This is a genomic window from Microbacterium sp. AC145 (assembly GCF_979258505.1).
Window position 1 is genome coordinate 2,149,954 of record NZ_OZ409859.1, and the last position, 57,671, is coordinate 2,207,624.

At 68.1% G+C, this 57,671-nt stretch carries 46 protein-coding genes, 1 pseudogene and 1 riboswitch (2 of these 48 only partly in view); of the genes and pseudogenes, 24 read left to right on the forward strand and 23 right to left on the reverse strand.

The window, feature by feature from the left end:
- Together ACZZZN_RS10475 and ACZZZN_RS10480 are read left to right on the forward strand one after the other, a co-directional pair.
- A protein-coding gene (locus tag ACZZZN_RS10475; protein ID WP_463505089.1) for a DUF6882 domain-containing protein crosses the window boundary here: on the forward strand, positions 1-337 show its end. Its footprint begins 386 nt before the window's first position; the window shows 337 of its 723 coding nt (coding positions 387-723); its start codon lies beyond the left edge, outside the window; its stop codon occupies positions 335-337.
- A 59-nt stretch (positions 338-396) separates the two neighbouring features.
- Entirely contained in the window at positions 397-963 is a 567-nt protein-coding gene (locus ACZZZN_RS10480) for a hypothetical protein (RefSeq protein ID WP_463505090.1), read from the forward strand.
- 103 nt (positions 964-1,066) lie between these two features.
- Here ACZZZN_RS10480 and ACZZZN_RS10485 read toward each other — a convergent pair whose 3' ends face one another.
- Positions 1,067-1,945, reverse strand: coding sequence for a bifunctional methylenetetrahydrofolate dehydrogenase/methenyltetrahydrofolate cyclohydrolase (locus ACZZZN_RS10485; RefSeq protein ID WP_463505091.1), 879 nt, complete (start codon positions 1,943-1,945; stop codon positions 1,067-1,069).
- On the reverse strand, positions 1,942-3,216 hold the full coding sequence (glyA, locus tag ACZZZN_RS10490) for a serine hydroxymethyltransferase (protein ID WP_463505092.1): 1,275 nt from the start codon (positions 3,214-3,216) through the stop codon (positions 1,942-1,944). The genes ACZZZN_RS10485 and glyA overlap by 4 nt, the downstream gene beginning before the upstream one ends.
- 36 nt (positions 3,217-3,252) lie before the next feature.
- A riboswitch (ZMP/ZTP riboswitch) is annotated at positions 3,253-3,337 on the reverse strand.
- Positions 3,338-3,391: 54 nt separating this feature from the next.
- Between glyA and ACZZZN_RS10495 the strand changes: the two genes are divergently transcribed.
- From ACZZZN_RS10495 to ACZZZN_RS10520, 6 genes are all read left to right on the forward strand, one after another.
- Entirely contained in the window at positions 3,392-4,918 is a 1,527-nt protein-coding gene (locus ACZZZN_RS10495) for a family 20 glycosylhydrolase (RefSeq protein ID WP_463505093.1), read from the forward strand.
- Positions 4,903-6,081: an N-acetylglucosamine-6-phosphate deacetylase gene (gene nagA, locus ACZZZN_RS10500; protein ID WP_463505094.1), complete on the forward strand. Its 1,179-nt coding sequence runs from the start codon at positions 4,903-4,905 to the stop codon at positions 6,079-6,081. The genes ACZZZN_RS10495 and nagA overlap by 16 nt, the downstream gene beginning before the upstream one ends.
- Before the next feature lie 473 nt (positions 6,082-6,554).
- Entirely contained in the window at positions 6,555-8,846 is a 2,292-nt protein-coding gene (locus ACZZZN_RS10505) for a sigma-70 family RNA polymerase sigma factor (RefSeq protein ID WP_463505095.1), read from the forward strand.
- A 30-nt stretch (positions 8,847-8,876) separates the two neighbouring features.
- Positions 8,877-9,248 carry a YrdB family protein gene (locus tag ACZZZN_RS10510; protein ID WP_463505096.1) on the forward strand — a complete coding sequence of 124 codons (372 nt, stop codon included), beginning with the start codon at positions 8,877-8,879 and terminating at the stop codon, positions 9,246-9,248.
- Complete coding sequence (locus ACZZZN_RS10515; RefSeq protein ID WP_463505097.1) at positions 9,245-10,609, forward strand: FAD-binding oxidoreductase; 1,365 nt, start codon at positions 9,245-9,247, stop codon at positions 10,607-10,609. The genes ACZZZN_RS10510 and ACZZZN_RS10515 overlap by 4 nt, the downstream gene beginning before the upstream one ends.
- Entirely contained in the window at positions 10,602-11,009 is a 408-nt protein-coding gene (locus ACZZZN_RS10520) for an NUDIX hydrolase (protein ID WP_463505098.1), read from the forward strand. Before ACZZZN_RS10515 ends, ACZZZN_RS10520 begins: the two co-directional genes overlap by 8 nt.
- 12 nt (positions 11,010-11,021) lie before the next feature.
- On the opposite strand, the gene nagB is transcribed toward ACZZZN_RS10520, so the two are convergent.
- The 5 genes from nagB to ACZZZN_RS10545 all read right to left on the reverse strand — a co-directional run bounded on the left by nagB (position 11,022) and on the right by ACZZZN_RS10545 (position 18,532).
- Positions 11,022-11,801 carry a glucosamine-6-phosphate deaminase gene (gene nagB, locus ACZZZN_RS10525; protein WP_463505099.1) on the reverse strand — a complete coding sequence of 260 codons (780 nt, stop codon included), beginning with the start codon at positions 11,799-11,801 and terminating at the stop codon, positions 11,022-11,024.
- Complete coding sequence (locus ACZZZN_RS10530) at positions 11,794-12,759, reverse strand: ROK family protein (protein ID WP_463505100.1); 966 nt, start codon at positions 12,757-12,759, stop codon at positions 11,794-11,796. The genes nagB and ACZZZN_RS10530 overlap by 8 nt, the downstream gene beginning before the upstream one ends.
- 40 nt (positions 12,760-12,799) lie before the next feature.
- Positions 12,800-13,987 carry an ROK family transcriptional regulator gene (locus ACZZZN_RS10535; RefSeq protein ID WP_463505101.1) on the reverse strand — a complete coding sequence of 396 codons (1,188 nt, stop codon included), beginning with the start codon at positions 13,985-13,987 and terminating at the stop codon, positions 12,800-12,802.
- A 79-nt stretch (positions 13,988-14,066) separates the two neighbouring features.
- Positions 14,067-17,321 carry a family 20 glycosylhydrolase gene (locus ACZZZN_RS10540; RefSeq protein ID WP_463505102.1) on the reverse strand — a complete coding sequence of 1,085 codons (3,255 nt, stop codon included), beginning with the start codon at positions 17,319-17,321 and terminating at the stop codon, positions 14,067-14,069.
- Complete coding sequence (locus ACZZZN_RS10545; RefSeq protein WP_463505103.1) at positions 17,312-18,532, reverse strand: alanine racemase; 1,221 nt, start codon at positions 18,530-18,532, stop codon at positions 17,312-17,314. Before ACZZZN_RS10545 ends, ACZZZN_RS10540 begins: the two co-directional genes overlap by 10 nt.
- 25 nt (positions 18,533-18,557) lie before the next feature.
- Between ACZZZN_RS10545 and ACZZZN_RS10550 the strand changes: the two genes are divergently transcribed.
- Both ACZZZN_RS10550 and ACZZZN_RS10555 read left to right on the forward strand, forming a co-directional pair.
- Positions 18,558-18,965: a RidA family protein gene (locus ACZZZN_RS10550; RefSeq protein WP_463505104.1), complete on the forward strand. Its 408-nt coding sequence runs from the start codon at positions 18,558-18,560 to the stop codon at positions 18,963-18,965.
- Positions 18,966-19,073: 108 nt separating this feature from the next.
- Entirely contained in the window at positions 19,074-20,591 is a 1,518-nt protein-coding gene (locus ACZZZN_RS10555) for a L,D-transpeptidase (protein WP_463505105.1), read from the forward strand.
- Between the two features lie 86 nt (positions 20,592-20,677).
- Here the strand turns inward: ACZZZN_RS10555 and ACZZZN_RS10560 are convergent, their stop codons facing one another.
- Positions 20,678-22,897, reverse strand: coding sequence for an NADP-dependent isocitrate dehydrogenase (locus ACZZZN_RS10560; RefSeq protein ID WP_463505106.1), 2,220 nt, complete (start codon positions 22,895-22,897; stop codon positions 20,678-20,680).
- Between the two features lie 180 nt (positions 22,898-23,077).
- Between ACZZZN_RS10560 and ACZZZN_RS10565 the strand changes: the two genes are divergently transcribed.
- The 8 genes from ACZZZN_RS10565 (at position 23,078) to ACZZZN_RS10600 (ending at position 32,700) form a co-directional block, all read left to right on the forward strand.
- Positions 23,078-23,536, forward strand: a complete 459-nt coding sequence (locus ACZZZN_RS10565) for a GNAT family N-acetyltransferase (RefSeq protein WP_463505107.1) — start codon at positions 23,078-23,080, stop codon at positions 23,534-23,536.
- Between the two features lie 209 nt (positions 23,537-23,745).
- Positions 23,746-24,759: a LacI family DNA-binding transcriptional regulator gene (locus ACZZZN_RS10570; RefSeq protein WP_463505108.1), complete on the forward strand. Its 1,014-nt coding sequence runs from the start codon at positions 23,746-23,748 to the stop codon at positions 24,757-24,759.
- Positions 24,760-24,886: 127 nt separating this feature from the next.
- Positions 24,887-26,194, forward strand: coding sequence for an ABC transporter substrate-binding protein (locus ACZZZN_RS10575; RefSeq protein ID WP_463505109.1), 1,308 nt, complete (start codon positions 24,887-24,889; stop codon positions 26,192-26,194).
- A gap of 58 nt (positions 26,195-26,252) precedes the next feature.
- Complete coding sequence (locus tag ACZZZN_RS10580) at positions 26,253-27,218, forward strand: carbohydrate ABC transporter permease (protein WP_463505110.1); 966 nt, start codon at positions 26,253-26,255, stop codon at positions 27,216-27,218.
- Complete coding sequence (locus tag ACZZZN_RS10585; protein WP_463505111.1) at positions 27,218-28,105, forward strand: carbohydrate ABC transporter permease; 888 nt, start codon at positions 27,218-27,220, stop codon at positions 28,103-28,105. The genes ACZZZN_RS10580 and ACZZZN_RS10585 overlap by 1 nt, the downstream gene beginning before the upstream one ends.
- Positions 28,105-30,354: an alpha-xylosidase gene (yicI, locus tag ACZZZN_RS10590; protein WP_463505112.1), complete on the forward strand. Its 2,250-nt coding sequence runs from the start codon at positions 28,105-28,107 to the stop codon at positions 30,352-30,354. The genes ACZZZN_RS10585 and yicI overlap by 1 nt, the downstream gene beginning before the upstream one ends.
- 41 nt (positions 30,355-30,395) lie before the next feature.
- A complete protein-coding gene (locus ACZZZN_RS10595) occupies positions 30,396-31,787 on the forward strand; it encodes a GH1 family beta-glucosidase (protein ID WP_463506586.1) in 1,392 nt (463 codons plus the stop codon).
- A 70-nt stretch (positions 31,788-31,857) separates the two neighbouring features.
- Positions 31,858-32,700, forward strand: coding sequence for a MerR family transcriptional regulator (locus tag ACZZZN_RS10600; protein ID WP_463505113.1), 843 nt, complete (start codon positions 31,858-31,860; stop codon positions 32,698-32,700).
- Here ACZZZN_RS10600 and ACZZZN_RS10605 read toward each other — a convergent pair.
- The 8 genes from ACZZZN_RS10605 to ACZZZN_RS10640 form a co-directional block, all read right to left on the reverse strand.
- Entirely contained in the window at positions 32,697-33,500 is an 804-nt protein-coding gene (locus ACZZZN_RS10605; protein WP_463505114.1) for a hypothetical protein, read from the reverse strand. The genes ACZZZN_RS10600 and ACZZZN_RS10605 overlap by 4 nt on opposite strands.
- Before the next feature lie 120 nt (positions 33,501-33,620).
- On the reverse strand, positions 33,621-35,435 hold the full coding sequence (locus tag ACZZZN_RS10610) for an ABC transporter ATP-binding protein (protein ID WP_463505115.1): 1,815 nt from the start codon (positions 35,433-35,435) through the stop codon (positions 33,621-33,623).
- Positions 35,432-37,384 (reverse strand): ABC transporter ATP-binding protein, encoded by a 1,953-nt coding sequence (locus tag ACZZZN_RS10615; RefSeq protein WP_463505116.1) that lies wholly within the window; start codon positions 37,382-37,384, stop codon positions 35,432-35,434. Before ACZZZN_RS10615 ends, ACZZZN_RS10610 begins: the two co-directional genes overlap by 4 nt.
- 356 nt (positions 37,385-37,740) lie before the next feature.
- Positions 37,741-38,238 carry a methylated-DNA--[protein]-cysteine S-methyltransferase gene (locus ACZZZN_RS10620; protein ID WP_463505117.1) on the reverse strand — a complete coding sequence of 166 codons (498 nt, stop codon included), beginning with the start codon at positions 38,236-38,238 and terminating at the stop codon, positions 37,741-37,743.
- A complete protein-coding gene (locus ACZZZN_RS10625) occupies positions 38,235-39,746 on the reverse strand; it encodes a DNA-3-methyladenine glycosylase 2 family protein (RefSeq protein ID WP_463505118.1) in 1,512 nt (503 codons plus the stop codon). Before ACZZZN_RS10625 ends, ACZZZN_RS10620 begins: the two co-directional genes overlap by 4 nt.
- A gap of 110 nt (positions 39,747-39,856) precedes the next feature.
- A complete protein-coding gene (gene purH / locus ACZZZN_RS10630; protein WP_463505119.1) occupies positions 39,857-41,464 on the reverse strand; it encodes a bifunctional phosphoribosylaminoimidazolecarboxamide formyltransferase/IMP cyclohydrolase in 1,608 nt (535 codons plus the stop codon).
- Between the two features lie 40 nt (positions 41,465-41,504).
- Positions 41,505-42,092 (reverse strand): phosphoribosylglycinamide formyltransferase, encoded by a 588-nt coding sequence (gene purN, locus ACZZZN_RS10635; RefSeq protein ID WP_463505120.1) that lies wholly within the window; start codon positions 42,090-42,092, stop codon positions 41,505-41,507.
- Positions 42,093-42,135: 43 nt separating this feature from the next.
- Complete coding sequence (locus ACZZZN_RS10640) at positions 42,136-43,548, reverse strand: cell division protein PerM (protein ID WP_463505121.1); 1,413 nt, start codon at positions 43,546-43,548, stop codon at positions 42,136-42,138.
- 92 nt (positions 43,549-43,640) lie between these two features.
- Between ACZZZN_RS10640 and ACZZZN_RS10645 the strand changes: the two genes are divergently transcribed.
- Both ACZZZN_RS10645 and ACZZZN_RS10650 read left to right on the forward strand, forming a co-directional pair.
- Positions 43,641-45,059: an NCS2 family permease gene (locus ACZZZN_RS10645; RefSeq protein ID WP_463505122.1), complete on the forward strand. Its 1,419-nt coding sequence runs from the start codon at positions 43,641-43,643 to the stop codon at positions 45,057-45,059.
- A gap of 123 nt (positions 45,060-45,182) precedes the next feature.
- Complete coding sequence (locus ACZZZN_RS10650) at positions 45,183-46,103, forward strand: homocysteine S-methyltransferase family protein (RefSeq protein ID WP_463505123.1); 921 nt, start codon at positions 45,183-45,185, stop codon at positions 46,101-46,103.
- Positions 46,104-46,121: 18 nt separating this feature from the next.
- Here the strand turns inward: ACZZZN_RS10650 and ACZZZN_RS10655 are convergent, their stop codons facing one another.
- From ACZZZN_RS10655 to sucC, 3 genes are all read right to left on the reverse strand, one after another.
- Entirely contained in the window at positions 46,122-46,532 is a 411-nt protein-coding gene (locus ACZZZN_RS10655) for a hypothetical protein (RefSeq protein ID WP_463505124.1), read from the reverse strand.
- A 151-nt stretch (positions 46,533-46,683) separates the two neighbouring features.
- Positions 46,684-47,586: a succinate--CoA ligase subunit alpha gene (gene sucD / locus ACZZZN_RS10660; protein ID WP_463505125.1), complete on the reverse strand. Its 903-nt coding sequence runs from the start codon at positions 47,584-47,586 to the stop codon at positions 46,684-46,686.
- A gap of 27 nt (positions 47,587-47,613) precedes the next feature.
- Complete coding sequence (sucC, locus tag ACZZZN_RS10665; RefSeq protein ID WP_463505126.1) at positions 47,614-48,780, reverse strand: ADP-forming succinate--CoA ligase subunit beta; 1,167 nt, start codon at positions 48,778-48,780, stop codon at positions 47,614-47,616.
- A gap of 187 nt (positions 48,781-48,967) precedes the next feature.
- On the opposite strand from sucC, the gene ACZZZN_RS10670 reads away from it, so the two are divergent.
- A complete protein-coding gene (locus tag ACZZZN_RS10670) occupies positions 48,968-49,630 on the forward strand; it encodes a TetR/AcrR family transcriptional regulator (protein WP_463505127.1) in 663 nt (220 codons plus the stop codon).
- A gap of 73 nt (positions 49,631-49,703) precedes the next feature.
- A pseudogene (locus tag ACZZZN_RS10675) lies at positions 49,704-50,938 on the forward strand (acyl-CoA dehydrogenase family protein).
- Between the two features lie 61 nt (positions 50,939-50,999).
- On the opposite strand, the gene ACZZZN_RS10680 reads toward ACZZZN_RS10675, so the two are convergent.
- The gene (locus ACZZZN_RS10680) at positions 51,000-51,485 is read right to left on the reverse strand and encodes a hypothetical protein (RefSeq protein ID WP_463505128.1); all 486 of its coding nucleotides are present in this window, start codon (positions 51,483-51,485) and stop codon (positions 51,000-51,002) included.
- 41 nt (positions 51,486-51,526) lie between these two features.
- Here ACZZZN_RS10680 and ACZZZN_RS10685 point away from each other — a divergent pair, with 41 nt between their 5' ends.
- Together ACZZZN_RS10685 and ACZZZN_RS10690 are read left to right on the forward strand one after the other, a co-directional pair.
- On the forward strand, positions 51,527-52,978 hold the full coding sequence (locus tag ACZZZN_RS10685) for a phytoene desaturase family protein (RefSeq protein ID WP_463505129.1): 1,452 nt from the start codon (positions 51,527-51,529) through the stop codon (positions 52,976-52,978).
- Between the two features lie 59 nt (positions 52,979-53,037).
- Positions 53,038-54,081 (forward strand): ATP-dependent DNA ligase, encoded by a 1,044-nt coding sequence (locus ACZZZN_RS10690; protein WP_463505130.1) that lies wholly within the window; start codon positions 53,038-53,040, stop codon positions 54,079-54,081.
- Between the two features lie 3 nt (positions 54,082-54,084).
- On the opposite strand, the gene ligD is transcribed toward ACZZZN_RS10690, so the two are convergent.
- The 3 genes in view from ligD to ACZZZN_RS10705 are tightly spaced (at most 55 nt apart) and all read right to left on the reverse strand, a layout consistent with a single transcriptional unit that may run on beyond the window.
- Positions 54,085-55,155, reverse strand: coding sequence for a non-homologous end-joining DNA ligase (gene ligD, locus ACZZZN_RS10695; RefSeq protein WP_463505131.1), 1,071 nt, complete (start codon positions 55,153-55,155; stop codon positions 54,085-54,087).
- 55 nt (positions 55,156-55,210) lie between these two features.
- Entirely contained in the window at positions 55,211-56,374 is a 1,164-nt protein-coding gene (locus tag ACZZZN_RS10700; protein ID WP_463505132.1) for an SseB family protein, read from the reverse strand.
- 26 nt (positions 56,375-56,400) lie between these two features.
- Positions 56,401-57,671, reverse strand: the 3' portion of a protein-coding gene (locus tag ACZZZN_RS10705; protein WP_463505133.1) for an ATP-dependent helicase. 1,195 nt of this gene lie beyond the right edge of the window; only the last 1,271 of its 2,466 coding nucleotides appear in the window; its start codon lies off the right edge, out of view; the stop codon is at positions 56,401-56,403.

Consider the following 57,671-nt stretch of genomic DNA (forward strand, 5'->3'; position numbering starts at 1 on the left):
CGGAGGCGTCGCGGTCGAACTCACCGGACGCGCTCCGTACTACGTCGCGCCGGTCGGCGGCGGCACCTCCGCGGTCTTCCTGCTCGATGCACCGATTCCGCCACTGACGGTCGCCTCCGCCGCGATCGCGCTGCCCCGCATCCTCTCCGAGCTCGCTCTGACCGATGCACGCACCTCGGTGTGGGACGCCGCGCGCCTCGCCGGATGGAACCTGACCTGGACGGACGAATCGTTCTCCGGCGCGACGATCGCCGATGCCTCGGGTTCGGCGACGTTCCACTTCGATGAGCAGGCACGCATCACGAACGTCGAGAGCAGCCTGCACGCACAGAGCTGACCCCTCGCCGTGAACACGCTCTCGTGCCACGGCATCCGCGAGTGTGGAATTCTGGTGACATGAAGAACGGAATCGTCCGGTTCGCTGCCCTGTACGTCTTCAACGTCGCGGTGCTGCTGCTCATCGGCCTGCTGTCTGCAGGGGTGTCTGTCGGCTTCCACGCGCTCTGGGCTGCGGTGATACTCACCCTCGCCGCGCTCTTCGTGAAGCCGCTGCTGACCGGTGCGTTCCGCAAGGCTGCTGCGAAGTCGGCGGCCGACCGGACGAAGACCGGCGAGAAAGTCGTGCAGTACGTCCTCGTCTATCTCGTCGAGCTGATCATCTGGGTGTCGGTCGTCTGGCTCAGCGGCGTCCGCGCCTCGGGAGTCTGGAGCTACGTCCTGCCCCCGCTGTTCCTGCTGTTCGGCTGGATGATCTACGACCAGGTCGACGACAAGCTCAGGGCGAAGGCCGGCGAGCTGTACGACGCCGTGCAGGGCAAGGTGTCTGGCAAGAAGTCCGCCCCTGCTTCCACGGCGCCCGCGTCCCCCTCCGCACCGGCCGCGCCGGCCACCGCCGAGGCGCGCGAGGAGCTGCACGACGGCCTGACACCCGAGCAACGACGCATGCTCGACGAACTCGGCTGAACGCAGACGGCCCCGATCTGCAGACATCGTCCCGATTCGCGGACGAATCAGCGGGAGGAGTCAGCGGATCGGGGCCGGATGCGCAGATCGGGACCGATGCAGGTCAGACGAGGCGTTCGGCTGCCTCGACGACGTTGGTCATCAGCAGCGCCACGGTCATCGGGCCGACACCACCCGGATTGGGCGAGACCCAGCCAGCGACCTCTGCCACGTCGGGATGCACGTCTCCGAAGACCAGGTTCTTGCCGGTCTCGGGGTCGGTCTCACGAGTCACGCCCACATCGAGCACGGCGGCTCCGGGCTTCACGTCTTCGGCACGGATGAGGTGCTTCACGCCGGCCGCCGCGACGATCACGTCGGCCTCACGCAGATAGCGCGGCATGTCGACCGTGCCGGTGTGCGTCAGCGTGACCGTGGCGTTCAGGTCACGACGCGTCAGCAGCAGACCGATCGAGCGACCGATCGTCACACCACGTCCGACGACCACGACGTGCTTGCCCGCGAAGTCGTAGCCGTTGCGACGCAGCAGCTCGATCACACCGCGCGGCGTGCACGGCAGCGGGGTGTGGATCGGCTTGTTGACGTTGAGCACGAGCCGGCCGAGGTTGGTCGGGTGCAGACCGTCGGCATCCTTCGCCGGGTCGATCCGCTCGAGGATCGCATCGGTGTCGATGTGCTTCGGCAGCGGCAGCTGCACGATGTAGCCGTGGCAGTCGGGGTCGGCGTTGAGCTCGTCGATCAGCGCCTCGACATCGGCCTGCGTGGCATCGGCCGGCAGCTCGCGCTGGATCGAGTTCATCCCGATCGCCTCGGACTGTCGATGCTTCATCCCGACGTAGAGCTGAGACGCCGGGTCGGCCCCGACGAGCACGGTCGCGATGCCCGGGACGATGCCCTTCGCCTTCAGCGCGGCGACCCGCTCGGTCAATTCGGCCTTGATCGCGGCCGACGCCGCCTTGCCGTCGAGGACCTTCGCGGTCACTGCTGCAGTTCCGGGTAGAGCGGGAAGCCTGCGGCGAGCGCGTCGACGCGGGCACGGAGTGCCTCGACATCGGCGCCCGGAAGCAGTGCGAGGGCGATCACATCGGCCACCTCGGTGAACTCGGCATCGCCGAATCCACGGGTCGCGAGCGCCGGAGTTCCGATGCGCAGACCAGAGGTGACCATCGGCGGACGCGGGTCGTTCGGCACGGCGTTGCGGTTCACGGTGATGTGGATGTCGTGCAGCAGGTCTTCGGCCTGCTTGCCGTCGACGGCGGCGTCACGAAGGTCGACGAGCACCAGGTGCACGTCGGTGCCGCCGGAGCGCACTCCGATGCCCGCGTCCTTCACGTCCTGCTGCGAGAGGCGCTCGGCGAGGATCGATGCGCCGCGCAGGGTGCGCTCCTGACGCTCCGTGAATTCGGGGGTGCCCGCGAGCTTGAACGCGGTCGCCTTGGCGGCGATCACGTGCATGAGGGGTCCGCCCTGCTGTCCCGGGAACACGGCCGTATTGATCTTCTTGGCGATGTCGGCGTCGTTGGTCAGGATGAAGCCCGAGCGGGGGCCGCCGATCGTCTTGTGCACGGTCGACGAGACGACGTGAGCGTGCGGCACGGGGTTGGGGTGCAGGCCTGCGGCGACGAGACCCGCGAAATGCGCCATGTCGACCCAGAGCAGCGCGCCGACCTCATCGGCGATGGCACGGAAGGCCGCGAAGTCGAGGGTGCGGGGGTATGCCGACCAGCCGGCGATGATGACCTTCGGCTTGTGCGCGATCGCGAGGCGACGCACCTCGTCCATGTCGATCGTCGAGGTCTCGGGGTCGACGCCGTAGGCGACGATGTCGTAGAGACGACCCGAGAAGTTGATCTTCATGCCGTGGGTCAGGTGGCCGCCCTGGTCGAGGGCGAGGCCGAGAAGCGTGTCACCGGGGCGGGCGATCGCGTGCAGCACGGCGGCGTTGGCCGATGCGCCCGAGTGCGGCTGGACGTTGGCGAACTCGGCGCCGAAGAGGTCCTTCGCGCGCTGGATGGCCAGCTCCTCGGCGACATCGACCTCTTCGCATCCGCCGTAGTAACGACGACCGGGGTAGCCCTCGGCGTACTTGTTGGTGAGCACCGAGCCCTGCGCCTGCAGCACGGAGACGGGCACGAAGTTCTCGGATGCGATCATCTCGAGGAACGTCTGCTGACGTGCGAGCTCACGATCGAGGACCTGTGCGATCTCGGGATCGACCTCGGCGAGCGGGGCGTTGAAGTAACGATCGGTCATGACATGCTCCTCTGACAACGGATTCGAACGGGTATACCAATCGGCCCAGGCGCGCGGTCGAATTCCGTGGTCAGTCGCTCCCCGGTGGTAGTCCACCCAGACGCCAGTCGCGACGGTTACGAGCATAGCGGATCTGCCCCTGTGCTCTCCCGTTCTCGCAGGGTAGGTTTTGTTCATGGTCCTTCCCCATTCCATGCCCCTCGTTCCCCTCCCCCACTCCGCCAGCGTCGGCGACAGCCGGATGCCGCTGACCGACACCGTCCGCGTCATCGGCGATTCGCCCGTCGCCGAGCAGCTGATCGACGCGATCGCGCAGCGCAGCGGCATCCGCCTCTCCCGCTCATCCGGGCCCTCCGCCCCGGGCGACGCGGCGATCTCGCTGCGGATCGATCCGGATGCCGCCGCCCCCGAGGGCTACACCCTCACCGTCGGCGCGTCGGTCGAGATCGTCGGTGGAGACGAGGCCGGTCTCTTCTACGGATCGCAGACCTTGCTGCAGCTGCTGCGGGAGGGCGACGACGACGGGTGGGGACTACTGCACTCGGAGATCTCGGACGCACCGCGCTTCGCTCGCCGTGGCGTGATGCTCGACGTGACACGCCACTTCTTCACGGTCGCGGAGGTCTTGAAGTTCATCGACGCGACCAGCGCGCTGAAGTTCAACCACCTGCACCTGCACCTCAGCGACGACCAGGGATGGCGCATTCAGATCGACTCCTGGCCGAAGCTGACCCAGCTGGCGTCGCTGACCGCCGCCGGCGGGGACCGCGGCGGCTTCTATTCGAAAGACGACTATCGCGCGATCGTCGAGCACGCCGCGGCCCGCCACATGATCGTGATCCCCGAGATCGATCTTCCCGGCCACACGCACGCGATCGGAGTCGCCTACCCCGAACTCGTCGAGAGCCCCGTGCTCAACGACGGCCTCGTCGCCGAGTCCGAGCGCCTCGCCCAGCCCCTGCCCGTCAAGGGCGAACCGTACGTCGGGTGGGGCGTCGGCCACTCGAGCGTGCGCATCCATGACGAGCTCACCTACGACTTCGTCCGCGACGTGGTGCGCGAGCTCGCCGAGATCACGCCGGGCCCGTACCTCCATATCGGCGGCGACGAATCACTCGGCACCCCGCAGGCCGATTTCGACATCTTCGTCGAGCGCGCCACCGCGATCGTCGTGGAGGCAGGGAAGATCCCGGTCGCCTGGCACGAGGTCGGTGCCGCCGCCGGCATCGCCGAAGGCACCGTCGGTCAGTACTGGGGCAAGACGACTCCCGAGGGCACCCACGCCGAAGAAGCCGCGCATTTCGTCGCTCGCGGTGGCGCGCTGATCATGTCTGCAGCAGACGTCGCCTACCTCGACATGAAGTACTCGGCCGACTTCCCCCTCGGCCTCACCTGGGCGGGAGTCGTCGACGTGCGAACCGCCTACGAGTGGGAACCCACCGACGTGCTCGATGTGCCCGACTCGGCGATCATCGGCGTCGAGGCGCCTCTCTGGAGCGAGACCACCCGCACGATCGGCGAGGTCGAGCAGCTCGTGTTCCCGCGCGCGGCCGCTCAGGCGGAGATCGCCTGGTCACCGCAGACCGCCCCGGAACGCACGTGGGAGTCGTTCCGCACGCGACTCGCGACACTCGCCCCGCTCTGGGAGACTGCCGACATCGACTTCCACCGCGCCGAGGAGATCCCATGGACCGATCGATGAGCATCGTCTCGAGCCCGGAAGGATCGCTCGTGGTCCACTCCGCGACGATCATCGACGGCGGCGAGACCGTGCACGACGCCTGGGTGCGGATCGAGGCCGGTGTGATCGTCGATCGCGGTGTCGGCGCCACCTGGTCGCCGGCCGACGAGGTGATCGATGCCGTGAAGACGGCCGGAGCCGGCGCCGTCCTCAGCCCGGGACTCATCGACATCCACGGGCACGGCGGCGCGGGGTCGTCGTTCGATGACGGACCCGAGGCGATTCGCGCCGCCCGGGCGCTGCACCGCGAGCATGGGACCACCCGCGCGGTCGTGTCCCTGGTGACCGGCACACTCGACGAGCTCGAGCGCCGGGTCGCGGAGATCGCCGAGCTGATGGCGACCGACACCGACATCCTCGGCTCGCACCTCGAGGGCCCTTTCCTCGATCCGGGACACCATGGAGCGCATGCGCCCGCCCTGCTGCGCGAGCCCGTCGCCGACGACGTGTCTCGACTGCTCGAGGCAGGACGCGGCACGATCCGTCAGGTGACCATCGCTCCGGAGCTCCCGGGCGGTATCGACGCGATCAGGCTGATCACCGCGTCGGGAGCCGCCGCGGCGGTCGGTCACACCGATGCAAATGCGTCGATGGCGGTCGCCGCCTTCGATGCGGGGGCGTCGATCCTCACCCATGCGTTCAACGCGATGCCCGGGATCCATCACCGCGCCCCCGGCCCTGTACTCGCCGCGGCCGCGGATCATCGGGTCGTGCTCGAGGCCATCGCCGACGATGTGCATCTCGATCCGCATGTGGTGCGGTTGCTCTTCGACGCAGCCCCCGCACGTGTCGCGCTGATCACCGATGCGATGGCAGCCGCAGGAAGCGCCGACGGCGACTACGACCTCGGCGCGGTTCGAGTGACCGTGCGAGACGGCATCGCGCGCACGAACGACACCGGCTCGATCGCTGGTTCGACGCTCACTCAGGACGAAGCCGTCCGTCGAACCGTCGCGGCGGGCGTGCCGTTGGCAGATGCTCTACGAGCGGCGACGGAGACACCGGCGCGTGCGATCGGGGTCAGCGAGCGCCTGGGTCGTCTCACGATCGGACACCTGGGCGACGCGGTGCTGTGGACTGCACAGTTGCGCGTCGTGCGCGCATGGGTGGGCGGTCGGGCCTAGGCCCACGCTGCGCGCATCGACGCGCAACTCTGCGCTCTCCGGTGCCTTTTCTCTTTCTTGCGGGTGAGGGGCCGCCGTTCCCCAGATCGACGGCCCCGTCACAATTCCCCCCCACTCAGAGCGGTGAGTCGAGAACTCCTCCCCCGAGGCTCTCGACCCACCATGCCTGCGCTCATGCCCCCTGCATGAGCACCTGAGCTCCGCCCCCCGGTGGAGCTCGTGGCTGTCTCTATGTGATGAGACGATGCCGACCTCGATTCATTACGCGACTTCCCAGAAATTCTTCGAATTTCTTTGACGCAGGTTCACTTTACGACTTTGAACTGGGCTTTATTTTTCAGACGATCACGCGACCTATGCCGATCTCGGGGTGGCGCACCGAGAAGATCAGAGAGAGAATGGAGAAGACGCGTGATGAAACAACGAATCACGCGTCTCTTACTGTGGAGGCACTTCCGCCCCACGACAGACGGATGACTGTGGACCACGACAACTCACCTCACGACGAATCGATCGCTGACACCGAACTGGTGCTGCGCACCCGCTCGGGTGACGCCGCCGCATTCGGTGAGCTGTGGCGTCGCCACTACCCCTCGGGCATGTCGGTCGCGCGATCGATCACCTCGTCGATCGATCCCGACGACCTCGTCCAGGAGTCATACACACGCATCTACCAGGCGATCATCAAAGGCGGCGGCCCCAACGGCTCCTTCCGCGCCTATCTGTTCACCAGCATCCGCAACACGGCTGCCGCCTGGGGCAGGTCACGCCGCGAGTCGGCCATCGACGAGCTCGACAGCGTCGCAGATCCCGACAGCACCGAGCAGGCCGCGAACGAGGCACTCGACCGCAGCCTGACGGCTCAGGCCTTTCGTAGCCTTCCCTCCCGCTGGCAGGAGGTGCTCTGGTACACCGAGATCGAGCAGATGAAGCCGCACGAGGCGGCACCGCTGCTCGGCATGAAGGCCGGAGCCGTCTCTCAGCTGGCCTTCCGCGCTCGCGAAGGTCTCCGTGAGGCGTGGATCCAGGCGCATCTGCGCAGCGCCGCCCCTGGCTCTGACTGCCAATGGACGATCGAACACCTCGGTGCCTACTCTCGGGGCAACCTCGGCACACGCGACCACAAGCGCCTCGAGCAGCACCTCGAAGTGTGCGCGCGATGCATGATCGTGGCGGCCGAGGCGAAGGACATCTCCAAGCGGCTCGCCCTCGTGCTGCTCCCGCTCGTGCTCGGTGTGACGGGATCGGCCGGCTACCTCGCCACCCTGCAGGGTGGCGGGACCCCGATCGTCGCTCTCGCCGCCATGCCGTCGGGCATCACCGAGGGCGCAGTGGTCGCGAGCGGTGGCGTCGCGGGTGCGGCCGGCGGATCGACCGGATCAGGCGCAGGCGGCTCGACCGGTGTCGGCGGCGCAGGCGTCGGTGGCTCTGCGGGTGGCGCCGGAGCAGGTGGCGGCATCTTCAGCGGAGTCGGTGCCCTCGTCGGAGCCGGCTCGGCAGCCCTCGTCGTCGCCGGCGTCGTCGCAGCTGCGACCATCATCCCCGGCCTCGCGGGCGTCTCACCCGCAGCGTCCCTGCCCAGCGCAGGCGACAGCGATTCCTCGTCGATCAGCGCCGATGTCGGTCCCGACGAGGCGATGAAGGCCGACGAGAAGAAGCCCGACGTCATCGATGACGACGACGATTCGGATGCCGCGCCCGAACCCGTCGTTCCTCCCGCAGAAGAACCCGAGGTCAGCGAACCCGCCGAGGACACGGCTCCCGGCATCTCGCCTCCCACCGTGCCGACGGCTCCCGCGGCGCCGGCTCCGCCGACGGAGCCCGCGCCTGAGGTTGAGCCTCCCGTAGAGCCAGCGCCGCCCACGGAACCCGAGCAGCCCGTGGACCCTGCGCCGGAGCAGCCCACGGAACCCGAGCAGCCCGTCGACCCTGCGCCGGAGCAGCCCACGGAACCCGAGCAGCCCGTCGACCCTGCGCCGGAGCAGCCCACGGAACCCGAGCAGCCCGTCGACCCTGCGCCGGAGCAGCCCACGGAACCCGAGCAGCCCGTCGACCCTGCGCCGGAGCCGGAGCCGGAGCCGGAGCCCCAGCCGGAGCCGGAGCCCCAGCCGGAGCCGGAGCCGGAGCCGGAGCCGGAGCAGCCGACTCTTCCAGAGAAAGCTCTGGACTTCTCACTCTCAGACGCCTTCATCGACGGCAATACGTGGGTCACCCACTATGTCATCGCGGTGGAAGGCACGCCAGGCGCGCAGATCGCGTCGCACATCGCCGGGGAATCGGGAGGCACCAGCAGCGTCGTCCTCGATGAAGCCGGCCACGGCAACATCGATCTGCGTCCAACCCTCCGACAGCTGTGCGACGACTCCGCCGTCGACTTCTTCTATACAGCGGGCTCGGAATCCAGAACCTCGGCGACCACCACTCTCTCGGGCCTGTACGACATCAGCTCGACTCCGCTGATCGGCGAGCTGTTCGAGTTGGCATGCCAATTCGCGGACGACCCGGCACCGGCACCGGCACCGGCACCGGCACCACCCGGCCCCGACCCGGCACCGGGAGCGACCGACCCCGTACCTGAACCTGAATCTGAACCTGAGGACACGGCGGCTCCCGCAGCCCCGGATGCAGGGACTGCGCCTGAAGAGGCGACCACGCCCGCGGACGAGGGTCTCGACGATGCCACCGTCGATGAGGAGATCGCCCCCGTCGCCGATGAGGCGACGCCCGCAGTCGAGGACACCGACGAGGCCGTCCCCGCGCCCTGACCCGCCGCCACCGGCGAATAGACTGGATCCATGCACCAGGATTCCGCCTCCGTTCCCGGTGTCGACCGGCCCGCTCTTCACGCCCTCGACATCGTCCGATCGATCGTCCTGGTGGTGGCCGTCGGCACGCTTGCACTGTGGGGCTTCGCCACCTGGCCGCTGCCGTGGAACGTCATCCTCGGAATCGGCGCTCCCGTCATCGTGATCCTCGTGTGGGCGCTCTTCCTCTCGCCGCGTCCCGTGCTGCGGCTGCATCCGTTCCTCCGCGCCGCCGTCGAACTGCTCATCTACGTCGGCGTGACGATCGCCTGGTGGCTCATGGACCAGCCCCTGATCGGCATCGCCTTCGCCGTGGTGGCCGTCGGAGCAGGTGTGGTCAGCGGACGTCGTCGCATCGAATGAACACCCTCGATCGGCTGAGATCGGAGCTCGGCGTCCTCGTCGACACCGATCCCTCAGCGCTCGATGGCGTGAGAGCCGATCAGTCCGGCCACGCCGCAGCCGGAACCCCGCTGGCCATCGTCCACGCCGAGTCGGTCGCCGACGTGCAGTCCGTCATGCGCATCGCCACCGAGACCCGCACGCCGGTCGTGGTTCGCGGCGCGGGCACGGGCCTCGCCGGGGCTGCGAACGCCGGCGCGGGTGAGATCGTCCTCTCCACGCTGCGCATGACCGCGATCCACGAGATCCGAGCCGATGATCTGCTGGCGGTCGTCGAACCGGGCATCATCAATGCCGACCTCAACGCCGTGCTCGCCGAACACGGCCTGTGGTGGGCTCCCGACCCCGCGAGCAGGGCCATCTCGACGGTCGGCGGCAACATCGCGACCGGCGCGGGCGGACTCCTCTGCGCCAAGTACGGCGTGGTCCGCGACGCGGTGCTCGGCCTCGACCTGGTTCTCTCCGACGGTCGCCTGCTGCATCTCGGACACCGCAGCGTCAAGGGAGTGACCGGCCTCGATCTCACGTCGTTGGTGATCGGCTCCGAGGGCACGTTGGGCGTCGTCGTCTCGGCGACCCTCAAGCTGCGGCGCCTGGTCGAGGGCACCGTCTGCACGGTGACGGCCACGTTCCCCGACGTGCGCACTGCTGCGGCCGCCTCGTCCGCGGTCACCGCGTCGGGCAGCCAGCCGGCGATCATGGAGCTCATGGACGCCGCGAGTCTCGCCGCCGTCGCCGCTCTGCTCGCTCTGCCCTCGCCCGTCGCGGGCAGCGCTCAGCTGACGATCCAGACCGACGGCCCTGCCGCGATCGCGGAGGCGACGATGATCGCCGAGATACTCACCGCGCATCACGGCATCACGCAGGTCTCGCACGACCGCGCCGAGGGAGAACGCATGCTCGCGATCCGTCGCTCCATGCATCCGGCGATGGCGGCTCTCGGAACGACTCTCATCGAAGACGTCTCCGTGCCGCGGAGTGCGATGCCGGCGATGTTCGATGAGATCGCGCGCATCGAGAAGAAGTTCTCGGTCTCGATCCCGACCGTCGCCCATGCCGGCGACGGCAATCTGCATCCGAACTTCATCTTCGAGGGAGACGAGACGCCCCCCGTCGTCTGGGAGGCGGCCGACGAGCTCTTCCGGGCGGCGATCGCGCTCGGTGGCACGCTCACCGGCGAGCATGGGATCGGAACTCTCAAGAGCCGCTGGTTGGCCGACGAGATCGGCGACGATCAATGGCAGCTGCAGCGTCAGATCACACGCGCCTTCGATCCGCTCGGCATCCTCAACCCCGGAAAGGTGTTCACCGCCGATGCCTGATATCCACGTCAGCGCGGCGATCATCCTCGATGCGGATCGACGTGTTCTCGTCGTGCGCAAGCAGGGTACGACCAGATTCATGCAACCCGGCGGCAAACCGGAGCACGGTGAGACGCCCGCTGAGACGCTCACGCGCGAACTGCACGAGGAACTCGGTCTCGAACTCGGTCTCGACGATCTCGAGCCCCTCGGCAGGTTCGTGTCGGAGGCTGCGAACGAGCCGGGTCACCGGGTCGTCGCTGATGCCTTCGTCGTGACGATCGGCGCCGCGCAGCCGGTGGCGCAGGCCGAGCTCGCCGAGCTCCGGTGGATCACCCCGGCGGATGCCGAGACGCTGCCACTCGCACCGCTCAGCGTGGAGCACCTGCTGCCGCTGGCGTGGCCTTCCGGCACTCCCTGAGCGGTCGGCGGCTCAGAGCCCCTGCCAGGCAGGCTTGTTGGCGAAGGTGTAGCGGTAGTAGTCGGCGAGCTTCAGCTGCGACGCCGCTGCCTCGTCGAGCACGACGGTCGCGTGCGGGTGGAGCTGGATCGCGGAGCCGGGGAGGATGGCTGACAGCGGCCCTTCGACGGCTTCGGCCACCGCCCGCGCCTTGCCCTCGCCGAACGCCAGAAGCACCACGTGGCGGGCGCGGAGGATCGTGCCGAGGCCCTGGGTGATGCAGTGCCGAGGCACATCGTCGATCGAGTCGAAGAAGCGCGCATTGTCTTCGCGGGTCTGCTGGGTGAGCGTCTTCACGCGGGTGCGGGAGGCGAACGACGAGCCGGGTTCGTTGAACCCGATGTGTCCGTCGGTGCCGATGCCGAGGATCTGCAGGTCGACTCCGCCTGCGGCGTCGATCGCGGTCTCATAATCGTCCCCCGCGTGCTGAATCGTCTCGGCCGCGCCGTTGGGCACGTGGATGCGCCGCGGGTCGAGCCCGAGCGGCTCCACGACCTCGCGGGTGATGACCGAGCGGTAGCTCTCGACATGGGCAGGGTCGAGGCCGACGTACTCGTCGAGCGCGAAGCCGCGCACCTGCGAGACGTCACGACCGGCGAGTCGCGTGCGGAGCGCCTGATACACCGGCAGCGGGGTCGAACCGGTCGCGAGGCCAAGCACCGCATCGGCGCGCCGGTCGATGAGCTCGACGATCTCGGTGGCGACCAGATCGCCGGCCGCCTGGGCATTCTCGACGATGACGACTTCAGCCATGGGACACAGTCTCCTTAGAGGGGGTGGTGGAGCCGACGACCGCGGCACCGAAGGCGGCCGCAGGCGAGCCGGCCGGTAGCAACTCGATCCGCTCGTCGAGCTGCAGAGAGCGCATGAAGGGCGAAGCCGCCGCCCCTGCACGCAGAGAGGCGCGGATGCCGTCGCGGAGTCGATCTCCGAGGGCTGTCAGTCCGCCGCCGATGATCACCCGCTCGACGTCTGCGGAGAGCACGAGCGCCCGCACGGCCGCCGCGCCGCCGTGGAAGAGATCGGCGCGCAGCGCAACCCCTCGCTCGTCGCCGGACTCGGCCGCGTCGAGGATGTCACGCACGGGGAGCGTGCCCGGGCGGTTCCATGCCCTCGTGAGTGCTCCGCCTCCGCAGAAGGTCTCGATGCAGCCACGCTGGCCGCAGCTGCACAGGCGGCCGTTCGGATCCACCGAGAGGTGTCCGACCTCTCCGGCCGTTCCGCGTGACCCGCGCCAGATCTCACCGTCGATGACGATGCCCGCGGCGACCCCCGTACCGAGATTCAGATAGGCCATCGACCCGCTGATGCCCCTCAGCGCTGCCGCTCCGAGGGCTGCGGCCTTGACATCGTTCTCGACGCGCACGGGCACCGCGAGCTGCGCGGAGACGCGGTCTGCGAGGTCGAGCGCCTCGACGCCGAGGTTCACGGCATGCAGCACGCGCCCGGTGTCGGAGTCCACGACCCCAGGGATGCCGACACCGACCGTGCCGACCGTCGAGGGCTCGAATCCGCCGTCGACAGCGAGATCAGCGACGACGTCGATGATGCTCGACACGACGGCGTCGTCTCCCCAACCTGTCGGTCGACGCAGCCGGGCGATGATCTCACCGTCGGAGGCGACCGCGACGGCATCGATCTTCGTGCCACCGACGTCGAGGCCCACAGAAACCAGCCGACCGTCGAGGTCGGCGACAGAGGCGCGCGTCATCGGACGGCGCTCCGCGAATCGTTCAGGCCGTGCATCCCGATCACGAGACGCCCAGCTGCCCGGAGAGCACCATCACCGCGGTCCCCCGCAGCACGATGTCTGCCTGTGAGGTGCGACGGATGAGCGCATCCTCGAACACACCTTCCAGAGTACGAGCGTGCAGAGTGTGCACGGCGGAGTCGATCAGCACCCCGTCGAGCAGATCTGCGGGGCCCGACAGCACGACCTCCGACAGGTCGAGCGCTGCCACGATCGGTGCGATCGCGACGGCCATGCGGGTGCCGGCATCGCGAAGGATCTCGTCGCGGGAGTCCGGTGCGGCCTCGATCGCCGGGCGCAGTCGTGTCTCGCTGAGCCAGGCCTCGAGACAGCCGTCCTTGCCGCAGGCGCATCGCGGCCCTCCGTCGGTCCCGACGACGACGTGCCCGATCTCGCCCGCCGCGAAACGGCTGCCCACCAGCGGCTGGCTGCCGGTGATGAGTCCGGCTCCGACACCGCGACCGATGCGGATGAGCATGAAGTCGGCCTTCGCCTCACCGAAGGTGTATTCGGCGAGCACGGCCGCGTTGGCGTCGTTGCGGACCAGAACGGGAAGGTCGAGATCGACGCCGAGCTTCGCCTCCAGCGGCAGGTTGGTCCATCCGAGGTTCGGGGAGCTGAGCACCACGCCGTCGGGACGCACCACACCGGGAGTTCCGATGCCGACGCCGAGGATCGGTTGCGTGGCCGTGGCCACGAGCGCCCATGCGAGTGCGAGAGTCGCGGCATACGCGGCATCGCCATCGGGGCTCTCGGGCCGCGGCACCTCCCGGCGCTCGAGCACGTCTCCGTCGAGGCTGAGCAGCGCGCCGATGAATGCATGCGGGCCCGACAGGTCGATCCCGATGATCTGATGCCCGACGCGGTCGATGTCGATGAGGATGGGCGGCTTGCCCGGTCCCACCGTCTCGCGCACGCCCATCTCGACGACGATGCCGTCGGCGATGAACTCCGCGACGAGGTCGGAGATCGTGACCCGGGTGAGACCGGTCTCCCGAGAGAGGTCCGCACGGCTCATGGCGCCCGAGTGGTACAGGGTCTGCAGGACGAGCGCCCGGTTGTGGCCTCGCGCGTGCTCAGGAAGCACTTTGGAGCGCGAGCGCAGGTGACGACCGGGGCCGAATGCGTGAGCACTCGTGCCGAGGTACTCCGGCGTCGTCGTTGGGCGCTGTTCATCCGATACGGACATGTTTGTTAGTAGACCTTACGAACAAAAATTGTGCAAGCCCTGCCCGGCGTCGCGCCGGGAGGGTTACCGAAACGTTACATCAATGCGAGGGGGTCCCCGGCATCGACGCGGACCGGTCGACCAGACCTGCGACGAGGCCCTCGACGATCCCCTCCCGCGCCGCGCGAGTGAGGGGCTTCCCCGGCACTCCCGGACGACGCTGCTCAGGCGACGGCCCGCTCAGGGGACGATACCGCACCCCTGCCTCCCTCAGCCGTCGCAGGTGCACCGGCACGCGACGCTCGAAGTCGTCGAAAGCGCGAGGCGCTCCCCCATGCCACAGCCGCTCCGCGATGGCCGCAAGCCTCGGGAACATGGCGAAATCGACGCGGTCCCGCGACGGCAGATGCTCGGTCCAGACGTTCGCCTGACCACCCAGCGCCCGCTCATCGACCTGCAGCCGGTACGCCGTCTCCAGCGACAGCGGAGGACCCACCCTGATCGGCTCCTCCTCCGATTCGGACTGCGGGTAATCGAGATAGACCTCCAGATCAGGACACGCGATCACCGGGATGCCTCGGCTCAGCGCCTCCCGCATCGCGACGGGACCGCGCCAGGCGAGGATGCTCACCCCCTGCGGGACCTCGCCTTCGAGCACCTCGTCCCAGGCGAGCGCCATGCGCCCGCGAGAGCGCACATGGTCGACGAATCGCGCGGTGAACCAGGGCTGGACCTCATGCGGGTTCGGGATGCCGAGCTCGCGCATCCGCTCCTGCGCCGCAGCGCTCTGCTCCCATTCGGTGACGGGAACCTCATCGCCGCCGATGCCGATCCACGGCGAGTCGAAGAGGTCGCAGAGCGCGTCGATCGCCGCCGTGCCGAAGTCGAGCGCGGCATCGGTCGGCGCGAGTGTGCGCGGGTTCACCCCGAACCGTTCCCACGGTGCCGTGATGGGCGCACCCGCATCGACGTTGCCGAGCTCCGGGTAGGCAGCGAGTCCCGCCTGGATGTGCCCGGGCAGTTCGACCTCGGGCACCAGGGTCACGAACCGCTCGGCGGCGTAGGCGACGAGGTCGCGGATCTCCGCATCTGTGTAATGGCCCTCGTGCACGCCCGGCTCGACGGTCGCCTGCGGGCCGTGGCCACGCTGGGTCGCCTCACGGCGCGCCCCGACCTCGGTCAGCCGGGGATAGCCGGGCACGGCGAAACGCCAGCCCTGATCATCGGTCAGGTGCAGGTGCAGCACCGTGAGGTGGTGATCGGCGAGCAGATCGATCAGGCGACGCACGTCGGCGGCGGGACGGAAGTGCCTCGCGACGTCGAGCATCACGCCGCGCCACCCGAAGGCGGGGGCGCCCTGCCAGGTGCCCGTGGGAATGCGATGACGAGTCGCACCGGGCACACGGAGCTGGCGCAGCACCGCCACCCCGCGGAACACGCCCGCGGGCGTCGCCCCGACGACGTCGATGCCCTGAGACGTCACAGTGAGGCGGAAAGCCTCGTCGGCGATGCGGCCACTCACGAAGGACTCTCGGCCGATCGCCGGGTCGACGGAGAGCCGGATCGGAGGGGCCGACGCGGATTCCGGCGACGCGGCCCGAAGACGCAGAGCCGAGGCGGAGAGTTCGGCCGGCGCCTCGATCGGTGTGCTCTCGGTCCACAGGAACGGATCAGCCGCCGCATCGATCGTCGACTCGACGGCGGGCACCGTCGAGCGATGCGGCGCAGGCGGCATCCGCAGTGCGCGTCCGGGCTCTGCCCCGGTGATCTCACCGTCGATGACGACGGGCACCCCTGCGATGAGGACTTCCGCGAACCCCACCGGCGCCGCGTGGGGATGCTCGAAGGTGGCGCCCGCGGCGACGGTCGCCGGATCGAACAGCACCAGGTCTGCGGTCGCGCCGCGGCGGATGACTCCTCGAGCACCGTCTCCCCGGTCGAGCCCGAGGCGCGCTGCGGGCGTCGCTGCGAGGTGGCGCACCGCTTCTTCGAGCGTCAGGACGCCGAGCTCGCGCACGTACGTGCCGAGGTATCGCGCGAAGGTGCCGCGTCCGCGCGGGTGCGGCCTGGCTCCGATCAGGATCCCGTCGCTCCCTCCGCAGTGGCGCAGGTGACGCATGATGGTGCGCACGTTCTGCTCGTCGCCGATGTGCATCAGGATGCTCGTCGCTCCGGCATCCGCGACGATGGTGTCGAGCACGACGTCGACCGCACGGCGCCCCGACGACACCGCGATATCGGCGACCGTGCGACCAACGAGATCGGCAAGAGCGGGAGCACCCGTGCCCGCGATCTGGATCGTCGTCCAGTCGGCCGGTTCGCCGTGGAAGCCGTCGCACCCGATCTCCTCCAGCTCGACGCGCACGGCCTCTCGCTCAGGCTCGTCGAGTGCGGCGATCACGCCGATGAGGTCGCCGGTCTCGGAGAGACGGCTGGGCAGCAGTGCGGCGAGCGTCGTCGCTCCGGGCAGATAGGGGTAGGTGTCGAGGGTGACGTCGACCCCGTCTGCGATCGCTCGATCGATCAGAGCGAGCAGTTCTCCCGCCCGGCCGCGATTCGGCGCGAAGTTCATGGTCGCGTGAGTGAGATGCACGGGGCACCCCGTGCGTCGCCCGATGTCCAGCGCCTCGCGGTACGCGTCGAGCGCCGCGCCGCCGTAGCTTCGGGTGTGGGGCGCCCAGTAGCCTCCCCTTTCGGCCACGACACGGCACAGCGCTTCGAGCTCAGCCGTGTCGGCGTACATGCCGGGGGTATAGGTGAGGCCGCTCGACATGCCGAATGCGCCGGCATCCATCGCGTCGCCGAGCATCTCCGACATGGCCACGACCTCGTCGAGCGTCGCCGCGCGGTTCTCGTGGCCGATCACCATCATCCGAAGGTTCCCCTGCGGCACGAGCATCGCCGCGTTCGCGGCAGTCGCTTCATCGATCGCCCTCAGGAGGTCGTCCATCGAGCGCCAGGGAACCGCGACCGGGCTTCCGTTCCAGCCCGCGATCTGCGCCGGGATGATCGAGGCCGTGACGTCGTCGAGCGGCGCGTATCCGAGTCCGTCCTGACCGAGCACCTCAGTGGTGACCCCCTGGAGGATCTTCGCGTCATGCGCGGCGCCCCTCAGCACGGCGAGGTCGCTGTGAGCATGCATGTCGATGAATCCGGGGGCGAGCACGAGCCCGCGGGCGTCGATCTCGACCGCGCCATCGGGCAGGATCAGCTCAGTCGCGTCGTCATCCGTGATCACAGCGACGATGCGATCGCCCTCGACCGCGACATCGGCCTCGAAGCGCCCGGCTCCGGTGCCGTCGACGACCGTCGCACGACGGTAGACCCGAACGGGCTTCTCGGTGCTCAGAAGCATGTGGCCACCGCTCCGATCACCCGGGGGTCTGGCGCGTCCGGATCATCGATGATGGCGACCACCCGCCACTTGTCGAACGCCGTGCACGGGTGCGACAGCCCGAGACGCACCACATCTCCGGTCTTCACCGTGGCTCCGTCTGCGAGCCGCAGGAACGCGTGCTGGTCGTTGAGCGCCGTGATCTCGCCGTCGACGGACTGCGCGACGGGCAGGTCGAGATCGAAGGGCACGTCGCGACGACCCGCGTCGAGAAGCGCCAGCTGCGGCTCGGGGTGCGAGACCACACGTGCCCACGCGTGCATCGCCGAGCGGAGGGGGCTCGTGCCGGTGATCGGTCCGAACGGGGACATGCGAGAGTAGAAGCCGTCATCGTGGATCTGGAACGCTCCCGAGCGCAGCACGACGTCGACATCTTCTCCTCCCAGAGGGGCGAGCACTGCGGCCGCGCGATCGGGGAACGCACTCCCGCCGGCGCTCACCACGGGGCGGATGCCGTCGGCGTAGTCGAGTCGCGAGTGCAGCTCGACGAGCGTCGCCAGGAACGCGTCGACGGCGGCGACCGACGCCTCGCTGCGATCGGGACCGAACGGTCCTTCGTAGCCGGTCACACCGACCAGGCGGAGGCCCGGAGTCGAAGAGATCGCGCGCGCGATCTCCTCGCCCTCGGCGACCGTGCGCGCACCGGTCCGCCCTCCCATTCCGCCGAGTTCGACGAGCACGTCGAGAGGACGCGCGGCGTCGATGCGGGCGGCCGCCAGGAGTTCGATCGTGGCGACGGAGTCCGCCCAGCACAGGATGCGCAGGTCGTCGTCGGCGGCGAGCAGCGCTCCGAGCCGCCGCGCCGCGTCGACGTCGGTGAGCCCGTTCGCGATCAGGACGGTGGCGACTCCTGCCTGCACCGCGACCTCGGCCTGCCAGGGCGTCGCGACGGAGATCCCCCAGGCGCCCGCATCGAGAAGCCGCTGCCACAGGGCAGGAGCCATGGTGGTCTTGCCGTGAGGCGCGAGCAGCACTCCCTGCTCGGCCGCCCAGGAGAAGACAGTGGCCTCGTTGTGCGCGAGCGCGGCCTCGTGAACGGTGAGCACGGGCGTCGACATGTCGGACAGGCGCAGCCCCGCATCACCCACCTCGGACAGCCGTAGGCCCGCCGCTCTCGCCGAGAAGCCCTTCGCCCAGGTGCCGAGAACGGGATCCGGAATTTGTAGAGGCATCTAACAAGGCTACTAGGCTGGGGGGATGACTGCGAAGACCCGCGTTTCGACCACCGCTGCCCCCGCTCCCGCCCACACCTTCTCGCAGGGCGTGCGCAAGGGCCCGATCGTCCAGGTCTCGGGACAGGGGCCTGTCGACCCGCAGACGAACGAGTACCTCTTCCCGGGAGACGTCGCGGCGCAGACGACCCGCACGCTCGAGAACGTCAAGGCGATCGTCGAGGCATCGGGAGCGACCTTCGACGATGTCGTGATGCTGCGCGTGTACCTCACGAAGCGCGAGGACTTCCCGATCATGAACGAGGCGTACGGAGCCTTCGTGACCGCCCACACTGTCGGCGACGTCCTGCCGTCGCGCACGACCGTCTTCACCGGCCTCCCCCGCGAAGAGATGCTCGTCGAGATCGACGCTCTCGCAGTGATCGGCGACTGACCGGAGCAGCGTCGCACGCTCTATATCACGACCGTTGCCTCGCCGTTACATCCGATCCCGTACGATTGAGCGATATACAGGCCACGTGAGAACCGGGGGGTGAAGTTCGTGACCGATCTGATCTCAGCACAGGATGCGAAGACCGAGAAGCTGAATGAGGCGCCCGCCTCCGGCGAGGGTCTCGATTCCGCCACGCCACCGAGCGGAGGCGCTGACACGCCGACCGACTCGCTGCCCCCGAAAGACGGCGACGCACCGCTGGCCTGGGCGCCGATCGAACCCGCGCCGAAGAAGAAGCGGCTCGGACTGTGGATCGGTCTCGGCGTCGGCGCTGTGGCGCTGGGCGCAGGAGCGGCATCCATGATCCTCATCGCACCGGGAACGACCGTCGCGGGCATCCCCGTCGGCTGGCTCACCCCCGGCGCCGCCGCAGATGTCATCAACGACCACGTCGAGACCACCGAGGTCACGCTGACCGGAGCCGGCGACGACGTCGTGCTGACGGGCGCCGAGCTGGGCGCGACGATCGATGCCGCCGCGCTGGCCGACAAGGCGTTCGCAGAGCACCCGCTCTGGAACATCGGCTCCTGGTCGGGCGATCCCGTGCCCGGCGACATCACTCTCGATGCGGCGACCGCCGACACCGCCCTGCGTGACGCCGTGCCGTCGAGCTTCGCGGAGCCTGTCGACGCCGGAGTCGTGTTCGACGGCGCCGCGGGCGCGTTCGCCATCACACCTTCTGCCCCCGGCACTGCCGTCGACGTCGCCGCCCTCACGGCTGCGATCACCGACGCCGTGGCCGACGGCGCCAAGACCCTCGAGTTCCCCGGCGGCCCCGCCGAGGCGGCGGCCGCGGTCACCGACGAGGATGCGACCGCACTCGCGGCATCGATGAACCAGATGCTCGGCTCCGTCGGGTTCTACATCGGCGAGGAACGCACGGTCCCCATCGATCCTGCGACCGTGTCGACGTGGGTGACGGTCGTCGACGACGGCGGCGAACTCCGCATCTCCGCGGATCCGGCCGCGATCCAGGCGACGGTCGACGGCCTCGCTGGCGTCGTGGACCGAGCGCCGGTGACCGCGACGAACATCGTGAACTCCTCCGGTGAGATCCTGCGCGTCGAGACCGAAGGCGTCACCGGACGAGCCGTCGGAGACACGTCGAACCTGGCTGCCGAGGCGGCCGCCAACCTCGAAGCCGGCAACGGCGTCTTCCCGATCCAGGTCTCTGAGACGCCGTTCGAGTCCGTGAACCTCCAGCGTCGCATCGATGTCGACCTCGGCTCACAGACCGCGACTCTCATCGAGAACGGCAACGTCGTGCGATCGTGGTCGATCTCGTCGGGCAAGGCGGCGACGCCCACCGACGTCGGCAACTTCACCGTGTACGCACACCTGCGGTCTCAGAACATGAAGAGCCGCGAGCCCGACGGCTCGATCACCGAAACGCCCAACGTCCCCTGGGTCACGTACTTCAACGGTGATGAGGGCTTCCACGGCACCTACTGGCACAACGATTTCGGCAACCCGCGCAGCCACGGCTGCATCAACATGCCGATCGACGTCGCCAAGTTCGTCTACGACTGGTCGCCGCTCGGAATGGAAGTCTCGGTCCACAACTGACCTGAGCGGGCACACGGCCATGTGGTCGTCTACCCGTGACAGAGAAGAGGCCGGATGCATTCGCATCCGGCCTCTTCTCATGTCGGTCAGACCAGGGCGTCGACGATGCCGTTCAGCGTCGTGGACGGGCGCATGACGGCTTCGACCAATGCGTCGTCGGGGCGGTAGTAGCCGCCGATCTCGACGGCCTTGCCCTGAACGGCGTTGAGCTCGGAGACGATCTTCTCCTCGTTCTCGGCGAGCGTGGCGGCGATCGGAGCGAACGCTGCTGCGAGCTCGGCGTCCTTCGTCTGGTTCGCCAGCTCCTGAGCCCAGTAGAGGCCGAGGTAGAAGTGGCTGCCGCGGTTGTCGATCGTGCCGAGTGCACGGCCCGGGGAGCGGTCCTCTTCGAGGAACGTGCCGGTCGCGGCATCCAGCGTCTCAGCCAGCACGCGGGCCTTCTCATTGCCCGTGCGGTCGGCGAAGTGCTCGAGCGAGGCAGCCAGCGCGAAGAACTCGCCGAGCGAGTCCCAGCGCAGGTAGTTCTGCTCGACGAGCTGCTGCACGTGCTTGGGCGCCGAACCACCGGCACCGGTCTCGAACAGTCCGCCGCCGGCGAGCAGCGGCACGATCGAGAGCATCTTGGCGCTCGTGCCGACCTCGAGGATCGGGAACAAGTCCGTGAGGTAGTCACGCAGCACGTTGCCCGTCACCGAGATGGTGTCGAGCCCGTGACGCATGCGCGCGAGCGTGTAGCGGGTGGCCTCTTCGGGGGCGAGGATCGTGATCGTGAGGCCCTTGGTGTCGAGCGTCGCGAGCCCCTGGTGCACCTTGGCGATGATCTGGGCGTCGTGCGAGCGGTTGGCGTCGAGCCAGAACACCGCAGGCACTCCCGACGCGCGAGCACGCGTGACCGCGAGCTTGACCCAGTCCATGACCGGGATGTGCTTGGTCTGCGTCGCGCGCCAGATGTCGCCGGCGCCGACCTCGTGCTCGATGAGCACGGTGCCCTCGCTGTCGAGGACCTGGACGGTGCCTGGAGCGGCGATCTCGAAGGTCTTGTCGTGGCTGCCGTACTCCTCGGCTGCCTGCGCCATGAGCCCCACGTTCGGCACGGTGCCGATCGTGGCGGGGTCGAGCGGGCCGTTGGCGATCACATCGTCGATCACGGCCTGGTAGACGCTCGCGTACGAGGAGTCGGGGATCACCGCGAGCGTGTCGGCTTCGCCGCCGTCTTTACCCCACAGCTTGCCGCCGTTGCGGACGAGCGCGGGCATCGAGGCATCGACGATCACGTCGCTCGGGACGTGCAGGTTCGTGGTGCCCTTGTCGGAGTTCACGTACGACAGACGCGGCCCCTCGGCGATCGCCCGCTCGAACGCGGCCGCGATCTCGTCGCCGCCGGCGACGGCGCCGAGGCCCGAGAGGATCGACCCGAGACCGTCATTCGGGTTGAGGCCCGCCGCGGCGAGCTGGTCGCCGTACTGTGCGAACACGTCCTTGAAGAAGACCTTCACGACGTGACCGAAGATGATCGGGTCGCTGACCTTCATCATCGTGGCCTTGAGGTGCACCGAGTAGAGGATGTCGTCGTTCTTGGCCGTCTCGAGCGTCTCGGCGAGGAACGCGTCGAGGTGCTCTGCCGACAGGAACGTGGCGTCGATGATCTCGCGCGGCAGGACCTTGAGTCCCTCCTTGAGGATCGTCACGGTGCCGTCTGCTGCGGTGTGGCGGAAGCTCAGCACGTCGTCGTGGGCCGCGACCCAGGACCGCTCGTTGTTCTTGAAGTCGTCGTGGCCGAGCGTGGCGACGCGGGTCTTCGAGCCCTCGGCGAAGGGCTTGTTGCGGTGCGGGTGCTTCTTGGCGTAGTTCTTCACGGCCAGAGGAGCACGACGGTCGCTGTTGCCCTCACGGAGCACCGGGTTGACCGCGGAGCCCTTGATGCGGTCGTAGCGCGCGCGGACGTCCTTCTCCTCGAGCGAGGACGGCTCGTCCGGGAAGTCCGGGATGTCGTAGCCCTGAGCCTGCAGCTCGGCGATCGCGCCCTTGAGCTGCGGGATCGACGCCGAGATGTTCGGGAGCTTGATGATGTTCGCCTCGGGGAGCGTGGCGAGTCCGCCGAGCTCTGCGAGGGAGTCGCCCACCTGCTGCTCGGGCGTGAGCTTCTGCGGGAATGCTGCGAGGATGCGTCCGCCGAGCGAGATGTCGCGGGTCTCGACCTCGATGCCCGCCTGACCTGTGTAGGCCTTGATGATCGGCAGGAAGGAGGCGGTGGCGAGAGCCGGAGCCTCGTCGGTGTACGTGTAGATGATGGCGTCGTCGGTCACCAGGAGGTTCTCCGTTCGCGAGGGCATATTTGTCTCGATACCAAGATACCTGAGGCTCTCGCGGCGCATGTCCGCCGGGAGGACGGGCGCACATCGACTTCCGGCATTCCGCGGGCTTCGACCCCTGACGAAAGTCGACGTTTCTGCACATGCACTGAACTGAGGGGCTAGCCTGTGACTATGTCCGAACTGCGCATGGTCGAACTCTCCGCTGCGACGATCGTCGCCGTGAACAACCTGTCGCTCAAGCCCGGACAGGAGCAGTTCCTCGCTCCGGTGTCCTACGGCATCGCTGCGACGGTCATCAATCCGGCGACCTCCTGGCAGCGCGTCGTGCTCGACGGCGATCAGGTGGTCGGATTCGTGAGTGCGAACTTCGATCCGGAGGCTCCCGAGGAGCACCTCCGCTCCGTGCTCTGGCGCATCAACGTCGATGCCGACGACCAGGGCAAGGGCCTCGGTCGCTTCGCCGTCGAGCAGCTCGTCGACGAAGCGCGCGCCCGCGGAGTCGATCACGTCAACGTCATCTACGAAGCAGGAGAAGACGGCCCGGAGGCCTTCTTCCTCCGCGTCGGATTCACCCCCGTGGGCGAGACCGAGTACTCCGAGGTCATCGCAGAGATCCGAGTCGCGTCCTAGACCGGCGGCGGGGTCTCGAACTCCTCCCCCATCGAGACCCCGTCGCCCTCTCCGGCCTCCATGCGGGAACGCTCCCACGAGCGCCGCAGGTTTTTGTTGCGATCGACCACAAAAGGGTTGCGCACGGTACCGATCCGTGTCTATCATCGCTTCTGACGCGTTAGCGAAACGCTTCGACAAAACCCGACACAAGCGACGATGGAGTCAGCATGGCGACGATCCACGAGGTGGCGAAGGCCGCCGGTGTGTCGATCAGCACGGTCTCCTATGCGCTGAGCGGCAAGCGTCCCGTCTCAGAGAAGACACGCCTGCGCATCGAGAGCGCGGTCCAGGACCTCCGTTACGAGCCGGATGCCGGCGCTCGCATGCTCGCTGGTCGCCGTACGCACATCTTCGCCCTCACCGAACCGCTGCGGGCCGACACCCATGCCCCCACGCACATGGCGTTCGTGCTGGCCACGGCCGTCGCGGCGCGTCGCCGCGGGTACGACATCCTGCTGCTCACGGACGAGCAGGCATCCGACGGCATGAACAGGGTCGCCGCGAGCCGGCTCGTCGACGCGATCCTCGTACTCGACGTCGCCCCCGACGACGAGCGCGCGGCCATCGCCCGCAGCGTGCGCACCCCCACCGTCTTCATCGGCATCCCCGACGACCCCGAGGGCCTCACCTGCGTCGACCTGGACTTCGAATCCGCCGGGGGTATCGCCGTCGATCGGATGGCTGATGCCGGGCACCCTCAGATCACCCTGCTCGGGCAGACCGAGGTCTCGTACCGCAGATCGAACTTCCCCCGACGGCTTCTCCGTGGCGCACAGGAACGCGCAGCGACGCGGGGGGTCGCGCTCGAATGGGCGACGACCGGCGCGTCGGCGACCGACCCCGCCGCGGTCCGCGCGGCGACCGAGGCGGCCCTGGATCGTGGAGACCGGGCGTTCATCGTGCACGCGGTCGGCGACGTCCACGAAGCACTCCTGCGCACGCTCGACGCGCGAGGACTGCGAGTCGGCGAAGACGTGTCCGTCATCTCCGCGGCGGCATCGTTCGACACCGCCGCACTCGCCGTGCCCGTCGACACGATTCCGCTGATTCCGCAGCGGTCGTGCGAACTGGCGGTCGAGCTCGCCGAGCAGCGTCTCGATACTCCCGGGACTTCCCCGCGAATCCACCTCATCCCACCCGAGTACCACTCCGCCGGATCGGTCATCCCCGCAAGGGAGTGACCCTCGGCGGATGCACGCACGCGCAGCTGCATCATCGAAACGCTTCGACGATTGTGCGACAACTGAAGAGAACGAACGACCCACCGATGTGTCCGGCCTCACGGCCAATCAGAAAGGAGTGCCGACGATGGCACGCAACATCCGCAGGACGAAGATGCTGGCGGCTCTGGCCGCGCTGACGGCGACGGGGATCGCCCTGAGCGGCTGCACCGCCGGAACCTCCGACGAGGGAGGCGACGGGCAGACGCTCAAGCTCTGGCACTACGAAGGAGCAGACAGTGCGATGGGCAAGGCCTGGGCCGAGGCCATCGCGATATTCGAAGAGGAGACGGGAGCGACCGTCGAGTTCGAGGAGAAGTCCTTCGAGCAGATCCAGAAGACGGCGAGCCAGGTGCTCGACACCGACGCCGCGCCCGACCTCATGGAATTCAACAAGGGCAACGCCACAGCGGGCTTCCTCGCCTCGACCGGCCTCATCTCCGACATCTCAGACGCCGTCGAGGAGTACGGCTGGGACGAGAAGCTCGCACCGTCGCTGCAGACCACAGCCAAGTACTCCGAAGACGGCGTGATGGGCGGCGACACCTGGTTCGGCATCCCGAACTACGGCGAGTTCGTCGGCGTCTATTACAACCAGGACGCGTTCGCCGCCGCCGGCCTCGAGATCCCGACGACGTACGACGAGTTCGTCGACGTGCTCGACGCGTTCGTGGCGCAGGGCGTCACCCCGCTCGCCGAAGCCGGCGCCGAATACCCCCTCGGCCAGCTGTGGTATCAGCTCGCTCTGAACGCAGGCGACCGCGGCTTCGTCGACGACTATCAGCTCTACAAGGAACCTGTCGACTGGCAGGGCCCCGAGGTCACCGCCGCGACCGAGACCCTCGCGGAGTACATCGACAAGGGATACATCGCCTCGGACGTGTCGTCGGTCAAGGCGGAGGATGCCGGTGTGTCGTTCATCAACGGCACCGCCCCGATCTTCGTCTCCGGCTCCTGGTGGTTCGGCCGCTTCGTCGCCGAGGCGACCGACTTCGACTGGACGCTGACGGCCTTCCCCGGCGCCGACCTGTCGCTCGGATCCTCGGGCAACCTCTGGGTCGTGCCCGAGAACGCCGCGAACAAGGAGCTCGCCTATGAGTTCATCGACATCACGATGCGCCCGGAGATCCAGGCGATCATCGGCAACAACGGCGGCCTCCCCGTCGCGGCCGACACGGCCGACATCACCGACGAGAAGAGCGCCGCGCTCATCGAGACGTTCAACGGCGTCCTCGATGCCGACGGCCTCTCGTTCTACCCCGACTGGCCCGCGCCCGGCTTCTACGACGTGATCGTGCAGGAGCTGCAGGGTCTCATCACCGGGTCGCAGGACGCTGAGACCACGAACGATAACCTCGGCGAGCAGTACGACGAGGGCACCGCGGAATTCCGTTGATCGACTCGCGGGGGCGGCGCACGGACCGCGTCGCCCCCGCATCCTCCTGGAGATGAACATGTCACTCGCCACCCGCCGCGAGGGCCGCACGAAGCTGCCGCCCGAAGAACCGTCGATCCCGCAACGCAGCGGCGGGACCGGCGCCTATTGGATCTACCTGCTCCCCGGCTTCGTGCTTCTGCTCGTCGTCGTCATCGTCCCGCTCATCTGGAACGTGTACCTCACCTTCACGAAGTGGAAGGGGGTGCGCACCCCGGAGTTCATCGGACTCGAGAACTGGCAGAAGATCCTCACCGACAGCGACTTCTGGACCTCTTTCACCAACTCCGTATGGATGATCATCGCGATGGTGGTCGTTCCCACGATCGTCGGGCTGATGGTCGCTGCCCTCCTGTTCGACGTCGTCGGTCGCAAGTTCGGCGGCAAGGTCGGCAGCTTCCTGCGAGCGACCTACTACCTTCCCCAGATCCTCCCGATCGCCGTCGCCGGCATCGTGATCGGCTGGATCGTGCGGCCGGGCGGCGACGGCGCATTGAACCAGATCCTCGGCTGGTTCGGCATCCCCGCCTACGACTGGCTGGGGCAGATGCCCTCGGCCCTGATCGTCCTGATGGTCGTCATGGTCTGGGTGCAGCTCGGATACCCCGTCGTCGTCTTCATGGCCGCGTTGCAGCGGGTCGACCCGGAACTCTACGAAGCCGCCGAACTCGACGGCGCCAACTGGTTCCAGCGCTTCTCGGCGATCACCATGAGCATCATCCGCCCCGAGATCTTCGTCGTCACCCTCACGTGCACGATCGCCGCTCTCAAGGTGTTCGGCCCCGTCTACATCATCACGCGCGGTGGCCCCGCAGGGGCGACCCTGGTGCCGGCCTACTACGCCTACCAGGAGTTCTTCACCAAGCGGAACGTCGGCTACGGCGCGACGATCGCCACCGTGCTCACGATCGTCGTGGTCATCGTGTCGATCATCTTCATCCGCGTGCAGAACTCGCTCGAACGCAAGGAAAGGGCAGGTCTGTGATGCACGCCACCACCGCCATCGTCACCGGCAAGCCGACGAAGACGCGCCCCCGCGGCGGGATGACCAAGAAGCGCCCCGTCGACTGGCTGATGCTCGCGCTCGTCGTCATCGGCGCGTTGCTCGTGATCGCGCCGTTCTACCTCGTGCTGGTCAACTCCTTCAAATCGCCCGTCGACTATGCGACATCAGGTCCGCTCGCGTTCCCCGAGACGCTCGACTTCGGCGGCATCACCAAGTTCTGGGAACGCGTCAACTTCCCGGAGAAGGTCTGGAACTCGATCTTCATCGCCGGCATCGTCTCGGTGCTCGCCGTGGTGATCTCGATGCTCAACGCCTTCGCGATCGGCATCGGTCGCGTGCGTGGTCGCAGCTGGATCGTGCTGCTCTTCCTGCTCGCGAACCTGCTGCCGCAGGAGGCGCTGCTCTACCCGCTGTACTACATGTTCAAGTCGGTCGGCCTGTACGACAACGTGTGGTCGGTCATCATCGTGTTCACCGTCATCCAGGCGGCGTTCGGAACGTACCTGCTCTCGTCGGTCTACGGCACGTTCCCGAAGGAGATCCTCGAGGCCGCATCGCTCGACGGCGCGAGCCGCTGGCAGATCCTCTGGCGGGTCGTCTTCCCGATCAGCCGCCCGACGCTGTCGGTGCTGCTCATCTTCTTCTTCATCTGGACGTGGAACGAGTTCCTCATCCCTCTGACGTTCCTCGCCTCGAACGCCAACCAGACCGTACCCGTCGCGATCAGCGTGCTGCAGGGCGACCGTCTGATGGACGTCACCACCACGAGCGCCTCCGCCCTGCTGGGCATCATCCCCACGCTCATCTTCTTCCTCATCTTCCAGCGCACACTCACGCGCGGCATCACGGCAGGAGCAGTCAAGTAATGAAGTTCACCGACGGGTTCTGGCAACTGCGTCCGGGCGTCACCGCGCTCTACGCGCAAGAGGCCTACGACATCGCCGAGACCGACGAGACCCCCGACGGGGTCGGCATCGTCATCACGGCACCCACCATCACGATCGCCAAGCGCGGCGACACCCTCAACCGCCCTGTGCTGACGACGACCGTCTCGTCGCCGGCGGAGGGTGTGATCCGGGTGCGCATCGGGCACCACGAGGGCGGGCACCGGCACAGCGGCTTCGGTCTTCCCGGCGCCGATGCCGGCACAGCGACGGCATCCGTGTCCGCCGACGGCGGCACCCTCGACGCGGGCACGCTGACCGCCCGGATCACGAAGGGAGCACCCTGGGATCTCGCGTTCGAGGTCGACGGACACCGGGTCACCGGCAGCGGTCACAAGTCGCAGGGATATGTGCGCCTCGCACCCGGTGCACAGGTCGACTCCGGCATCGTCGACAACGCCCGACAGGGCGGCTCGGGCGCGAGCGGATCGGTGCCGAGCGCATCGACCTTCGTGCACGAGCAGCTCGACCTCGGCGTCGGCGAGTTGATCTACGGACTCGGCGAGCGCTTTGGCCCGCTGGTGAAGAACGGGCAGACCGTCGACATCTGGAACGCCGACGGCGGCACCTCCAGCGAGCAGGCGTACAAGAGCATCCCGTTCCACCTGTCGAACCGCGGCTACGGCGTGCTCGTGAACGACCCGGGGCATGTCTCGTACGAGATCGGATCGGAATCCGTCGAACGGGTGCAGTTCTCGGTCTCGGGCGAGGTGCTCGAATACTTCGTGATCGCGGGACCGACGCCCAAGGAGGTGCTCGGACGCTACACGGCCCTCACCGGCCGACCGCCTGTGGTCCCGGCCTGGTCGTACGGTCTGTGGCTGTCGACGAGCTTCACCACCGACTACGACGAGCAGACCGTCAACTCGTTCATCGACGAGATGGCTGCCAGGGAGCTTCCGGTGTCGGTGTTCCACTTCGACTGCTTCTGGATGCGCGAGTTCAACTGGTGCGACTTCGAGTGGGATCCCCGCGTGTTCCCCGACCCCGAGGGAATGCTCTCCCGGCTGCACGAGAAGGACTTGCGGGTGTCGGTGTGGATCAATCCCTACATCGCCCAGCGCTCTCCCCTGTTCCGCGAAGCTGCCGATCAGGGCTTCCTCGTCCGACGCCCCGACGGCTCGGTCTGGCAGTGGGATCTCTGGCAGGCGGGGATGGGCCTCGTCGACTTCACGAACCCGGATGCCACGGCGTGGTACCAGGGACACCTGCGCCGCTTGGTGGCGCAGGGCGTCGACTGCTTCAAGACCGACTTCGGCGAACGCATCCCCACCGAGGTGGTGTGGGCCGACGGCTCGGATCCCGAGCGGATGCACAACCTGTACACCGACCTCTACAACCGTGCCGTGCATGACGTGCTGACCGAGGCGCGTGGAGCAGGCGACGCGGTGCTGTTCGCCCGCTCGGCCACCGCCGGCGGGCAGAGCATGCCCGTGCACTGGGGTGGCGACTCGACCTCGACCTATACGTCGATGGCCGAGACGCTGCGGGGCGGGCTCTCTCTGGCGTTGACCGGATTCGCTTTCTGGAGCCACGACATCGGTGGCTTCGAGGGCACCCCCGACGCCGGCGTCTTCAAGCGCTGGACGGCCTTCGGCCTGCTCGGCTCGCACTCGCGCTTCCATGGGTCGAGCTCGTACCGAGTGCCGTGGATGTTCGATGAGGAGGCGGTCGACGTGACGCGTCGATTCACGCACCTGAAGATGCGGCTCATGCCGTACCTGTACCAGCAGGGTCTGGATGCCGTGCAGACCGGACTGCCCCTGATGCGACCGATGCAGCTGGAGTTCCCGGACGATCCCGCTGTGGGACACCTGGACCGTCAGTACATGCTCGGCTCCAGCCTGCTGGTCGCTCCGGTGTTCAGCGCCGACGGCTCGGTGGAGTTCTATCTGCCCGAGGGCGAGTGGACCTCGCTGCTCACGGGCGAGACCGTCGCCGGCGGCGGATGGCGGCGCGAGACCCACGGCTACGACTCGCTGCCGCTGTACGTGCGCCCCGGAGCCGTGCTGCCCTGGGGCGCCCGCACCGATCGACCCGACTACGCCTACCACGACGGCCTGCAGCTGCGCGTCTTCCCGGGCAGCACGGGCACCGCCTCGGTGACGGTCACCGATCCAGACGGCGACGCGAGGGTGTACACCGTCGAGCTGGCGGAGGTGACCGGGTGACGCTCCTCTCCCCCGCCGGCGACTACCGAGGCACCGGCCTGATGCTGCCGGAGAGTTTCACGTTCGGGTCGGCGACCGCGTCGTACCAGATCGAGGGTGCCGCCGCCGAAGACGGCCGAACGCCGTCGATCTGGGACACGTTCAGCAAGACCCCCGGCAGGGTGTGGAACGGCGACACGGGTGACGTCGCATGCGACCACTACCACCGAGTCGAGCAGGACCTCGATCTCATGAGCGACCTCGGCCTTGAGGCCTACCGGTTCTCGATCGCGTGGCCGCGGATCGTCCCCACCGCCGAGGGAGCACCGAATCAGGCGGGGATCGGCTTCTACTCACGGCTGGTCGACGGCCTGCTCGCGCGCGGCATCCGTCCCGTGGCGACGCTCTACCACTGGGACCTGCCGCAGTATCTGGAGGATGCGGGAGGGTGGACCTCGCGCAGCACGACGGATGCGTTCGAGCGATACGCCGAGGTGATGGGCGCGGCGCTCGGTGACCGTGTGCACACGTGGACGACCCTCAACGAGCCTTGGTGCTCGGCGTACCTGGGCTACGGTCAGGGCGGTCATGCCCCCGGGCGCCATGAGCCCGCGTCGGCTCTTGCGGCTGTGCATCACCTCAATCTCGCGCATGGTCGCGCGGTGCAGGCGCTGCGGGCGACCTCGACCGGAGACCCCGACTACTCCGTCACCCTCAACTTCCATGTGCTGCGCGGACAGGGTGATGGCGCCGCCGAGGCGACCCGCCGAATAGACGCGCTCGCGAACCGCGCGTTCACGCATCCGATGCTGCGCGGCGAGTACCCGGCGGATCTGCTCGACGACACCTCGTCGGTGACTGACTGGTCGTTCGTGCGCGAGGGCGACCTCGAGACCGTGCACCAGCCGATCGACGTGTTGGGGGTGAACTACTACTCCACCGCGACCGTGCGTCTGTGGGACGGGGTCACGGAGAAGCAGCAGAACGACGGCCACAAGGGCACCACGGGTGGCACCGCCTGGCCGGGCAGTGACCAGTTGGTCGAGTTCGTCGAGCAGCCCGGTCCCTACACGGCGATGGGCTGGAACATCGCACCCGAGGGTCTGGAGGAGCTGCTCGTCTCGCTGTCGGAGCAGTTCCCCGAACAGCCGCTGATGGTGACCGAGAACGGCGCGGCCTTCGACGACGCGGTCTCGGACGACGGTTCGGTGCACGACCCCGAGCGCACCGACTACCTGCGGCGCCACTTCACCGCCGCGCACCGCGCCCTGCAGCGCGGAGTCGACCTGCGCGGCTACTTCGTGTGGTCTCTGCTCGACAACTTCGAGTGGGGATACGGCTACGCCAAGCGATTCGGCATCGTGCGCGTCGACTTCGACACCCTCGAGCGCACGGTGAAGGACTCCGGGCACTGGTATCGAGAGCTCGTGCGCACGCGGACGATCGAGGCCTGATCCGCGCGGATTCGAGTGTGTGCTGGCACGGTGTTGACTCTGACACCGTGTCAGACACCACGATGTAGTCATGGCCGAGACCACGAATCTCATGACGATCGGCCGGTTCAGCTCGCTGAGCCGGCTGTCGGTGCGGATGCTGCGCCACTACGACTCACACGGAGTCCTGGTGCCCGCTGACATCGACCCGGCAAGCGGGTACCGGCGCTACGCCGCGTATCAGCTGAACGACGCAGCCGACATCCGCAATCTGCGCGATGTCGGCTTCGGCGTCTCCGCCATCGGCATCCTCCTCGCCGCCCGCGGCACCCCGGCATGGACTCAGGCGCTGCGGCTGCAGCACGAGAGCCTCGTCGAGGAGCAGAACGCGGCCCAGGGACGGGTATCACTCATCACCCGACTACTCGAACAAGGAGACGACACCATGTCGATGACCCTCAACCGCACGACCATCCCCGCAATGACCGTCGTGGCGCTCCGCGGCACCGTTCCGACCTACTCGCACGAAGCGCTGCTGTGGGAGAGGATGATGCCGCTGCTCGCCGCGGCATCCATCGAGCCTGCCGGCCCCTGCGGCGTGATCGAGCACGACGACCAGTTCACCGAGAACGACGTCGATCTGTCGATCTTCGTCCCCGTCGCCGTCGGCACCCGAGTCGACGCCCCGCTGGAGATCATCGATCTTCCGGAGCGCGACTGCCTCGTGGCCGAGGTGCTCGGCTCGTACGACCAGATCGGCGCGGCCCACGATCTCATCAATGAGCGCATCGCAGCAGAGGGGCTGAGCGTGAGCGACGCAGGCTCCATCACCGGCAAGGCGTTCAACCTCTACCTGAAGACTCCTGACGAAGTCAGCGAGGACGAGCTGGTCACCCGGGTGTACGAGCCGCTGTCGCAGCGGCAGGGCAGTTAGCGGCGGTCGGGCTTCTTGCGGTCGTTCCACGCGGCGAACGCGGATGCGGCAGCACCCGCAGCGCGATCGATCGCCTCCGTCGACCGCGTGATGAGGTCGTGAGCGGCGTCCTGCCAGGCCGCCGATGACTGCGGAGCCTCACCCGCCTGCACCCTCGCGGAATGCTCGGCGGCTTCGAAGGCGCGCTCGAGAGCTGCGACCGCATCGCGGTAGGCGGCGAAATCGGGAGCGCTGACGCGCCCTGCGGCTGCCCTGCGCGTCTCGACCGCGTGCGCTGCCGCCCGGAGGTACTCCGCGGTGGCCGGTTGCTTGACATCGGTCATCGCGGGGTACGCGATCTGCAGACCCGGATCGGTCTCGTAGTTCATCCAGCGCACCACGATCGCCTCATGCTCAGCCTGCAGCCGTTCCAGAGGACGCGGGGCGGATGCCGGGGGAATCGCTGCGCGTGCCGCATTGAGTCGCACCTGCTTGGATCGGACGTCCGCCGCGGCGGCCTTGGCGTCGTTCTCCTTGGCCCGGAGCATCCTTCTGGCACCTGCGACCTGCTCGGGCGACGCCCGCCGTGCGCTGCGTTCGGCCGAGATGCGGGCGACGTCGGCTCTGGCGAGCTTCACGGCCATGCGTCGTTCGACGACCGCCTGCTGTGCCGCCTTGAGGTCGTGTCGAGCCGCGTCGTATTCGAGTCGACGCCCGCTCCTCGTGCTGCGACGGCGCAACCCGACCGCACTCGCGACGGCCCCACCGGCGGCGACGGGCGCGATCCACCACAACTCGACGGCGAGCATGAGCGGATCCATACCTCGATGCTACCCACGCTCGCACGCCTCCGCTCCGTCCCAGTCCAGAACGACCGAGGCCACGACCGGTGATCGATCGTGGCCTCGATGTTCAGGCGATCGGCCCGGAGGCCGACGTGCTCACACCAGTGTCTCCTGCCACGCTGCGTGCAGCTGCGCGAACTTGCCGGTTCCGTTGATGAGAGTCTCCGGAGTGTCGTCCTCGATGATCCTGCCGTGCTCCATCACCAGCACCCGATCGGCGATCGCGACCGTCGAGAGGCGGTGAGCGATGATGATCGCCGTGCGGTCCTTGAGCAGGGTCTGCAGAGCATCCTGGATCAGGCGTTCCGAGGGGATGTCGAGCGAGGCCGTGGCCTCGTCGAGGATCAGCACGGCGGGATCCGCGAGGAAGGCGCGCGCGAACGAGATCAGCTGACGCTGACCGGCCGACACGCGGCCACCCCGCTTGTTGACGTCGGTGCCGTAGCCGTCGGGCAGCGAGGAGATGAACGCGTCGGCGCCGACCGCGCGCGCCGCCGCCCTGATCTCGTCGAGCGACGCGTCGGGCTTGCCGAGCGCGATGTTGTCGGCGACGGTTCCGCTGAAGAGGTAGGCCTCCTGCGTCACCATCACGATCGCGCGGCGGAGGTCCTTCGGATGCAGCTTGCGCAGGTCGACCCCGTCGAGGGTCACCTGTCCGGCTGACGGATCGTAGAAGCGCGAGATCAGCTTCGCCAGAGTCGACTTGCCCGCGCCGGTCGTGCCGACCAGGGCTATCGTCTGGCCGGCCGGGATGTCGAGCGAGAAGTTCGGGAGGATCGTCTTCTCCCCGTTGTACCCGAAGGTCACCTCGTCGAATTCGATGTGCCCGCGCGACTCCCACAGGTCGACCGGCTTCTCGGGGTCGGGAACCGTCGGGACCTCCTCGAGCACGCCCGACACCTTCTCGAGTGCCGCGGTGGCCGACTGATAGGAGTTGAGGAACATCGCGATCTCCTGCATCGGCGCGAAGAAGTTGCGCACGTACAGCACAGCAGACAGAAGAACACCGACGGTGAGAGCACCCTCTGACACGCGGATGCCGCCCCACAGCACGACGATGCCGAGCACGAGGGCTGCGACACCCATCAGTCCGGGTTCGAACGTGCCGAACAGCAGCATCGAACGGCGGTTGACGTCGCGGTACTCGCCGGCTATCTTCTGGAACGCCGCATCGTTGCGCGGCTCCTTGCGGAAGGCCTTGACCGCGCGGATACCCGTCATGGTCTCCACGAACTGCACGATCACCTTGGCACTGATGACGCGGGACTCGCGGTAGACGAGCTGCGATCGCGAGTAGAACCAGCGCATCAGGAAGAACAGCGGAATCCCGCCGATCGCCAGGATGAGCCCCGACTGCCAGTCCCAGATGCACAGGGCGATGAAGGTGAACACTCCGAAGAGCACACCGGAGACGAGCTCGTTCAGCCCGCCGTCGAGCAGTTCCTTGATCGAATCGAGGTCGCTCGTCTGTCGCGAGATGATGCGCCCCGACGTGTACGACTCATGGAATTCGAGGCTGAGGCGCTGCGTGTGCAGGAAGATCCGCTTGCGGAGGTCGAGCAGCACGGCCTGCGTGAGCTTGGCCGCGATGATCACGTACCAGGCGATCATGACCGCGGCGACCGCACCCGCGAGCAGGTAGACACCGCCGATCATGAAGGTCGGCATCCAGTCCGCGCGCTCGAGAACGGCGGGCAGGGCTCGGTCGAGCCCCATGCTGATGAGGATGGGGCCGGCGACCTGCAGCGCGGTCGAGATCACGAGCACCACTGCGGCGAGCGCGATCTGCCGCTTCAACGGGCGGACGAGCGAGCCCAGGAGCCGCAGCGAGCGGCGCCGGATCGCACGGCTCTCCTCCTTGGTGTACCGGGAGCGGTCTTCATCCTGGGTTCCGGTGATGGCGGAGCTCATCGCTGCACCTCGCTCTCTACGTCGATGGGGGTTGCCGAGCCTGCAGACGCCTCGTCTGCGGCGTTCTCGCGGATGCCGTCGCGGACGGTGTCGGCGATCTCCTCCTGCTCATCGCGGATGATCGGGATCGCACCGGTGCGCGCGGCCTCCTCAGCCTCGAGGCTGGAGATGACGTGCCGATAGTGCCGGCTCGTCTTGAGCAGTTCACTGTGGGTGCCGACCGCGGTGACGCGTCCGGCTTCGAGCAGCGCGACGCGGTCGGCGAGTGCCACCGTCGACGGCCGGTGCGCGACGATCATCGCCGTGGTGTCGGCGAGCACGTGTCGCAGCGCCTCTTCGACGAGCGCCTCGGTGTCGACATCGAGCGCCGAGAGGGGGTCGTCGAGCACGAGCACCTTCGGATTCGCGGCGACGGCGCGGGCGAGAGCCAGACGCTGGCGCTGGCCACCGGAGAGGCTCAGCCCCTCCTCGCCGATGATCGTCTCCACGCCCTCGGGAAGCGAATCCACGAACGCGGCCTGCGCCACACCGAGCGCCTCGCGCAGCACGCGCTCCGCCTCGTCGCTGTGCACGTCGAGGTCGGCGCGACCGAGCAGCACGTTCTCGCGCACGGTTGCCGAGAAAAGCGTCGCGTCTTCGAAGGCCATGGCGATGTGCTGCCGCAGTTCGGCGAGCGGAAGGTCGCGCACGTCGACACCGTCGAGTGTGACGCGACCGCCGGTGACGTCGTACAGACGGGTCGGCAGAGTGGTCAACGTGGTCTTACCGCTGCCGGTCAGACCGACCAGCGCCATGGTCTCACCGGGCCGCAGCACCAGGTCGATGCCGTCGAGCAGATCGCGCTCGTGCGCCCCCGCGTCCTGGTAGCGGAAGTGCGCACCCTCGAAGGCGAGCTCACCGCGGGGCTCCGCGATGTGCACCGGGTTCTCGGGGTCTGTGATGGAGTTCGTCTCGGAGTAGATGTCGAACACACGATCGGTCGCCGTGCGTGCATCGAGCATGAACGAGAACAGGAAGCCGATCGACTCGATCGGCCACCGCAGCACCACGGCCATCGCGAAGAAGGCGAACAGCTGCGCCTGATCGATCTCGCCCTGCGAGATGAGCCAGATGCCCGACATCAGGCTGAGGCCGAAGGCGATCTGCGGCATGAGGTCGAGCCAGAACCAGATGGACGCGATCGCGCCGGCCTTGCTCATCTCGGTCTCGCGCAGCGTCTCGGCCTGGCGGCTGAACCGGCTGAGCGCGTGCTTGCCACGGCCGAAGGCCTTGAGCACGCGGATGCCGTGCACGCTCTCCTCGACGCTGGTCGCGAGGTCGCCGGCCTGATCCTGACTCCGACGCGTCAACGCCCCGTAGCGCTTCTCGAACAGGTAGCCGCGCACCCACAGCGGGATCGCGGTGACGATGAAGATCACGCCGAGCAGCCAGTGCCAGCGGAACAGCAGCACGGAGCCGATGATGATGGTCAGGACGTTGACGACGAGCAGCACGAGGCCGAAAGCGAGCCACCGACGGATCAGGCCGATGTCCTGCATCATGCGGCTCAGCAGCTGACCCGACTGCCAGCGGTCGTGGAACGAGACCGGAAGGGTCTGCAGGCGCGAGTAGAGCTCGGTGCGCATCTTGTACTCGACCTGGGTGGCCGGGTTGAGCACGAACTGACGGCGCAGCCACACCATCAGGGCCTCACCGAGGGCGAGGCCGAAGACGGCGAGGGCACCCCAGGCGATGCCCTCGAGCGCGCCGGCCTGAACCGGTCCGCGGATGATCTGCTCGAGCACGATCGGGATCATCAGGGCGATGATCGCCGCCACGAGCGCGCTGGCGGCGCCTCCGGCGAGTCGCCAGATGACGGGCTTCACGAACGGCTTGAGGCGCCACAGTGCGGCCGGCGTGGAGAGGGAGGAAGACGGGGAGGCGTTCTGCGATGAAGGCGAGGAAGACATGTCTCTCAGACGAGTTTCGTATGGGTAAGCGGTTGCTGACGGAGGCGGACGCAGCGAAGGACTCTCGGAGTCCGGCATCCGGCGAGGTCGTGCGTGTCGGAAAGTGGCTCTAGCGGAGCGGGCGCACCGGGGTCGAGCCGAGAGCGGCGATCTGCACAGCGGCGATCGATGTCATGGTGTCCTCCTCAGGGGCTCGGCGGCGTCGTCCGGTCGGTGCGACAGCCCACCAGCCTATTCCTGTGAACCAGCTGAGCACAAGAGAGATTCCCGATTCGCTGATTCTGCTCGCGGACGGGCAACGAGTCTCCGCTCGGACGGGCAACGAGTCTCCGCTCGGACGGGCAACGAGTCTCCGATCAGACGGACGCCGATTCGCGCGCCAGAAGCCGCTCTTTGACGTCGAGCCCCCAGGCGAATCCGCCGAGGGTGCCGTCCGTGCGCAGCACGCGGTGGCACGGCACGAACAGGGCCGGCGCATTGCGCGCGCAGATCGACGCCGCCGCGCGCACCGCCCGCGGGTTGCCGAGCCGCGCCGCGAACGAGGTGTAGGTCAGAGGCTCCCCCGGCGTGATCTCACGCAGGGCCGACCATCCGGCCAGCTGCAGCGCCGTGCCCGTCTGCTCCACGGCGACCGAATCGATCGCCGACAGGTCTCCGGCGTAGAAAGCGCGCACCGCCCCCGCGGCCTCCGTCTCACGCTCCACGAGGTTCGCCGGTCGCACGGCCGCGGCGAGACGCCCGACGATCGCCGACTGATCGTCGGTCCACCCCGAGGCGAGCACACGTTCCCGGTCGTCCGACAGGATCGTGAAAGCGCCGTCCGGAGTATCGAGGGTCTGGATGAGGGCGGTCATGAGTTCTCCTTCGAGACGGTCGACGTGATCGTGACCGTGGTTGCGATCTTCTTCGTACGGGTCGGTCGCAGCGGTGCAGCGCGCCACAGGTGCGCGCTGAGGTAACTGCGCCACGGGGCTGCCCGCTCCGCCCAGGCCACCAGTGGCACAGGGTCGCCGGGGAGTCCTGAGGCCGCGGCGCCCGCCCGCAGTGCGACGTCGCCGGGGAGCAGGATGTCGGGGTCGCCGAGCACGCGCATCCGCACATAGTCGGCCGTCCAGGGGCCGATGCCGGGCATCGCGAGCAGTGCCGCACGCTGCTCGGCCCCATCGTCTCCGACGGTGAGGCGAAGCGAACCGTCTGCGAGCGCCGAGGCGGCTCCGACGATCGCACGGATGCGAGCCCCGGGACCGCGCAACACCTCGGCACCATGCTCTGCGATCGCCGACATCGTCGGGAACAGCGATCCGTGCTCGGTCCGCTCCCCCAGCGCCTCGGTGAGTGCCGTGAGCGCGGTGCGAGCGGCGACGACCGTGATCTGCTGCCCGATCATCGCGCGGATCAGCATCTCGTGCGGATCCGCCGAGCCGGGCACCCGGATACCGGACGTGGCGGCCACGAGCGGGGCGAGCTCGGGGTGCGAGCTCAATGCCTGGTCGACGGCGAGTGGGTCGGCGTCGAGATCGAAGATGCGCCGGACGGTCGAGACCAACGGCGCCAGGTCGCCGAGCTGCGCGACTCGTGCGCGGAGATGGAGCCGCTCTGTCGCATCCTGACTCACCTCGAACCAGGCGGGGCCACCGGCCATCCGCAGGTGTCTCGAGAACGACGTGGTCGTGGCCTCCTCGACTCCGGACACCGCGCGAGCGGCCATCCATCGGAAGATCCCCGAGACGTCGAGCGGCGCGCGATACGGCAGGACGAGGTCGATCACGCCAGGAGCGGCGGACGCCGGTGTGCGCCGACGTGCCCTGATCTCGCCGGGGGTGAGTTCGAACACCTCCCGGATCGTGTCGTTGCACTGCCGGATGCTCGCGAATCCGGCTGAGAAGGCGACGTCAGAGATCGGCATGTCGGTGCCGACGAGCAGCATCCGGGCGGTGTGCGCGCGGTGTGCGCGCGCAAGTGCGAGGGGTCCCGCGCCGAGCTCGGTCGACAGCAGCCTGGTGAGATGCCGCGTGGAGTATCCGAGACGGGCGGCGAGCCCCGAGACCCCGTCGCGCTCGACCACACCCGAGGCGATGAGTCGCATCGCGCGGGCGGCGACGTCGCTGCGCAGATCCCACGCCGGTGAACCGGGAGCGGCTTCGGGAAGACAGCGTTTGCACGCGCGGTATCCCGCCTCGTGGGCCGCGGCGCTGGTCGGATAGAACGTGACGTTCTGAGGCTTGGGGGTGCGTGCGGGGCAGCTCGGTCGGCAGTAGATGCCGGTCGAGCGCACGGCCGTCACGAACTGTCCGTCGAAGCGCGTGTCCCGCGCGTTGATCGCGCGGTACCGCTCATCGAAGTCGGTCACCGGGAAGCTCATGCCTCCACTCTGTCACGCGCCTCCGACACCGACTGGCGGAAATCGGACATGGCTGTGGCCACCGACGATGTCGGTGGCCACAGCCATGAGATTCGAGCAGGTCTCCCCGATCAGTGGAAGAAGTGACGCTCTCCGGTGAAGAACATCGTGACGCCGGCCTTGCGCGCAGCATCCACGACCTCTTCATCGCGAACCGAACCACCGGGCTGCACGATCGCCTTCACGCCCGCATCGATGAGCACCTGGGCGCCGTCCGCGAACGGGAAGAACGCGTCGGAGGCCGCGACCGAACCGGTGGCACGCTCACCGGCGCGCTCGACCGCGAGGCGGCACGAGTCGACGCGATTGACCTGGCCCATGCCGACGCCGACCGTGGCGTTGTCCTTCGCGAGCACGATCGCGTTCGACTTCACAGCGCGGCAGGCCTTCCACGCGAAGATGAGGTTCTCCATCTCCTCGTCGCTCGGACGTTCGCCCGAGACGAGCTCCCAGTTCTTCGCGACCGACACGATGTCGTCGGGGAAGCGATCGGCATCCTGCAGCAGCAGGCCGCCGGATACCAGACGCACGTCCATGCGCTCCTGCTGCCAGTCCTCGGGCAGCTGCAGCAGACGCAGGTTCTTCTTCGCCTTGAAGACCTCGAGGGCCGCCGGCTCGAACGACGGCGCGACGATGACCTCGGTGAAGATGTCCTTCAGGTTCTCGGCCATCTTGAGCGTCACGGTGCCGTTCGCGGCGATGACTCCGCCGTACGCCGACACCGGGTCGCACTCGTGGGCACGGATGTGCGCGCTCGCGATCGGGTCGAGGGCATTGGGCGCGGTGGTCGCGATACCGCACGGGTTCGCGTGCTTGATGATCGCGACGGCGGGCTTGACCATGTCGTAGGCGGCGCGCAGCGCGGCATCCGCATCGACGTAGTTGTTGTACGACATCTCCTTGCCCTGCAGCTGCGTCGCCTGGGCGATGCCGTGACCGCCGACGCGGGTGTAGATCGCGCCGCGCTGGTGCGAGTTCTCGCCGTAGCGCAGCGTGGCGAGGCGCTCGGCCTGGATCGTGAGGTGCGTGGGCAGATCCTCGCCGTCACCCAGCGTGCCTTCGGCGAACCAGGCTGCGACCGCGGTGTCGTAGGCGGCCGTGTGCGCGAACGCGCGTGCTGCGAGCTCACGGCGCTGCGTCAGCGTGGTGCCACCGCTCTCGATCGCGCTGATGATGCCGGGGTACGACTGCGGCGACACGACGATCGCGACGTTCGCGTGGTTCTTGGCCGCGGCACGCACCATGGCGGGGCCGCCGATGTCGATCTGCTCGACGACGTCGTCGCCCTCAGCTCCCGAGGCGACCGTCTCGACGAACGGGTAGAGGTTCACGACGACCAGCTCGAACGGAGCGATGTCGAGGTCGGCGAGCTGGCGCTCGTGGTCCTCGAGGCGAAGGTCGGCGAGCAGACCGCCGTGGATCTTCGGGTGCAGCGTCTTCACGCGGCCGTCGAGCATCTCGGCGACACCGGTGACGGCGGCGACGTCGGTCACCTCGAACCCGGCCTCGCGGATGGTCGACGCGGTCGAACCGGTCGAGACGATCTGCACGCCCGCCTCGGAGAGCGACTTGGCGAGCACGAGCAGATCGGTCTTGTCGCTGACCGAGACGAGTGCGCGGCGCACCGGGACGGTGTCGCGATCGCGGTACAGCGAGTGGTCGTGGCGGGGGCCGGCCATGATGGGCTCCTTCGTGCGAGGGTGGCGTGCGTGAATGTGGTCAGGATGCTGCCGACAGCGCCAGCTCGCCGGTCGCGATGCGGCGCACCACGTCGATGAGCAGTCGGCGTTCGACAGGCTTGATGCGCTCGTGCAGAGTGTGCTCGGTGTCGCCGTCGAGGACCGACACCCGCTCCTGCGCCAGGATCGGTCCGGTGTCGACGCCGTCGTCGACGACGATCACGCTGGCACCCGTCTCGGAGACACCTGCGGCGAGCGCGTCGCGCACGCCGTGGGCCCCGGGGAACTCCGGCAGGTACGCGGGATGCGTGTTGATGAGACGCGGCGAGAGGTCTCCGACGAGTCCGGCGGGAAGAAGGCGCATCAGGCCGCTGAGCACGACGAGGTCGGCGTTCCAGACGGCGAGCTGTCGACCCAGCTCCTGACCCCAGGCCTCGCGGGACTCGTGCTCATGCCACGGAACCGTGAAGCTCGGGATGCCGAACTCCTCTGCATGAGCGAGTCCGTCGGCTTCGCGATCGGCACCGACGACCACCACCCGCGCAGGAAAATCGGGGTGACGAGCGGCCTCGAGGAGGGCGCGAAGGTTCGAGCCGGTGCCCGAGATGAGAACGGCGACCGTGAGCACGCGCCCAGTCTACCGGGGCTTCAGAGATGCCCCGACCCGCATGTCAGTCGCGCGGATCTTCGGTGTCGCGGCGCCCGGACGCGTATCCGGGGAGATCGTCGAGGGGTGCGGTGTCGTCTGCGGAGGGGGCAGTGCCGTACCCCGATGCCGCAGGGTCGCCGGGCAGTGCGGGCACGGTCTCTCGATCGCTCGTTCCCACGAGATCGGATGCCGACATCTCGGCGATCCAGCGATCGGTGCGCTCCTCCGCGAGCTCATCGCGGTTGCGTGGTGACAGCAGCAGGATGGCGGCCCCGAGAAGCACTTCGCCTCCGAGCGCCAGGGCGAACGGCAGCACCGATGGTCCGGCCTCCGCCAGCCTTCCCGGCCCGAGCGAACCGCTTGCCAGCAACGCCGCGACGGCGGCCGTGCCCGCGGTGAGCGCGCCGATGCCGAGTGCGATCACCGCGCGTTGTGCCGTGCCGAGAGGCGTTCCCTCCCACACCAGACGAGAGCGCACCGCCCAGCCCGCGAACGCTCCGGCTCCGATCGGGACGATCACGACGACCAGCATCCAGATCGACGATCCCTCGGGGAGCAGACCGAACACGGGAATGCCGGGAATCACCCCCAGCTGAGTGCCTGCCGGCGAGACCGCGGTCCCGACTCCGACGGCGAACCCCGGCCCGGCGAGCCACGATGCCGCCCACACCAGGAGCGTCGGCAGGTACGCCAGATGTCCGAGCGTGATCACCGTCGCCCCGAGCGCGTCCACGCGCGCGGCCTGGAAGAGCGCGACGACCTCGCCGCCACGCACGATCGTCGCGACAGCGAGGGCGACGGCCGAGACCGCCGTGACGGCGAGCACGGCGAACGCCGCACCGCGCACCGCGGCCGCCGGCACCGGCGCCCACTCGCCCCAGGAGTCGAAGAGGTCGTGCACGCGGTCGATGAGGCCCCCGTCGCCGTCCTCCCATATGGCCCTGACCGAGCCGCACAGCGCCCCCACCAGGTAGACCGAGGTCGGGAGGATGATCGCGGGCATGATCGGCACCTGTGCGTCTTCGAGGTGCGACGTCAGCGCGACGAGCGTCGCGATCGCGGCGAATGCGGCGGTACCCGCGAGTGTGCCGAGCAGCCACGCGCCCGCACGGGCCGCCCGTGCGCCCGAGCGCGCGGCGAAGAGCAGGGTGAAGATCAGGAAGGCGAGCGGTGCGACGGAGAGCGTGAACGTGGCAGCGGCCGGGGCGACGCCTGTCGCACGCAGCACCTCGGTGGAGATCTCGACGCTCAGCGGTGCACCGTGCCCGAACTGCCATAGGGTTCCGGCCAACGGCCACAGAGCACCCCAGTCGGCCGTCGCACCGAAGGCGAGCGTCCACAGGAGGGTCAGCGGAGCCAGGAGGACGACGAGTCCCACGGCCGCGGCGATGGCGGCGTCGAAGGCGGCGAGGAGCGCGACGAGGAGGCGTTGCATATCGATTCGAGACTACGACGAGAAGCCCGTGGGACCCCTGGGGACGCGCGCGACGTGGGCGACACGATATCGTCTCCTGCGGAGGTTTCCCGATGACAACTGCCCCGTCCCCCACACCGTCCAAGGCCGAACCCACGAACGCCCTGGACCGCTTCTTCGAGATCAGCAAGCGCGGATCCACGATCGGCACCGAGATCCGAGGGGGTCTGGTGACCTTCGTCACGATGGCCTACATCGTGATCCTCAACCCGATCATCCTGTCGACGCCCGACGTCGACGGCAACACCCTCGCCGGCACCGCCGTCGCCGCCGCCACCGCGCTGACCGCCGGTGTCATGACGATCCTCTTCGGCCTGATCACCCGCCTGCCGTTCGCCTTCGCGGCCGGCCTGGGTATCAACGCCTTCATCGCGTTCTCGGTCGTCGGCACGGTGACCTGGCCCGAAGCCATGGCGCTCGTGATGATCAACGGTGTCATCATCGTCCTGCTCGCTGCGACCGGCCTGCGGAAGATGATCTTCGATGCCGTCCCCGTGCAGCTCAAGCTCGCCATCACCGTCGGCATCGGTCTGTTCATCGCCTTCATCGGCTTCGTGAACGCCGGCTTCGTCACCGCGACCGGCAACGCATCCCCGCCGGTCGACCTCGGCATCGGCGGATCCGTCGCATCGATCCCGACCCTGCTCTTCGTGATCACGCTCCTGCTCGGCGGCGTGCTCACCGCACTGCGCGTGAAGGGGGCGATCCTCATCGCCCTGGTCGGCGGCACCGTGCTCGGTGCGATCGCCAACCTGATCTGGCCGTTCGGTCTCGACTTCGGCTTCACCGGTGCGATCGTCGGTCTTCCCGACCTCAGTCTCGTCGGACAGGTCGACTTCGGATTCGACCTGCAGAAGGTCAGCGTCGTCGCCCTCGTGATGTTCGTCTTCACCCTGCTGTTCTCGAACTTCTTCGACGCCATGGGAACCATGACGGGCCTCGCGAAAGAAGCAGATCTGGCTGACGAGAAGGGCGACTTCCCCCGCATCAAGTCCGCCCTGGTCGTCGAGGGCATCGGCGCGATCGCCGGTGGTGGCACCTCGTCGTCGTCCGCCACCGTGTTCGTCGAGTCCGGCGCCGGCATCGGCGAGGGGGCACGCACCGGTTTCGCCACCGTCATCACGGGTGCGATGTTCCTCGTCGCGATGTTCTTCACGCCGCTCACTTCGCTCGTGCCGGGAGCTGTCGCAGCGGCCGCTCTCGTGCTCGTCGGAGCGCTCATGCTCGCCCAGATCAAGAACATCGACCTGAGCGACTTCCGTGTGCTGCTGCCGGTGTTCCTCACGGCGACCGTCATGCCGATGACCTACTCGATCGCTAACGGCATCGGTGCGGGCTTCATCAGCTGGATCGTCGTGAACGCCTTCTCCGGCAGGGCCAAGACCATCCACCCGCTGCTCTGGGCGGTGGGTGTCGGCTTCGTGATCTTCTTCGCCCGCGGGCCGATCGAAGCACTGTTCGGCGTCGCCTGAGCCGAGCCGAGAACGACAGAGGGGCGGATGCGAGATGCATCCGCCCCTCTGTCGTGTGCGGGACCCGTGGCGCCGCCCTTCGCGCAGTGCTAGACCGGAAGCACCCGAGGAGAGCAGGCACCGATGTCCGCGTCCACCGTTCCCGTCCGACACGTCACCGACGGCGGCCTGGAGACCGATCTGATCTTCCACCACGGCGTCGATCTTCCCGACTTCGCCGCTTTCGTGCTGCTCGATGATGACGATGGCCGCCGGACACTGAGGGAGTACTACCTCGGCTATGTCGAGATCGCCCGGATGCATCACGCCGCGCTGCGCCTCGAGACGCCCACCTGGCGAGCCAGTGCCGACTGGGGTGCTCGGCTCGGGTACGACGCCGATGCGCTGCGCCGGATCAACGTCGACGCGGTGAGGCTGCTACAGCAGATCGCGGCCGAGTCCGGTCTGGCTGCAGTGCGGATCGTGGGGATGCTCGGTCCTCGGGGCGACGGCTACCGTTCGGGAGCGTGGGACCCGGACACCGGACCCGACGACGCCTGTCGCTATCACCGTGATCAGGTCCGCGCTCTCGCCGACGCTGGCGTGGATGCGATCGCGGCCTACACGCTCACGGATGCTGCCGAAGCGCGCGGCGTCGTCCGCGCTGCGCGTGCGTCCGGCGTGGACGTCGAGATCTCGTTCACCGTCGAGACCGACGGACTGCTCGCGTCTGGTCGCACACTCGCATCGACGATCGCCGAGGTGGATGCGTCGGATCCGCCCGACGGCTACTTCCTCAACTGCGCTCACCCGGATCACTTCGGACGGGCTCTGGATGCCGACACCGCACCGCGCATCGTCGGCATCCGCCCCAATGCGTCCCGCCTCTCGCACGCAGAGCTCGACGAGTCCGAGATCCTCGACGACGGCGACCCCGTCGAACTGGCCGAGCGCGTGACCGCGCTCCTCGAGCGGATGCCGTCGGTGCAGGTCATCGGAGGATGCTGCGGCACCGACTCACGCCACGTCGCGGCGATCTGGGAGCGACTCGCTGCATCGAGATGAGTCCGAGACGCGCTGAAGTCACCGCAGTGGGCTCAGGCCGACGGGTGGTGGCGCGTCCGCCGCGAGGAGTCGGCGTTGTCTCGAGAGCTGCCGCTCCAGCACGATGCTGCCGATGATGAACGGCAGTGGCGCCAGGGTCCAGATGACGCCGTGACCGCCACTCAGCATCATCACGATCACCAGAGCCACCCAGAGCACGGAGATGGCCCAGAAGCCGGTGGTGATGAGGCGCCCTCTTCGGACGATCCGTGTGCCGGTCTGGTGCCAGTCCGCACCGCCCCTCGCCCGGACCACGACGTCATCACCCCACGCCTGACCGTTCCACCAGCGGATCATCGAGGGCTTGAGCGAGATCACGTACCACCCCGGCGGCGTCGTGTGCGGTGCAGCTCCGAGTGCCGGGTCACCAGGCGTAGACGGCGAGGTCATTCCAGCCTCCTGCTCCGTGATCGAATCGTGTACCGATCATGCCATGCATGCAGACGCAGAGAAGGCCCCGGAGTGGAGTCCAGGGCCTTCTCTTACAGTGTAGCGCTTAGAGCGACTCGTCGCTGCGCTCCTCGCTCAGTAACCGGTCGGCCTAGAGCCCCTCGATCACGGCACGCATCAGGGCGGCGGTCTCGGACGGCGTCTTGCCGACCTTGACTCCGGCGGCCTCGAGGGCCTCCTTCTTCGCCTGAGCGGTGCCCGCAGAGCCCGAGACGATGGCGCCGGCGTGGCCCATGGTCTTGCCCTCGGGTGCAGTGAAGCCGGCGACGTAGCCGACGACCGGCTTGGTGACGTGGGCCTTGATGTACTCGGCCGCACGCTCTTCGGCGTCGCCGCCGATCTCACCGATCATGACGATCGCCTTGGTCTCGGGGTCTGCCTCGAACGCGGCCAGCGCGTCGATGTGCGTCGTGCCGATGACCGGGTCGCCGCCGATGCCGATGGCGGTCGAGAAGCCGAGGTCGCGCAGCTCGAACATCATCTGGTAGGTCAGGGTGCCCGACTTCGACACGAGGCCGATGGGTCCCTTGCCGGTGATGTTCGCCGGCGTGATGCCGACGAGCGCCTCACCGGGGGTGATGATGCCGGGGCAGTTCGGCCCGATGATGCGGGTCGTGTTGCCCTTGCTCTGCGCGTAGGCCCACGCCTCGGCCGAGTCGCCCACGGGGACGCCCTCGGTGATGACGACGAGCAGCGGGATCTCGGCGTCGATGGCCTCGATCATCGCGTCCTTCGTGAACGCGCCCGGAACGAAGGCGATCGACACGTCTGCGCCGGTCTCCTTCATGGCCTCGGCGACCGAGGCGAAGACGGGGAGCTCGACGGCGTTGCCGTCCTTGTCGGTGTGCGAGACCGTGGTACCGGCCTTGCGGGCGTTCACGCCACCGACGACCTGGGTGCCGGCCTTCAGCATGAGTGCCGTGTGCTTGGTGCCCTCGCCGCCGGTGATGCCCTGGACGATGACCTTGGAGTCCTTGTTGAGGTAGATCGACATTTCTCTAGTCCTTGTGTCTCTCTGCGATCAGGCGTTGGCGAGTTCGGCGGCCTTGTCGGCGCCCTCGTCCATGGTGCTGGCGAGCGTGACGAGCGGGTGCGCGTACTCGGCGAGGATCGCGCGACCCTCGTCGACGCGGTTGCCGTCGAGACGAACGACGAGCGGCTTGGAGGCCGTGCTGCCGAGGGTCTCGAGAGCGCCCTTGATTCCGTTGGCGACGGCGTCGCACGCCGTGATGCCGCCGAAGACGTTCACGAACACGCTCTTGACCTGCGGGTCGCCGAGGATGACGTCGAGGCCTGCGGCCATGACCTCAGCCGAGGCGCCGCCGCCGATGTCGAGGAAGTTGGCGGGCTTGACGCCGTTGTGGTTCTCACCGGCGTAGGCGACGACGTCGAGCGTCGACATGACGAGTCCTGCACCGTTGCCGATGATGCCGACCTCGCCGTCGAGCTTCACGTAGTTCAGGCCACTCTTCTTGGCCTTGGCCTCGAGGGGGTCGGCTGCGTCCTTGTCTTCGAGCGCCTCGTGCTCCGGGTGACGGATCTCAGAGGCGTTGTCGTCGAGCGTGACCTTGCCGTCGAGAGCGATGATGTCGCCCTCTTCGGTGCGGACCAGCGGGTTGACCTCGACCAGCGTCGCGTCTTCGCCCTTGTAGACGTCGAAGAGCTTGACGAAGACGTCGGAGACCTTCTCGATGAGTTCTTCGGGGAAGTTGGCGGCGCGAGCGATCTCGACGGCCTTCTCCTTGTCGATACCCGTGAGCGGGTTGACCTCGACGCGTGCGAGAGCCTCGGGGCGCTCGACCGCGAGCTCCTCGATCTCCATGCCGCCCTCGACCGAGCAGAGGCTCAGGTAGGAGCGGTTGGCGCGGTCGAGCAGCACGGAGAAGTAGAACTCCTCGGCGATGCGCGCACCCTGCGCGACCATGACGCGCTTGACGACGTGGCCCTTGATGTCGAGACCGAGGATCGCCTTCGCGGCCTCGTATGCCTCATCGGGGGTCTTCGCGACCTTGACGCCACCCGCCTTGCCGCGACCACCGGTCTTCACCTGGGCCTTGACGACGACGACGCCGCCGATCTTCTCAGCGGCTGCCTTCACCTCCTCAGGGGTGTCGGCGACGATGCCGGCGAGAACCGGCACTCCGTACTTCTCGAAAACGTCTCGTGCCTGGTACTCGTACAGATCCACTGTGGTTCCTTCACTGGGCTGCTGTCTGGTAATTCTCTCGATGTCGAGACATCGACCAGTCGCCCAGCCTACTACCTCGAACTGAACGCTCCCGGCGGCTGTGGATGGCTCGCGAGCAGGTTCGAGCGCCTCACGTGCGCTCGAAACCCGACGACACGTCGGCGTTGCCGCCGTCTAGGCTCATCCCATGCACGAATCCGCAGAACTGCGCACCGGCGTCGTGGCCGCTGCGCTCGAGCTCTTCGCGTCGCAGGGCTTCGACCAGACCTCCGTCGAGCAGATCGCCAAGGCGGCCGGTGTCTCCCGCTCGACGTTCTTCCGCCAGTTCGGCGGGAAGGAAGACGTCGTCTTCGCCGACCACGAGGTGCTGCTCGATCAGCTGCGGACGTTCCTCGCCGAGGGGCACGACGATCCCTGGGGTGCGGTGTGCGCGGCATCCGAATCGGTGTTCGCCCACTTCGCGCACGATCCCGAGCTCGCCCGTCGGCGCTACCAGATCGTGCGTCAGGTGCCGGTGCTCCGCGAGCGCGAGATCATCACCGTCTTCCGGTACGAGCGACTCTTCGACGATTACCTGCGCAGTTCGCTTCCCGGCATCGATCCCCTCGACGCCGTCGGCTTCTCCGCGCTCGTGACCGCGGTGCACAACCATGTGCTCCGGCAGCTGCTGCGGGGCACCAAGAAGGTTCCGCTCTCGACACTGCACACCGCGCTCGCGGACGTGCGCCGACGCTACGGCGTGCCGTCCGACGCGGTGACGGAAGCGCCCGACGACGTCGTCGTCGCGGTCTTCCCGCGATCGATGCCGATCGCTGAAGTCACGAGGCGGCTGCGTTCGCAGATCGGCTGATCACTCACGCGACTCCAGAGTCGTGGGACTGAGTATCGAGGAGTACGATACCTAGTGCCACGAAGGAGTCACCATGAGCACCGCAGCCTCCCCCTTCCCCGGCGAGCGCGTCTCGTCGTACGACATCACCGGGCGACAGGACAGCGACTATTACGCCGTCTTCGCCGACATCCCCGACGCCGATCGCTCTGCCTGGGATCGTGCGAAGGCGTACATCGACGAGGTCGGGCCGCAGATGGCGGACGCCTGGGACCGCGCCGAATACCCTCTCGACGCCGCCCGCCGCATGGGCGAGATGGATCTCGTGGTCGACGGCATCGAGCATCCGTCACTCACCCGACTCTCCCCCTCGCCGCCGGCCTCGTGAACATGGAGATCTCTCGCGGCGACGGGTCGCTGGGCACCGTGCTCGCCGTGCAGGGCGGGCTGGCGCTGCGCACCCTCGCGCTCTTCGGTTCGGATGAGCAGCAGGCGACCTGGCTCACCGCACTCGCAGACGGCTCGGTGTTCGGCTCGTTCGCCCTCACGGAGCCCGATCACGGATCGGACTCCGTCTCACTGGAGACGGTGGCCCGACGCGACGGCGATGAGTGGGTCATCCGCGGCACGAAGAAGTGGATCGGCAACGGAGCATCCGGCGGCATCACCTTCGTGTGGGCGCGCGTCGACGACGAGACGGCCCCCGAGCACGGTGCCGTGCGTTGCTTCCTCGTCGAACAGGAGACCCCGGGCTACACCGGCACCGCGATCCGCGGCAAGGCCTCGCTGCGCGCCATCCATCAGGCGCACATCGTGCTCGACGACGTTCGTGTGCCGCTCGACGCGGTGCTCCCTGGGACGAAGAGCTTCAAGGACGCCTCGATCGTGCTCTACGCGACCCGCTCAGGCGTGGCCTGGTCTGCGCTCGGTCATGCCACCGCCTGCTACGAGGCCGCCCTCGCGTACTCGAAGGAGCGGATCCAGTTCGGCAAGCCGCTGGCGAAGTTCCAGATGGTGCAGGAGCGCCTGACCCACATGCTCGAGGACCTCACCGCGATGCAGCTCTACTGCCGTCGTCTCGCAGATCTCGAGTCAGCGGGCGAGCTGCGCCCCACGCAGGCGTCACTGGCGAAGTTCCACAACACGCGCGCGGCGCGGCGCGTGGCGTCGATCGCCCGCGACCTGCTCGGCGGCAACGGCATCCTGCTCGAGAACGGCGTGATGCAGCACATGGCCGACATCGAGGCGATCCACACCTACGAGGGCACCGAGAGCGTGCAGGCTCTTCTGCTCGGACGCGACATCACCGGGATGAGCGCCTTCGCCTGACCTCGACCGAGGACGACCGCGGGCGACTCTCCCGAATCGCTCACGATGCCGCTCGCGCGGCTCAGTCGCAGCCGCAGCCGCCGGCGGGCGTCTTCACCATGAAGCAGACGTCGCACACGCCGTAGTCGCGTTCGATGAGCTTCGGAGCGCGCTGCGCCCTCGGAGCCGCTGCGACGCGTGGTGTCGTCGAGCGCTTCGCCTTCACCGGCGCGATGGGGCGGAACTCGCTCGGGTGCGTGACGTAGAAATACGGCGCACGCCCCTCGCTCGGACGCAACCGCAGCGGCGTCGAGCCGACCATCACGACCTCATCCTCGGCGAAGCCGTTGGTGTAGGTCTTCCCGATGTGCAGGGCGGTGCCCCCGCCACGGCGGATCGCTTCGATGTAGCGGCCGCGGTCGATGTAGGAGGAGATGCCGACGGCATCCATGATCCCCGCGATGAACTCGTGGTTCTCGACGGCGATGCGGTGCGCGCGGAGCGCCTCCGCGAGGGTGCGGTACGGACGGGAATTGCCTGTGGGGGTAGGGCCCTGGACTTCGTTCATCACTTCAAGGATCTCACGCTCAGACGTGGAAGACTGGCCGCATGGCACGCGCGACGATCATCGGGTCCGGTCCGAACGGCCTCGCGGCCGCCGTGGCACTCGCCCGCGCCGGCTACGAGGTGCGTGTGCTCGAGGCCGCCGACACCATCGGCGGAGGTCTTCGGACAACCGCATCGACGCTCCCGGGTTTCGTGCACGACGTCTGCGCCGCGGTGCTGCCATCGTCTCTGACGTCTCCGTTCTTCCAGGCGTTCGGCCTCGCCGAGCGGGTCGAGTGGATTCACCCGGACATCTCGTACGCGCACCCGCTCGACGGAGGCAGGGCTGCAGTGGCCTGGCGCGACATCGAGCGCACCGCCGCGAGCCTCGGCGTCGACGAGCGCGCGTGGCTCGCACTGCTGCGCCCGCTCAGCACCCACATCGACGGGGTCGTCGACTTCACGGGCAACCAGATGCTGCGGATGCCGCGGGACCCCCTGACCGCGTTGCGCTTCGCCCTGCGGATGCTCGACCAGGGCACGTCCCTGGCTGCCCGCACCTTCCGCACAGAAGAGGCAGCCGCTCTCATCGCGGGTGTTCTCGCGCATCCGCCGACTCCGCTGCCCACGCTCGCCGGCGCCGCAGCCGGTCTCCTGCTCGCCGCCGAAGGTCACGCAGACGGCTGGATGTACCCGCGCGGTGGCGCACAGCGCATCGCGGACAGCCTCGTGGCGGACCTCGAGACGCACGGCGGAGCGGTCGAGCCGGGCAGGCACATCGAGGATCTCCGGACATTGGACTGGGGGGACCCCGACCGAGGCGACCTACTGCTGCTCGACACATCGCCGAGACTGCTGCTCACCCACCCCGACATCCCGGCGCGCTATGCGAGAGCTATCCGGCACTTCCGCTACGGACCAGGCGCCGCGAAGGTCGACTTCGCGCTCGACGGACCGATCCCCTGGGACAACGCGGAGGTCGCTCTCGCCCCCACCGTGCACATCGGGGGCACCAGAGCGGAGGTCTGGGAGAGCGAGAACGCCGTCGCTCGTGGCCGGATCAGCGATCGGCCGTACGCGCTCACGGTGCAGCCTTCGATCTTCGATCCCACCCGCGCGCCCGACGGCAAGGCGGTGCTGTGGGCGTACATCCACGTGCCGCACGGGTCGGACTTCGACGCCACCGAGCTGATCACCCGTCAGGTCGAGCGCTTCGCCCCCGGATTCCGCGATCTGATCCTGGCGCATCACTCGGTGCCCGCGTCGTCTCGCGAGGCGATCAATCCGTCGGAGATCGGCGGCGACATCCTGGGCGGTGCGTTCACGATCCCTCAGGCCATCCGCCGCCCCGTGCTGAGCACCGCTCCATGGCGCACACCGATGCGCGGTGTCTATCTCGCCTCGGCGTCGACCCCGCCCGGCCCCGGCGTCAACGGCATGGCCGGTTGGCACGCCGCCCGCACCGCTCTGAAGGATGCAGGCACCCGGGTGACCCTCGACGACCTGTTCGGCTGACACGCGTTCGCGAGCGACACCCCCTTCTGTCGCGGCGCCACCACCGCCAGGATGGACGCATGCGCTATGAGATCCCGTCCCCGATGCTGGCGAAGGCGGCAGCATCCGTACCCGACCCCGCCAAAACGACGGGCGGACTGCTGTTCGAGCCGAAGTGGGACGGATTCCGCGGACTGATCTCCTGGGACGGCGAGACGGTCGAGATCGGATCACGCGGGGCGAAGCCCCTGACCCGCTACTTCCCCGAGCTCGTCGAGGCGATCCCCCGGGTGCTGCCGGGGCCCTGCCTGCTCGACGGCGAGATCGTGGTCGCGACCGGCCCCGACGGCGCCCAGCGACTGGACTGGGAGGCGCTGAGCCAGCGCATCCACCCCGCGGCATCGCGGGTGACGAAGCTCGCCGCCGAGACCCCGGCGATGTTCATCGCCTTCGACCTGCTCGCCCTCGGCGACGACGATCTGCTGGGCGCTCCGTTCGCTGAACGACGCGAACGCCTCGAGTCGCTGATGGTCGATGTCGAGCATCCGCTGCACATCACCCGTACGACACGCGACCGCGACGCAGCTGTGCGCTGGCTGGCCGAGTTCGAAGGCGCAGGCCTCGACGGTGTCGTCGCGAAGCCGCTCGACCAGCCGTACGCCCCGGGCAAGCGCACCCTCGTGAAGATCAAGCACGCGCGCACCGCCGACGTCGTCGCCCTCGGCTACCGGATCCACAAGTCGGGTTCGGGGGTCGGCTCGCTGCTGGTGGGCCTCTACGACGCAGACGGGAACCTGCGTCAGGTCGGTGGCGTCGCCGCCTGGAGCGACAAGCGGCGCGCAGAGCTCGTCGACGAGCTCGCACCGCTGGTCGCACGCGACGACGACGGCGAAGCACTCACCGCCGCCGGTGAGCGCTCACGATTCAGCGGCGCGAAGGACGTGTCGTTCGTGCGGCTGCGTCCCGAGCTCGTGCTCGAGGTGCGCTATGACCAGCTCGAGGGGGCACGTTTTCGACACACCGTGCAGTTCGAGCGCTGGCGCCCTGATCGCGACGCGCGGTCGTGCACGTACGACCAGCTCGACACCGTGGCGGGGTACGACCTCGCCGATGTCATCGGCTGACGCTCACTCGTCGGCCGGGTCGCCGTTCTCATCCCAGTGCGCCGCCACCTTCTTGCTGGGCTGCACACGCGGCGGCTCACCCGGCATCTTCGGAAACTCCGGCGGGAACGACAGCTCCCCGAGCCCGGCTGCTCTGTCGCGCTCCCACCATGCGAGCAGAGTGTCGATCCGCCCCGGCGCCCTCTGCATGCCCGCCCACGGATCGCCGACCTCTTCGAGGCGCTTCGGGATGCTGCGCACGGTGAAACGCGCAGGATCGAGGCCCTCGAGCTCATCCCAGTGCACCGGGGTCGAGACGGAGGCGCCGGGAAGCGCCCGCGGGCTGTATGCGCCCGCCATGGTTCGATCCCTGTTCGCCTGGTTGAAGTCGATGAAGACGCGCTCTCCCCGTTCTTCCTTCCACCAGCTCATGGTGACCTGCTCGGGCATTCGCCGCTCGAGCTCGCGCCCAGCCGCGATCACGGCGTGACGGACGTCGAGGAACTCGTGCTCCGGCTCGATCGGGGCGAAGACGTGCAGCCCCCGATTGCCGCTCGTCTTGACGAACGCCGTGAGTCCGACCTCGCGCAGCACCTCACGGAGCGCCAGGGCCGCAGACACGGCGTCATCGAAGCCCGTTCCCGGCTGCGGATCGAGGTCGATGCGCAGCTCGATCGGGTTGTCCGGCTCCGAGGCGAGCGATGCCCACGGATGGAACACGATCGTGTTCATCTGCGCCGCCCACACGATCGCACTCGGTCGGGTGAGAACGATCTGCGGATGCCGACGCCCACTGTTGTAGGTGACCGTCACCGCGTCGACGTAATCGGGAGTGCCCTTCGGCGGGTTCTTCGAGAAGAACCCCTCGGGTTTCTTGCCGGAGGCCGAGCCGACCCCGTCGCGAAACCTCTCGAGCGACACCGGACGGTCGCCGTTCGCCTCGAGGAACGGCGCGCTCACCACTTGGAAGTACTCGGCGAGCTCGGCCTTGGTGATGCCGACGTCTGGCCAGATCACCTTGCCAGGACTCGAGAGCACGACCTCGCGCTCAGCGTCGGGATCGACGACGGTCAGCGTGACGCGCTCGGATGCCATGCTCCGACCTTAGGGCGCGCATCTGACCGACGGAACCCCGGTCAGCGGCCAGCGGTCAGTCGTCGAGATCGATCGCGAGGATCAGCACGGCGCTGAGCGAATCGCGCTCGACGACCATCGTGGGTCCCGCGGGATCCACGATCACACCGGCCATCTCGGAGTGGGTCGACAGCAGCTTCGCGAGTTGGAGCGGCTCGAAAGGCAGCGGACGATCGCCACGACCGAGGGCGATGACCTCGAGGGGATGCGAGAAGAGCTGCAGGAATCGCTTGCCGTCGGGAGTCTGGGCCTCGGCGATGCCGACCTGCCCCGAGCCCGCACCGTCGTTCACCGCGACCCACATGCGCTTCGCTGCGAGCGCCTCGCCGAGCTTGACCGCCGAGTCCTGCTGAGGAGGGGTCGCGATGATCGACTTCGCCGTCATATCGGGGTCGGCTTGCTCGAGTGTCTTCTGCAACAGCTCGGTCGGGAAGACGACACGGTGCGGCGCCGACGCGTTGTCGACGATGAGACCGGCGAACTCGCCGGCCACGACCTGCTGGAACACCGAGGTCACCGGCTGCGCGACGGCCGACGTCGCCGTCGGGTCCTTCTCGAGCTGCACGGAGTCGCGCACGGCGGCAGCCGAGCTGAACCCCAGCATGAACTGGCGCTCACCATCACGCACGACGGCCACCGACAGCGGCTTGCCCTCACTGATCTGAGCGCGCGCATCACCGTTCACGCGGATGTACAGGTGGCCCTGGAGGGCCTGACGGAGAACGCCGAGGAGCTGCTCGTTGGTCGCGCCCTTCTCGATCTCGGTCAGGGCTTCGCGCAGCAGGACGTTGTCCTTCATGCCGGGGACCGTCTCGGTCGGCTCCGGCGGTGTCGCGGCAGCGAGCGGAAGTCGTCGCTCACCGGAGGGCTGCGCGGCGGGAGCGGCAGGTCCTGCGGGAACAGCTGCCGGGCCGGTGGCCGCCGCGGCGGGCGCGGTCTGGTTCGCCGCTGCAGGCTCAGGATCTGTGAGCGACACCTCGGGACCAGCCTGTGCTCCCACGCCCCGGAATGCCTGAACGGAGATGCCGATCGTGGGGGCCGCGTCGGCGGGGGCCCCCTCGTTCGCGGGCTCCGTCGCTGCGGCCGGAGCGGATTCGTCGTTCGATTCGACGTTCTCGTTCTCAGTCGGATCGGTGACGGCGTCGTCAGCGGACTTCTTGCGGCGGGAGAACAGGGCCATATGGATCAGCCTAACCCTCGAAACCTCTAGATCTTCTCGATGGGAGCGACCTTGATCAGCAGCTTCTTCTGTCCGGCCGAGTCGAACCGCACATGGGCGATGCGCTTCGCACCCTCTCCGGTGACCGCATCGACACGCCCCTCACCGAAGTCCGAGTGGCGGATGCGGTCTCCGACGGCCAGTTCGAGGTCGCCGTTGTCGCGCATCTTCGCCGTGACGCGGTTGGGGAACTTGTCCATCGCGGTCGACAGCGGCTTGAGAGAGTCCCGGCCCGGAAGCTGCTTGACTCCGAATCTGTCACCGGATCCCGATCCCCCGAATCCGCCCGGACGCCGCGCGTTCAGGGCACGGGACTGGGCACCGCCTCGCGAGTTCACGTCTCCGGGCGACTGGCGCCAGTCGATGAGACCGGCGGGGATCTCCTGCAGGAAGCGGCTCGGCATGGCCACCGAGACCTCGCCGAACTGAGCCCTGGTCATGGCGAGCGAGAGGTGCAGACGCTTGCGGGCGCGGGTGATGCCGACGTAGAACAGACGACGCTCTTCCTGCGGACCTCCCGGCTCACCGGCCGAGATGCGGTGCGGGATCAGATCCTCTTCGACGCCTGTCACGAAGACCGCGTCGTACTCGAGGCCCTTGGCGGTGTGCATCGTCATGAGCGACACGGACCCCGACTCGTCATCGAGGTCATCGGCGTCGGAGACGAGCGCCACCTCGGTGAGGAAGTCGACGATGGTGCCTTCGGGGTTGTTCCGCGCGAAGTCCCGCGCGACGGCGACGAACTCGTCGAGGTTCTCGACCCGAGCCTCGTCCTGAGGATCGCGGCTCGCGCGCAGCGCGTCGAGGTAGCCGCTCTTCGAGAGCAGCACACTGAGTCCGTCGGCCACGGTGGTGGGCGCCGGCAGCTCTCCCGATGCCGGGAGCATGATCTCGGTCGCCTCCGCGAGCACGGCATCGAGGTGTGCGATCGCGCCTTGGATCTTCGGCCCGAATCCGAGCTGATCGGACACCGAGAGCGCCTGACGGAAGGTGATGCCGTGCTCTTCGGCGAATCTCGCGATCGCGGTCTCGCTGACATCGCCGATGCCGCGCCGAGGCTTGTTCAGGATTCGGCGCACGGCCATCTCATCGGCCGGGTTGGCGACCGCGACCAGATAGGCCAGCGCGTCTTTGATCTCGGCCCGCTCGTAGAACTTGGTGCCGCCCATGATCTTGTAGGGCACGGCCGAGCGGATGAAGATCTCCTCGAGTGCTCGCGACTGCGAGTTCGTGCGATAGAACACGGCCATCTCGGAGT

Bases quoted from the DNA above. Each gene is read 5' to 3' on its own strand.
- yicI (WP_463505112.1), top strand. From the start codon at position 28,105: ATGAAGTTCACCGACGGGTTCTGGCAACTGCGTCCGGGCGTCACCGCG.
- ACZZZN_RS10580 (WP_463505110.1), top strand. From the start codon at position 26,253: ATGTCACTCGCCACCCGCCGCGAGGGCCGCACGAAGCTGCCGCCCGAA.
- ACZZZN_RS10640 (WP_463505121.1), bottom strand. From the start codon at position 43,548: ATGCAACGCCTCCTCGTCGCGCTCCTCGCCGCCTTCGACGCCGCCATC.
- ACZZZN_RS10680 (WP_463505128.1), bottom strand. From the start codon at position 51,485: ATGAACGAAGTCCAGGGCCCTACCCCCACAGGCAATTCCCGTCCGTAC.
- ACZZZN_RS10605 (WP_463505114.1), bottom strand. From the start codon at position 33,500: ATGGATCCGCTCATGCTCGCCGTCGAGTTGTGGTGGATCGCGCCCGTC.
- ACZZZN_RS10645 (WP_463505122.1), top strand. From the start codon at position 43,641: ATGACAACTGCCCCGTCCCCCACACCGTCCAAGGCCGAACCCACGAAC.
- ACZZZN_RS10530 (WP_463505100.1), bottom strand. From the start codon at position 12,759: ATGACGCGCGCCTCTGTCGCCGACCTCGACGGTCGGCTGGTTTCTGTG.
- ACZZZN_RS10575 (WP_463505109.1), top strand. From the start codon at position 24,887: ATGGCACGCAACATCCGCAGGACGAAGATGCTGGCGGCTCTGGCCGCG.
- ACZZZN_RS10515 (WP_463505097.1), top strand. From the start codon at position 9,245: ATGAACACCCTCGATCGGCTGAGATCGGAGCTCGGCGTCCTCGTCGAC.
- ACZZZN_RS10540 (WP_463505102.1), bottom strand. From the start codon at position 17,321: ATGCTTCTGAGCACCGAGAAGCCCGTTCGGGTCTACCGTCGTGCGACG.
- ACZZZN_RS10535 (WP_463505101.1), bottom strand. From the start codon at position 13,987: ATGTCCGTATCGGATGAACAGCGCCCAACGACGACGCCGGAGTACCTC.
- ACZZZN_RS10480 (WP_463505090.1), top strand. From the start codon at position 397: ATGAAGAACGGAATCGTCCGGTTCGCTGCCCTGTACGTCTTCAACGTC.
- ACZZZN_RS10585 (WP_463505111.1), top strand. From the start codon at position 27,218: ATGCACGCCACCACCGCCATCGTCACCGGCAAGCCGACGAAGACGCGC.
- ACZZZN_RS10505 (WP_463505095.1), top strand. From the start codon at position 6,555: ATGACTGTGGACCACGACAACTCACCTCACGACGAATCGATCGCTGAC.
- ACZZZN_RS10550 (WP_463505104.1), top strand. From the start codon at position 18,558: ATGACTGCGAAGACCCGCGTTTCGACCACCGCTGCCCCCGCTCCCGCC.
- ACZZZN_RS10650 (WP_463505123.1), top strand. From the start codon at position 45,183: ATGTCCGCGTCCACCGTTCCCGTCCGACACGTCACCGACGGCGGCCTG.
- ACZZZN_RS10655 (WP_463505124.1), bottom strand. From the start codon at position 46,532: ATGACCTCGCCGTCTACGCCTGGTGACCCGGCACTCGGAGCTGCACCG.
- ACZZZN_RS10690 (WP_463505130.1), top strand. From the start codon at position 53,038: ATGCGCTATGAGATCCCGTCCCCGATGCTGGCGAAGGCGGCAGCATCC.
- ACZZZN_RS10670 (WP_463505127.1), top strand. From the start codon at position 48,968: ATGCACGAATCCGCAGAACTGCGCACCGGCGTCGTGGCCGCTGCGCTC.
- nagB (WP_463505099.1), bottom strand. From the start codon at position 11,801: ATGGCTGAAGTCGTCATCGTCGAGAATGCCCAGGCGGCCGGCGATCTG.
- ligD (WP_463505131.1), bottom strand. From the start codon at position 55,155: ATGGCATCCGAGCGCGTCACGCTGACCGTCGTCGATCCCGACGCTGAG.
- glyA (WP_463505092.1), bottom strand. From the start codon at position 3,216: ATGACCGATCGTTACTTCAACGCCCCGCTCGCCGAGGTCGATCCCGAG.
- ACZZZN_RS10495 (WP_463505093.1), top strand. From the start codon at position 3,392: ATGGTCCTTCCCCATTCCATGCCCCTCGTTCCCCTCCCCCACTCCGCC.
- ACZZZN_RS10625 (WP_463505118.1), bottom strand. From the start codon at position 39,746: ATGAGCTTCCCGGTGACCGACTTCGATGAGCGGTACCGCGCGATCAAC.
- ACZZZN_RS10615 (WP_463505116.1), bottom strand. From the start codon at position 37,384: ATGTCTTCCTCGCCTTCATCGCAGAACGCCTCCCCGTCTTCCTCCCTC.
- ACZZZN_RS10545 (WP_463505103.1), bottom strand. From the start codon at position 18,532: ATGCCTCTACAAATTCCGGATCCCGTTCTCGGCACCTGGGCGAAGGGC.
- ACZZZN_RS10520 (WP_463505098.1), top strand. From the start codon at position 10,602: ATGCCTGATATCCACGTCAGCGCGGCGATCATCCTCGATGCGGATCGA.
- ACZZZN_RS10600 (WP_463505113.1), top strand. From the start codon at position 31,858: ATGGCCGAGACCACGAATCTCATGACGATCGGCCGGTTCAGCTCGCTG.
- nagA (WP_463505094.1), top strand. From the start codon at position 4,903: ATGGACCGATCGATGAGCATCGTCTCGAGCCCGGAAGGATCGCTCGTG.
- ACZZZN_RS10620 (WP_463505117.1), bottom strand. From the start codon at position 38,238: ATGACCGCCCTCATCCAGACCCTCGATACTCCGGACGGCGCTTTCACG.
- ACZZZN_RS10685 (WP_463505129.1), top strand. From the start codon at position 51,527: ATGGCACGCGCGACGATCATCGGGTCCGGTCCGAACGGCCTCGCGGCC.
- sucD (WP_463505125.1), bottom strand. From the start codon at position 47,586: ATGTCGATCTACCTCAACAAGGACTCCAAGGTCATCGTCCAGGGCATC.
- ACZZZN_RS10700 (WP_463505132.1), bottom strand. From the start codon at position 56,374: ATGGCCCTGTTCTCCCGCCGCAAGAAGTCCGCTGACGACGCCGTCACC.
- ACZZZN_RS10610 (WP_463505115.1), bottom strand. From the start codon at position 35,435: ATGAGCTCCGCCATCACCGGAACCCAGGATGAAGACCGCTCCCGGTAC.
- purH (WP_463505119.1), bottom strand. From the start codon at position 41,464: ATGGCCGGCCCCCGCCACGACCACTCGCTGTACCGCGATCGCGACACC.
- ACZZZN_RS10595 (WP_463506586.1), top strand. From the start codon at position 30,396: ATGCTGCCGGAGAGTTTCACGTTCGGGTCGGCGACCGCGTCGTACCAG.
- ACZZZN_RS10570 (WP_463505108.1), top strand. From the start codon at position 23,746: ATGGCGACGATCCACGAGGTGGCGAAGGCCGCCGGTGTGTCGATCAGC.
- ACZZZN_RS10510 (WP_463505096.1), top strand. From the start codon at position 8,877: ATGCACCAGGATTCCGCCTCCGTTCCCGGTGTCGACCGGCCCGCTCTT.
- ACZZZN_RS10565 (WP_463505107.1), top strand. From the start codon at position 23,078: ATGTCCGAACTGCGCATGGTCGAACTCTCCGCTGCGACGATCGTCGCC.